This is a genomic window from Burkholderia sp. AU33545 (assembly GCF_020419685.1).
In the GTDB taxonomy this organism is placed as follows: Bacteria; Pseudomonadota; Gammaproteobacteria; order Burkholderiales; family Burkholderiaceae; genus Burkholderia; species Burkholderia diffusa.
Genome location: NZ_JAIZRQ010000014.1, coordinates 1 through 56,098, shown reverse-complemented (window position 1 = coordinate 56,098; position 56,098 = coordinate 1). Strand labels below are relative to the sequence as shown.

56 protein-coding genes, 1 tRNA gene and 1 riboswitch (1 of these 58 cut by a window edge) are annotated in these 56,098 nt (G+C 68.0%); of the genes, 22 read left to right on the top strand and 35 right to left on the bottom strand.

The genetic code is table 11. The features are described from left to right. Positions 1–327 carry the 5' portion of an NADP-dependent malic enzyme gene (locus LGM71_RS32895; RefSeq protein ID WP_174910392.1) on the bottom strand. Its footprint begins 1,944 nt before the window's first position, so the window shows 327 of its 2,271 coding nt (coding positions 1–327); the start codon lies at positions 325–327; its stop codon lies off the left edge, out of view. A gap of 461 nt (positions 328–788) precedes the next feature. On the opposite strand from LGM71_RS32895, the gene LGM71_RS32890 reads away from it, so the two are divergent. From LGM71_RS32890 to LGM71_RS32860, 7 genes are all read left to right on the top strand, one after another. Beyond that, positions 789–1,475 carry an orotate phosphoribosyltransferase gene (locus LGM71_RS32890; protein WP_006752465.1) on the top strand — a complete coding sequence of 229 codons (687 nt, stop codon included), beginning with the start codon at positions 789–791 and terminating at the stop codon, positions 1,473–1,475. Between the two features lie 221 nt (positions 1,476–1,696). Next, a complete protein-coding gene (locus LGM71_RS32885; protein ID WP_059608516.1) occupies positions 1,697–2,299 on the top strand; it encodes a YbhB/YbcL family Raf kinase inhibitor-like protein in 603 nt (200 codons plus the stop codon). Between the two features lie 229 nt (positions 2,300–2,528). After that, a complete protein-coding gene (locus LGM71_RS32880; RefSeq protein WP_044846329.1) occupies positions 2,529–3,101 on the top strand; it encodes a flavodoxin family protein in 573 nt (190 codons plus the stop codon). A gap of 187 nt (positions 3,102–3,288) precedes the next feature. Further along, the gene (argC, locus tag LGM71_RS32875; protein WP_059682880.1) at positions 3,289–4,239 is read left to right on the top strand and encodes an N-acetyl-gamma-glutamyl-phosphate reductase; all 951 of its coding nucleotides are present in this window, start codon (positions 3,289–3,291) and stop codon (positions 4,237–4,239) included. Positions 4,240–4,666: 427 nt separating this feature from the next. After that, on the top strand, positions 4,667–6,085 hold the full coding sequence (locus tag LGM71_RS32870; protein ID WP_226118676.1) for a DUF2957 domain-containing protein: 1,419 nt from the start codon (positions 4,667–4,669) through the stop codon (positions 6,083–6,085). 161 nt (positions 6,086–6,246) lie between these two features. Further along, the gene (locus LGM71_RS32865) at positions 6,247–7,488 is read left to right on the top strand and encodes a DUF2957 domain-containing protein (protein ID WP_124628543.1); all 1,242 of its coding nucleotides are present in this window, start codon (positions 6,247–6,249) and stop codon (positions 7,486–7,488) included. Between the two features lie 16 nt (positions 7,489–7,504). After that, positions 7,505–8,338: an OmpW/AlkL family protein gene (locus tag LGM71_RS32860; RefSeq protein ID WP_226118674.1), complete on the top strand. Its 834-nt coding sequence runs from the start codon at positions 7,505–7,507 to the stop codon at positions 8,336–8,338. 204 nt (positions 8,339–8,542) lie between these two features. Here the strand turns inward: LGM71_RS32860 and LGM71_RS32855 are convergent, their stop codons facing one another. After that, positions 8,543–9,463 (bottom strand): LysR family transcriptional regulator, encoded by a 921-nt coding sequence (locus LGM71_RS32855; RefSeq protein ID WP_059607769.1) that lies wholly within the window; start codon positions 9,461–9,463, stop codon positions 8,543–8,545. Positions 9,464–9,560: 97 nt separating this feature from the next. Between LGM71_RS32855 and LGM71_RS32850 the strand changes: the two genes are divergently transcribed. Beyond that, entirely contained in the window at positions 9,561–10,838 is a 1,278-nt protein-coding gene (locus LGM71_RS32850; protein ID WP_226118672.1) for an MFS transporter, read from the top strand. Positions 10,839–10,911: 73 nt separating this feature from the next. Here LGM71_RS32850 and LGM71_RS32845 read toward each other — a convergent pair whose 3' ends face one another. Both LGM71_RS32845 and LGM71_RS32840 read right to left on the bottom strand, forming a co-directional pair. Then, positions 10,912–11,553 (bottom strand): LysE family translocator, encoded by a 642-nt coding sequence (locus tag LGM71_RS32845; RefSeq protein ID WP_124628550.1) that lies wholly within the window; start codon positions 11,551–11,553, stop codon positions 10,912–10,914. A 71-nt stretch (positions 11,554–11,624) separates the two neighbouring features. Continuing rightward, positions 11,625–12,494 (bottom strand): NAD(P)-dependent oxidoreductase, encoded by an 870-nt coding sequence (locus tag LGM71_RS32840; RefSeq protein WP_059607766.1) that lies wholly within the window; start codon positions 12,492–12,494, stop codon positions 11,625–11,627. A gap of 96 nt (positions 12,495–12,590) precedes the next feature. Here LGM71_RS32840 and LGM71_RS32835 point away from each other — a divergent pair, with 96 nt between their 5' ends. Further along, the gene (locus tag LGM71_RS32835; protein ID WP_226118669.1) at positions 12,591–13,358 is read left to right on the top strand and encodes a Mut7-C ubiquitin/RNAse domain-containing protein; all 768 of its coding nucleotides are present in this window, start codon (positions 12,591–12,593) and stop codon (positions 13,356–13,358) included. Positions 13,359–13,436: 78 nt separating this feature from the next. Here LGM71_RS32835 and LGM71_RS32830 read toward each other — a convergent pair whose 3' ends face one another. After that, positions 13,437–13,865, bottom strand: a complete 429-nt coding sequence (locus LGM71_RS32830) for a hypothetical protein (protein ID WP_226118667.1) — start codon at positions 13,863–13,865, stop codon at positions 13,437–13,439. Positions 13,866–14,040: 175 nt separating this feature from the next. On the opposite strand from LGM71_RS32830, the gene LGM71_RS32825 reads away from it, so the two are divergent. Genes LGM71_RS32825 through LGM71_RS32810 form a run of 4 tightly spaced genes read left to right on the top strand, consistent with a single transcriptional unit; the run spans position 14,041 to position 18,299 of the window. Continuing rightward, entirely contained in the window at positions 14,041–15,246 is a 1,206-nt protein-coding gene (locus tag LGM71_RS32825; RefSeq protein ID WP_226118665.1) for an efflux RND transporter periplasmic adaptor subunit, read from the top strand. 10 nt (positions 15,247–15,256) lie between these two features. Next, positions 15,257–15,955, top strand: coding sequence for an ABC transporter ATP-binding protein (locus LGM71_RS32820; protein ID WP_059607770.1), 699 nt, complete (start codon positions 15,257–15,259; stop codon positions 15,953–15,955). Between the two features lie 18 nt (positions 15,956–15,973). Next, positions 15,974–17,128: an ABC transporter permease gene (locus LGM71_RS32815; RefSeq protein WP_226118663.1), complete on the top strand. Its 1,155-nt coding sequence runs from the start codon at positions 15,974–15,976 to the stop codon at positions 17,126–17,128. A gap of 4 nt (positions 17,129–17,132) precedes the next feature. Continuing rightward, on the top strand, positions 17,133–18,299 hold the full coding sequence (locus tag LGM71_RS32810; RefSeq protein WP_124905757.1) for an ABC transporter permease: 1,167 nt from the start codon (positions 17,133–17,135) through the stop codon (positions 18,297–18,299). 13 nt (positions 18,300–18,312) lie between these two features. On the opposite strand, the gene LGM71_RS32805 is transcribed toward LGM71_RS32810, so the two are convergent. The 3 genes from LGM71_RS32805 to LGM71_RS32795 are packed head-to-tail and all read right to left on the bottom strand — an operon-like array spanning position 18,313 to position 20,433. Beyond that, positions 18,313–19,650, bottom strand: coding sequence for a carotenoid oxygenase family protein (locus LGM71_RS32805; protein WP_226118661.1), 1,338 nt, complete (start codon positions 19,648–19,650; stop codon positions 18,313–18,315). Between the two features lie 16 nt (positions 19,651–19,666). Beyond that, a complete protein-coding gene (locus LGM71_RS32800) occupies positions 19,667–20,290 on the bottom strand; it encodes a DUF2239 family protein (protein ID WP_226118685.1) in 624 nt (207 codons plus the stop codon). Then, complete coding sequence (locus LGM71_RS32795; RefSeq protein WP_226118659.1) at positions 20,290–20,433, bottom strand: hypothetical protein; 144 nt, start codon at positions 20,431–20,433, stop codon at positions 20,290–20,292. Before LGM71_RS32795 ends, LGM71_RS32800 begins: the two co-directional genes overlap by 1 nt. Before the next feature lie 152 nt (positions 20,434–20,585). Here LGM71_RS32795 and LGM71_RS32790 point away from each other — a divergent pair, with 152 nt between their 5' ends. Both LGM71_RS32790 and LGM71_RS32785 read left to right on the top strand, forming a co-directional pair. Next, a complete protein-coding gene (locus tag LGM71_RS32790) occupies positions 20,586–21,926 on the top strand; it encodes an MFS transporter (RefSeq protein WP_124905761.1) in 1,341 nt (446 codons plus the stop codon). A 65-nt stretch (positions 21,927–21,991) separates the two neighbouring features. Next, on the top strand, positions 21,992–23,389 hold the full coding sequence (locus LGM71_RS32785) for an enolase C-terminal domain-like protein (RefSeq protein ID WP_226118657.1): 1,398 nt from the start codon (positions 21,992–21,994) through the stop codon (positions 23,387–23,389). Positions 23,390–23,458: 69 nt separating this feature from the next. Here the strand turns inward: LGM71_RS32785 and LGM71_RS32780 are convergent. From LGM71_RS32780 to LGM71_RS32760, 5 genes are all read right to left on the bottom strand, one after another. Then, positions 23,459–23,534, bottom strand: a tRNA-Ala gene (locus tag LGM71_RS32780). A 65-nt stretch (positions 23,535–23,599) separates the two neighbouring features. Continuing rightward, complete coding sequence (locus LGM71_RS32775) at positions 23,600–23,959, bottom strand: c-type cytochrome (protein ID WP_124905320.1); 360 nt, start codon at positions 23,957–23,959, stop codon at positions 23,600–23,602. Beyond that, positions 23,956–24,753: a BON domain-containing protein gene (locus tag LGM71_RS32770; protein ID WP_124905322.1), complete on the bottom strand. Its 798-nt coding sequence runs from the start codon at positions 24,751–24,753 to the stop codon at positions 23,956–23,958. Before LGM71_RS32770 ends, LGM71_RS32775 begins: the two co-directional genes overlap by 4 nt. A gap of 17 nt (positions 24,754–24,770) precedes the next feature. Continuing rightward, positions 24,771–25,355, bottom strand: coding sequence for an SIS domain-containing protein (locus LGM71_RS32765; protein WP_059601875.1), 585 nt, complete (start codon positions 25,353–25,355; stop codon positions 24,771–24,773). Between the two features lie 128 nt (positions 25,356–25,483). Continuing rightward, on the bottom strand, positions 25,484–25,912 hold the full coding sequence (locus LGM71_RS32760) for a YraN family protein (RefSeq protein WP_226118684.1): 429 nt from the start codon (positions 25,910–25,912) through the stop codon (positions 25,484–25,486). A 46-nt stretch (positions 25,913–25,958) separates the two neighbouring features. Between LGM71_RS32760 and rsmI the strand changes: the two genes are divergently transcribed. After that, the gene (gene rsmI / locus LGM71_RS32755) at positions 25,959–26,837 is read left to right on the top strand and encodes a 16S rRNA (cytidine(1402)-2'-O)-methyltransferase (RefSeq protein ID WP_226118655.1); all 879 of its coding nucleotides are present in this window, start codon (positions 25,959–25,961) and stop codon (positions 26,835–26,837) included. Positions 26,838–26,932: 95 nt separating this feature from the next. Here the strand turns inward: rsmI and LGM71_RS32750 are convergent, their stop codons facing one another. Continuing rightward, positions 26,933–27,544, bottom strand: coding sequence for a septal ring lytic transglycosylase RlpA family protein (locus tag LGM71_RS32750; RefSeq protein WP_124628615.1), 612 nt, complete (start codon positions 27,542–27,544; stop codon positions 26,933–26,935). 662 nt (positions 27,545–28,206) lie between these two features. Between LGM71_RS32750 and LGM71_RS32745 the strand changes: the two genes are divergently transcribed. From LGM71_RS32745 to LGM71_RS32735, 3 genes are all read left to right on the top strand, one after another. Continuing rightward, positions 28,207–28,851: an MBL fold metallo-hydrolase gene (locus LGM71_RS32745; protein WP_124628617.1), complete on the top strand. Its 645-nt coding sequence runs from the start codon at positions 28,207–28,209 to the stop codon at positions 28,849–28,851. Then, on the top strand, positions 28,848–29,507 hold the full coding sequence (locus LGM71_RS32740; protein WP_059601885.1) for a hypothetical protein: 660 nt from the start codon (positions 28,848–28,850) through the stop codon (positions 29,505–29,507). Before LGM71_RS32745 ends, LGM71_RS32740 begins: the two co-directional genes overlap by 4 nt. A 79-nt stretch (positions 29,508–29,586) precedes the next feature. Further along, positions 29,587–30,057, top strand: coding sequence for an Lrp/AsnC family transcriptional regulator (locus tag LGM71_RS32735; protein WP_006477376.1), 471 nt, complete (start codon positions 29,587–29,589; stop codon positions 30,055–30,057). 28 nt (positions 30,058–30,085) lie between these two features. Here the strand turns inward: LGM71_RS32735 and LGM71_RS32730 are convergent, their stop codons facing one another. The 3 genes from LGM71_RS32730 to LGM71_RS32720 form a co-directional block, all read right to left on the bottom strand. Then, positions 30,086–31,243, bottom strand: a complete 1,158-nt coding sequence (locus LGM71_RS32730) for a cation diffusion facilitator family transporter (protein ID WP_059601887.1) — start codon at positions 31,241–31,243, stop codon at positions 30,086–30,088. A gap of 236 nt (positions 31,244–31,479) precedes the next feature. Beyond that, positions 31,480–31,773 carry an H-NS family nucleoid-associated regulatory protein gene (locus tag LGM71_RS32725; protein ID WP_006491875.1) on the bottom strand — a complete coding sequence of 98 codons (294 nt, stop codon included), beginning with the start codon at positions 31,771–31,773 and terminating at the stop codon, positions 31,480–31,482. A gap of 354 nt (positions 31,774–32,127) precedes the next feature. Beyond that, positions 32,128–32,787, bottom strand: a complete 660-nt coding sequence (locus tag LGM71_RS32720) for a HugZ family protein (RefSeq protein ID WP_226118653.1) — start codon at positions 32,785–32,787, stop codon at positions 32,128–32,130. Between the two features lie 276 nt (positions 32,788–33,063). Between LGM71_RS32720 and LGM71_RS32715 the strand changes: the two genes are divergently transcribed. Beyond that, positions 33,064–34,278 (top strand): MFS transporter, encoded by a 1,215-nt coding sequence (locus LGM71_RS32715; RefSeq protein WP_226118651.1) that lies wholly within the window; start codon positions 33,064–33,066, stop codon positions 34,276–34,278. 101 nt (positions 34,279–34,379) lie between these two features. Here the strand turns inward: LGM71_RS32715 and LGM71_RS32710 are convergent, their stop codons facing one another. Together LGM71_RS32710 and LGM71_RS32705 are read right to left on the bottom strand one after the other, a co-directional pair. Next, entirely contained in the window at positions 34,380–35,522 is a 1,143-nt protein-coding gene (locus tag LGM71_RS32710; RefSeq protein WP_124628621.1) for a branched-chain amino acid ABC transporter substrate-binding protein, read from the bottom strand. A 419-nt stretch (positions 35,523–35,941) separates the two neighbouring features. After that, the gene (locus LGM71_RS32705) at positions 35,942–37,021 is read right to left on the bottom strand and encodes an NAD(P)H-dependent flavin oxidoreductase (RefSeq protein WP_124905336.1); all 1,080 of its coding nucleotides are present in this window, start codon (positions 37,019–37,021) and stop codon (positions 35,942–35,944) included. A gap of 270 nt (positions 37,022–37,291) precedes the next feature. On the opposite strand from LGM71_RS32705, the gene LGM71_RS32700 reads away from it, so the two are divergent. Continuing rightward, the gene (locus LGM71_RS32700; protein ID WP_124628625.1) at positions 37,292–37,984 is read left to right on the top strand and encodes a dienelactone hydrolase family protein; all 693 of its coding nucleotides are present in this window, start codon (positions 37,292–37,294) and stop codon (positions 37,982–37,984) included. Between the two features lie 81 nt (positions 37,985–38,065). Then, complete coding sequence (locus LGM71_RS32695; RefSeq protein WP_226118649.1) at positions 38,066–39,544, top strand: amidase; 1,479 nt, start codon at positions 38,066–38,068, stop codon at positions 39,542–39,544. Positions 39,545–39,632: 88 nt separating this feature from the next. Here LGM71_RS32695 and metF read toward each other — a convergent pair whose 3' ends face one another. The 16 genes from metF to cheD form a co-directional block, all read right to left on the bottom strand. After that, positions 39,633–40,463 carry a methylenetetrahydrofolate reductase [NAD(P)H] gene (gene metF / locus LGM71_RS32690; RefSeq protein ID WP_226118647.1) on the bottom strand — a complete coding sequence of 277 codons (831 nt, stop codon included), beginning with the start codon at positions 40,461–40,463 and terminating at the stop codon, positions 39,633–39,635. 24 nt (positions 40,464–40,487) lie between these two features. Beyond that, positions 40,488–40,841: a phage holin family protein gene (locus tag LGM71_RS32685; protein WP_006477367.1), complete on the bottom strand. Its 354-nt coding sequence runs from the start codon at positions 40,839–40,841 to the stop codon at positions 40,488–40,490. Between the two features lie 106 nt (positions 40,842–40,947). Beyond that, positions 40,948–42,366 carry an adenosylhomocysteinase gene (ahcY, locus tag LGM71_RS32680; RefSeq protein ID WP_059533465.1) on the bottom strand — a complete coding sequence of 473 codons (1,419 nt, stop codon included), beginning with the start codon at positions 42,364–42,366 and terminating at the stop codon, positions 40,948–40,950. Between the two features lie 34 nt (positions 42,367–42,400). Then, positions 42,401–42,517, bottom strand: a riboswitch (S-adenosyl-L-homocysteine riboswitch). Between the two features lie 84 nt (positions 42,518–42,601). Continuing rightward, positions 42,602–43,336 carry an RNA polymerase sigma factor FliA gene (locus tag LGM71_RS32675; RefSeq protein WP_059452641.1) on the bottom strand — a complete coding sequence of 245 codons (735 nt, stop codon included), beginning with the start codon at positions 43,334–43,336 and terminating at the stop codon, positions 42,602–42,604. A 24-nt stretch (positions 43,337–43,360) separates the two neighbouring features. After that, the gene (locus tag LGM71_RS32670; protein ID WP_124628631.1) at positions 43,361–44,170 is read right to left on the bottom strand and encodes a MinD/ParA family protein; all 810 of its coding nucleotides are present in this window, start codon (positions 44,168–44,170) and stop codon (positions 43,361–43,363) included. Next, entirely contained in the window at positions 44,163–45,905 is a 1,743-nt protein-coding gene (flhF, locus tag LGM71_RS32665; protein WP_226118645.1) for a flagellar biosynthesis protein FlhF, read from the bottom strand. Before flhF ends, LGM71_RS32670 begins: the two co-directional genes overlap by 8 nt. Next, positions 45,902–48,004, bottom strand: a complete 2,103-nt coding sequence (gene flhA, locus LGM71_RS32660) for a flagellar biosynthesis protein FlhA (RefSeq protein WP_151051839.1) — start codon at positions 48,002–48,004, stop codon at positions 45,902–45,904. The genes flhF and flhA overlap by 4 nt, the downstream gene beginning before the upstream one ends. After that, entirely contained in the window at positions 48,001–49,200 is a 1,200-nt protein-coding gene (flhB, locus tag LGM71_RS32655; RefSeq protein WP_174910432.1) for a flagellar biosynthesis protein FlhB, read from the bottom strand. The genes flhA and flhB overlap by 4 nt, the downstream gene beginning before the upstream one ends. Before the next feature lie 305 nt (positions 49,201–49,505). Further along, complete coding sequence (locus tag LGM71_RS33495) at positions 49,506–50,204, bottom strand: DUF805 domain-containing protein (protein WP_226118643.1); 699 nt, start codon at positions 50,202–50,204, stop codon at positions 49,506–49,508. 44 nt (positions 50,205–50,248) lie between these two features. Next, the gene (locus LGM71_RS32645; RefSeq protein WP_226118641.1) at positions 50,249–50,746 is read right to left on the bottom strand and encodes a VOC family protein; all 498 of its coding nucleotides are present in this window, start codon (positions 50,744–50,746) and stop codon (positions 50,249–50,251) included. A 164-nt stretch (positions 50,747–50,910) separates the two neighbouring features. Continuing rightward, entirely contained in the window at positions 50,911–52,164 is a 1,254-nt protein-coding gene (locus LGM71_RS32640; protein ID WP_124905350.1) for a DUF3443 domain-containing protein, read from the bottom strand. A 16-nt stretch (positions 52,165–52,180) separates the two neighbouring features. Further along, on the bottom strand, positions 52,181–52,684 hold the full coding sequence (locus LGM71_RS32635; RefSeq protein ID WP_226118639.1) for a DUF2844 domain-containing protein: 504 nt from the start codon (positions 52,682–52,684) through the stop codon (positions 52,181–52,183). A 276-nt stretch (positions 52,685–52,960) separates the two neighbouring features. Beyond that, positions 52,961–53,692 (bottom strand): protein phosphatase CheZ, encoded by a 732-nt coding sequence (gene cheZ, locus LGM71_RS32630; protein WP_059601920.1) that lies wholly within the window; start codon positions 53,690–53,692, stop codon positions 52,961–52,963. A gap of 1 nt (position 53,693) precedes the next feature. Continuing rightward, positions 53,694–54,089: a chemotaxis response regulator CheY gene (cheY, locus tag LGM71_RS32625; RefSeq protein WP_006754880.1), complete on the bottom strand. Its 396-nt coding sequence runs from the start codon at positions 54,087–54,089 to the stop codon at positions 53,694–53,696. A 68-nt stretch (positions 54,090–54,157) separates the two neighbouring features. After that, positions 54,158–55,249 (bottom strand): protein-glutamate methylesterase/protein-glutamine glutaminase, encoded by a 1,092-nt coding sequence (locus LGM71_RS32620; protein WP_059601922.1) that lies wholly within the window; start codon positions 55,247–55,249, stop codon positions 54,158–54,160. Then, the gene (gene cheD / locus LGM71_RS32615) at positions 55,246–55,992 is read right to left on the bottom strand and encodes a chemoreceptor glutamine deamidase CheD (RefSeq protein WP_059601924.1); all 747 of its coding nucleotides are present in this window, start codon (positions 55,990–55,992) and stop codon (positions 55,246–55,248) included. Before cheD ends, LGM71_RS32620 begins: the two co-directional genes overlap by 4 nt. Positions 55,993–56,098 lie beyond the last annotated feature (106 nt).

Here is a 56,098-nt window from a genome sequence, read left to right as displayed (position 1 = left end):
GATGTCGAACACGTCGATGCCCGCGAACTTCTTGAACAGGCAGCCCTTGCCTTCCATCACCGGCTTCGCGGCCAGCGGGCCGATGTTGCCGAGGCCCAGCACGGCCGTGCCGTTCGTGATGACGCCGACGAGGTTGCCGCGCGACGTGTACTTCTGCGCGTCGAGCGGATCGGCGTGGATCGCCTCGCACGCGGCGGCGACGCCCGGCGAATACGCGAGCGACAGATCGAGCTGGTTCGACAGCGGCTTGGTCGGGGTGACCGAAATCTTGCCGGGTTTCGGGTTCAGGTGATAAGCGAGAGCGGCCTGCTTCAGTTGTTCGTCCATGATTGACCTGCGAGAGACATGCGAAATTTTTGACGGTTCAGTACACAGCACCTTGGGCCGCGTCTACTTGAATCGAAGGGGTGGTCGACTGCGAGACGGCACGCAGCGCGCCGGGTCGGCACGCCATCGAACCTTGGCGGGTGGCAAGAGGAAAGTACAAAGTACTGAACGATTTCTAAGGGTCGCCTAGTGTACACCCCGCGCATGACGCATGTTGGTGCAGCGCCGCATCCTTTGCATCAGCGCGCGAGCGGTCCGGCCCCGTTTGTTTCGCCGGTGGTGAGCCAAGCGGCGAACCCGCGCGAATTCCGCCGAAAACCGGCCTGATTCGGGTAAAATAGCCGGCTACGCGCGCAGCGATGCGATTGGCCCTCCGATCGCGCCCCGGCCCCTCGGGCAGGTTCCCCTTGCTGCGCCATGGGGCCCGCGCCCGCTCTTCGCTCATCACCCAAGGAATGCCCATGACAGGCTACGATCGTCAGTCGATCTCGGATACGACCGCCAAAATCCTGCTCGAAGTACAGGCAGTGCACTTCAATGCAGAAAAACCGTTCATCTTCACGTCCGGCTGGGCAAGCCCCGTCTACATCGACTGCCGCAAGCTGATCTCGTATCCGCGCGTGCGCCGTGCGCTGATGGAAATGGCGGAAACGACGATCATGCGCGACGTCGGCTTCGAGCAGATCGACTCGGTGGCGGGCGGCGAGACGGCCGGCATCCCGTTCGCGGCATGGCTCGCGGACCGGATGATGGTGCCGATGCAGTACGTTCGCAAGAAGCCGAAGGGTTTCGGCCGCAACGCGCAGATCGAAGGCCATCTGGAAGAAGGCTCGCGCGTCCTGCTCGTGGAAGACCTGACGACCGACAGCCGCAGCAAGATCAACTTCGTCAACGCGCTGCGCACCGCGGGCGCGACGGTGAATCACTGCTTCGTGCTGTTCCACTACAACATCTTCAAGGAAAGCGTGTCGGTCCTGAAGGACATCGACGTCGACCTGCACGCGCTGGCGACCTGGTGGGACGTGCTGCGCGTCGCGAAGGCCTCGGGCTACTTCGAGACCAAGACGCTCGACGAAGTCGAGAAGTTCCTGCACGCGCCGGCCGAATGGTCGGCCGCGCACGGCGGCGCGACGGCGCCGAAGGAGTAATGCCGGGCCGGCACGCAGCCGGCACCCTGGCCGAACGAGCCGCTCGCCTGATCGCGAGCGGCTTTTTTTTCGTCCACCGATCCGCACCGAGGCCGGCCCGCATCGCGCATCGAACCCTAATGCTAGACTTGATCCATCGTCGCCATCAGCTGCGCGGGCAACGCACAACGCCAACAATGCCGGGAGCATCGGTCCGGCCCACGTGACGGGAGAAGCGCCATATGCGTGTGGATCGCCGGATCACTTCGCCTGCGTCCCCGGGTCGTCCTTCGCCGTTCATCGCCGCCCTTGCCTGCGCCGCCGCGTGCGTCGCGTTCGCCGTCCTGCCCGCGCGGGCGGAAGGCCCGTTCACCGTGTCGAGCAACGACCTGACGGCCGGCGGCCGCGTCGGCGCCGCGAACGTGTTCGACCGAGGCGACTGCAAGGGCGCCAATCGTTCGCCGCAACTGAGCTGGCGCAACCCGCCCCCCGGCACGCAGGGCTACGCGATCACGATCTTCGATCCGGATGCGCCGGGGCACGGCTGGTGGCACTGGGCCGTCGCCGGCATCCCGGCAAGCGTCACGAGCCTGCCGGCCGACGCGAGCGCGTCGGGCCTCCTGCGCCGCATCGGCGCGAGCGAGGCGCGCAACGACTTCGGGATCGACGGCTACGGCGGCCCGTGCCCGCCCCCCGGCAAGCCGCACCGCTACGTCATCACCGTCTATGCGCTGAAGGGCACGGACCTGCGCGTCGCGCAAGGACGCCCCGCACCGATGTTCGAGCACGAGATCGGCACGCTGACGATCGGCACCGCGCGGCTCACGGTCACTTACGGCCAGTGAGCGCTCACGCGCCGCCGCCTGCCCCGTTGCGCGTGTCTCCGGCCTCCCTCTCCCGCGCCCGCGAATTTCCCCGCCTCGCCTGCGCGCTTTTCCCCCGTCATTTCGACTTGCTAGACTCGGCGTCACCGGTCGCGGCATCCCGCCGCGCATCCGTCGCGCCGCCCGACCGCGGCGCGTGACGCGGCAGGCCGCGACGCCCGCCGTTTCGTCCCCTTCCGGAGAACGCTTCATGTCGAACATCGTCATCGTCTATCACAGCGGCTACGGTCACACACAGAAACTGGCCGACGCCGTCCACGCAGGCGCGCAGGACGCCGGCGCCACCGCACGCCTGATCGCCGTCGGCGAACTCGACGACGCGGGCTGGGCCGCGCTCGACGCGGCGGACGCGATCGTCTTCGGCGCGCCGACCTACATGGGCGGCCCGTCCGCGCAGTTCAAGCAGTTCGCCGATGCCACGTCGAAACCGTGGTTCACGCAGAAATGGAAGGACAAGATCGCCGCGGGCTTCACGAACTCCGCGACGATGAACGGCGACAAGTTCTCGACCATTCAGTATTTCGTCACACTGGCGATGCAGCATGGGATGGTGTGGGTCGGCACGGGCATGATGCCGGCCAACTCGAAGGCGGCCACCCGCAACGACATCAACTACGTCGGCGGCTTCACGGGCCTGCTCGCGCAGTCGCCAGCGGACGCGACGCCCGACGAGGGCCCGCTGCCGGGCGATCTCGAGACCGCGAAGGCGTTCGGCCGGCGCGTCGCCGAGGCGACCGCCCGCTGGCTGGCCGGCGGACGCTGAACGCGGCGGCACGCACGCCCGGTCGCGCCGCCGGTGACGCGGCAATGCCGCGCAGGCGCGCGAGAGCGGTACAAGACGGCCCGCGGGCCGTCTTTTTTTCGCCCCGTGCGGTGCAGGCCCGCCGGATGAGGTCTTAAAATGGCGGTTTCAGGGCGCCGCGGCTCCCGTTTCATTCAGCGAGAACGAAATGAGCACCAAAGTTTTTGTCGACGGCCAGGAAGGTACGACCGGCCTCAAGATCTTCGAATACCTGTCGGCGCGCAACGACATCGAGATCCTGCGCATCGATGAAGCGAAGCGCAAGGACGTCGACGAGCGCCGCCGCCTGATCAACGCATCGGACGTCACGTTCCTGTGCCTGCCGGACGTCGCGTCGCGCGAATCGGCATCGCTGGTCGAGAACCCGAACACGACGCTGATCGACGCGAGCACCGCGTTCCGCACGAACGCCGACTGGGCGTACGGCCTGCCGGAACTGACGCGCGCGCAGCGCGAGAAGATTCGCACGTCGAAGCGCATCGCCGTGCCGGGCTGCCATGCATCGGCGTTCGTGCTCGCGATGCGTCCGCTCGTGGACGCCGGCATCGTCGCGCCGACCTTCGCCGCGCACAGCTACTCGATCACCGGCTACAGCGGCGGCGGCAAGTCGATGATTGCCGAATACGAGAACGCGGCGCCGGGCGGCAAGCTCGCGAGCCCGCGTCCGTACGCGCTCGCGCTTGCGCACAAGCACCTGCCGGAAATGGCCGCGCACACGGGCCTCGCGCACGCACCGATCTTCACGCCGATCGTCGGCCCGTTCCTGAAGGGCCTTGCCGTGACGACCTACTTCTCGCCCGAACAGCTCGCGAAGCGCGCGACGCCGCAGGACGTGCAGCGCGTGTTCGCCGAGTACTACGCGGACGAACCGTTCGTGCGCGTCGCGCCGTTCAACGCGGATGCGAACCTCGACAGCGGCTTCTTTGACGTGCAGGCGAACAACGACACGAACCGCGTCGACCTGTTCGTGTTCGGCAACGAAGAGCGCTTCGTCACGGTCGCGCGCCTCGACAACCTGGGCAAGGGCGCATCGGGCGCCGCGATCCAGTGCATGAACCTCAACATCGGCGCCGCCGAGGATGCAGGCCTCAAACGCTGATTGCGCTTGCATGCGATGCAAAGCCGGCCGCTGGCCGGCTTTTTATTTTCCCGTATCAGGCAATCAATAAAATCCGGTTCGCGCATTTACAAATATTTACAAGCTTTCCATTGCGCGATTACCGATGAATTAATTACCCCAATTTTCTCCAGTCAATCCCGAATAGGGATAAACCGGATACCGCCGCTTTAAACGCTGCCGTTATACGCGTGAGGGCCTCGAGAGCCCTGCGTGCGTGGCAGCCACCCCACTTCGGCAGCACTCTAGCACCCTTCACGCGTTTTAATTCTTACTGAAATCCCGATCCTGCAAGGATTCATCGCGCGCACGCTGTTTCAATCGTCTTTTTTAGACGAGTTCATCAATTGACAGCAAAAATCCAGACAGCGACATTAGCTCGCACAATTAAACGATTGGAGACAGCGGCATGTCGCACGCCTTATCGAAGGGGGTGGCAACGGCCTTTGCCATCGCCCCTTTCCTGATTGCCTGTGGTGGAGGGGACGGCGGCGCGCCCGCGCCGATCGAGGCACCCCAATGTTCCGGATCGAGTTGCGGCACGCAAGGGCCGCCGCCGTCGCAGCCCATAAACGGCGCGCTGTGCCCGGCCGACGCCGACATCGTCAAGAGCACGTACCTCGGCGGCGCCGGTAGCGGCGAGATCGTCAGCGTCAACATCGACGCGGTCGCGATGACCTACACGCTCAAGTGGCTCGAGTCGCCGATTCCGCTCGCGACCGGCACGGTCACGCCGAGCCGCGCCGGCACCACGATCACCGGCAAGGTCGTCCACCCGCCGACCGGCACGCTGCCGACCGCGGAACAGACGCGCTGCGCGTTCGTGCTCACGCCGGGTTCGGGCACGGCACCGAACGGCTCGACCTACTCGACGGCCGCCGACTTCAACCAGGCGAACCCGCCGATGCTGCTGGTCGGCATGGGCGTGGCCGGCGGCGGCATCCCCGGCGCGACGGTTCAGTACGACGGGCTGACGATCATCCCGGGCGTGATCCAGAACGTCGGCCAGGTGCCGAACCGCCACTTCGACTTCTATCCGTTCCTCGGCTTCGCGAACACGACGACCGACCTCACGAAGCTGCCGGGCACGTACAACGCGCTGATCTACCACCTCGTGCCGTCGAGCAACTACGCGACGAAGGGCACGAATTCGAGCGAGACGTTCGACGCGAATGGCGCATGCACGTCGACGAATGCCGGCGGCTGCCAGACGACCGGCGATCCATGGACAGTGAACGCGACCGGCGGCTACCTCAACAGCGCGAAGGCGCCGCAGATCCTGCCGCAAACGCAGCTGCCGCTGATCGGCGCAACCGGCAAGTCGGCCACCGCGCACATGGTGATCGGCCAGCTCAACGGCGCGACCGTGCCGGTGGTCGTGCGCACGGGCAACGTGAACCTCGGCACGCCGCCGCTGCATGCCGACGCGCAGGTCGACGACGAATCGGGCATCGCGGTGCTCGGCGCGGCGAGCGCGATCCAGTCGGGCGCGATCGACGGCGGCTACGCGGGCGCCGATTCGAACTTCAAGTACACGGCCGCACTGATCCGCGGCAGCAACGCGTCGTTCATCAACCCGACCACGCAGGCAGAGGAAGACGCCTTCACGCTCGACTACGGCCAGGGAACGCCGGGCCTGCTCAACACGACGACGACGCCGGCAAGCGGCGCGACCTATCCGTCCGCATCGGGCGTGGTGATCGCGACGGGCGGCCTGTACGCGGCGCTCATCCAGGGCGCGGTGAATGGCGGCGTCACGTCGACGTCGGCGAACTCGAGCACGTCGTCGACACCGTACTTCGGCGTGGGCGCACAGATCAGCAAGTAACGATCGGGGACGCGGCGGCGCTCGATACGCCGCCGCGGGATGCAGGGAAGGCACGAAACGACGGCGCCCGGCACGGCGCAGGCAGCACGAGCACAAGCACAAGCAACAGAAGCGGTCGACAGGGAGCCGGCCGCCTGACAAGACAAATCTGGAGGAGCAACATGAAGCGCAACCTCGTTCTGGCGGCGGCCCTTGCCGCCCCCCTTCTTTCCGCGTGCGGTGGCGGCAGCGACAATCCGCCTCCGCTCGTCGAAGACCGGCTCTGCCCCGCGACGCTCGACTACAGCACCGTGTTTACCGGCGGCGCGGGCAGCGGCGAACTGGCCAAGGTCCAGCTCGATACGACCAAGATGACCTGGCAGGTCACCTATGTCGAATCGGCGGTTCCGCAGAAGACCGGCACCGTCACGCCGACCCGCGCGGGCACCGTCGACAGCGGCACGCTCACGCAGGAAACGCTGCTGCCGACCAACAAGCTGAACCAGTGCGCGTTCCGGCTGAATGGCGCGAGCCTCGATGCGTCGCGCCCGGCGCGCATCTTCGTCGGCTTCGGCGTGGCGGGCGGCACGATTCCCGGCAAGGAGATCCAGTTCGACGGCGTGCTCGGCCAGGCCGCGGTGCCCGACACGAAATTCCCGTACTACCCGTTCATCGGCTTCTCGTCGATCGAAACCGACATCACGAAGGTCGCGGGCACGTACAGCCATATCGGCTTCGGCGAAGTGCCGTCGCAGAAATTCGCGCCGGCGTCGATCGACGCCAAGGTGACGATCAACGCGGACGGCACGTGGACCAAGTGCGACACGACCGGCCAGTTCGCCGGCGGCGCGTGCATGCAGCAGGGCACGAACTTCGTGCAGTCGGCCGACGGCAGCGGCGCGTTCCAGAGCAACAACTACCAGAGCCAGCTGAAGCCGACGCTGTCGGCGACGCCGCAGGGCAAGGGCTTCATGATCGTCGGCAAGCTGCGCAACCAGCTGGTGCCGATCCTCGTGCGCACGGGCGTCGCGAACCCGAACCCGACGCCCGACAGCAACGGCGTGCCCGGCCTGACCGCCGACGACGAATCGAGCATCTCGATCCTCTCGCCGCAGACCGCGATCGCGGCCGGCTCGCAGAACGGCGAATACATCGGCGTCGACAGCCAGTTCGACTACCGGACCACCGCGCTGATCAACAACCAGGCCACGCTGCTCGATCCGTTCCAGCCGTCGCAGGCATCGCTCGCGACCGCGCTCGACCTGGACTACACGCAGAAGGTGCCTGGCACGGTCACGACGATCCACACGGGTTCGGGCAGCACGTCGCCGACCGGCAAGTTCATCTTCACGGGTGGCGTGTTCGGTTTCCTCGACAACGCGGGTTCGACGCCGTATTTCACGATCGGCGCGTTCGTCCAGTAAGCGGAGGCAAGCCGTGATGAAGAGGACCCTTCTTTGCGCGGCGGCCGGCGCCGCCGCGCTGGCGCCGCTCGCGGCGCACGCGCAGAGCGCCGGCAGCAACGTCGTCACGCTGGGCTGGTTCCACGTGATGCCGCAGCAAAGCAGCACGCCGATGACGACCAACGTCGCGCCGACGCCGATCAATACGCCGCTGCGGCTGCCGCCGTCGTTCACGTCGCCGGGCACCGGGCTGCGTACGAGCGGTGCCGATACGGTCGGCCTGACGGTCAGCCACTTCCTGACCGACCACATCGCGGTCACGTCGGTGGCAGGCGTGCCGCCGGTGTTCAAGGTGTCGGGCCAGGGCACGATCAAGCCGCCCGGCCCGGCCGGCGCGCTCGGCACGCAGAACATCGGGCTGGCGTCGGTGAACCCGATCGTGAAGAGCGTGCGGCAGTGGAGCCCGGCCGTGCTGCTGCAGTACTACTTCGGACAGGCGACCGCGAAGTTCCGGCCGTTCCTCGGCCTCGGCGTGTCGTACAACTGGTTCAGCGACCTGCAGCTCAACACGAACTTCATCAAGCAGACGCAGGACAACCTCGGCGCGATTCTCGCGGCGGGCGCGGGCAAGCCGGGTACGACATCGGTGGAGGCGAAGGCGTCGTCGTCGTGGCAGCCGGTGTTCAACGCGGGCCTGCAGTACAACATGACGGAGCATTTCGGGCTGATCGCGTCGGTGACGTACATCCCGCTGAAGACGACGTCGACGGTGACGATCAAGGCGGCCGACGGCACGGTGCTCGCCGAGTCGAAATCGGACCTGAAAGCCGACCCGATCATCAGCTATGTCGGGATGACCTACAAGTTCTGACGCCGACAACGGAGGACGGACAGAGGACGAATGGATGGCCCGCGCAAAAAACGCGGGCAAAAAAAAGCCCGCCTAAGAGGCGGGCTGAATCCATATCAGAGGAGACATGGAGGAGACAGGTGTAACTATAGCGAATTGATTTCCGCATTGCAACATTTCCGTAGAGAAAATCAGGATTTTCCCTCGAATGCGCACTCTAGCGCGCTAGTTAGCATCCGACCCCTTCTCGTTCTCCCGGTCGAGCACCGCTCCCAGCGCATCGCGCAGCAGCGCGACCGGCCGTGTCAGGCGGCCCGGCAACGCACCGTGCACGATCCACACGTTGATCCGCGTCTCCAGTCCCGCCGTTTCCACCACCCTCAGTGCATCGCGATGCGCACTGCGCGCCAGCGCATTTGGCGACGCGATCCCGATGCCCGCACCGCGCGCGACGAGCGACAACTGCAACTCCGAACCGAACGCCTCGACCGCGACGTCGAACGGCAGCCCGGCCGCGCCGAGCGCACGGCTCAGCGCCGAACGCATCCCGCAGCCGTCCTGGCTCAGCACCCACGGAAAACCCGACAGCACGTCGAGCGACAGCGGGCCGTCCGGCAGCGGGAAGTCGCGCGCGGCGACGAGCACGGTCGGCTGCGTGCCGAGCAGCGTAGCCGTCAGCGTGTCGGGTAGCGCCGCGCTGGTCGGCACCATGACCGTCGCGACATCGAGCGTGCCGCGTTCGATGCCCTGCACCAGCGCCGGCGACCAGCCTGCCGTCACGCGCAGCGTCAGTCGCGGAAACGTGTCGCGCAGCTGGTCGATCGGCCGCTCGAGCGCCAGCTCGGACAGGAACGGCGGCACGCCGATGCGCAGTTCGCCTGACGGCTCGCTGTCGGGTGCGCCAGCCGCCATCAATTCGTCGACCGCACCCAGCACGTTGCGCGCGAGCGCATAGACGTCGCGCCCGGCGGCCGTGGGCTTCAGCGGCTTGCTCTGCCGCTCGAGCAGCGGCATGCCCAGCAGCGTCTCGAGGTTCTGCACGCGTCGCGTGAGGCCCGGTTGCGTCAGATGGAGCTTCGCGGCGGCGGCGACCATCGACCCGCTGTCGACCACCGCGACGAACGCCTGGAGATCACGCGTATTCAAAGCAAACTCGCATAATCATGTTAGACATATTTCAATTGTCGCATAAACATCGGGCGCCTACGATGGGACTTCCTTCGCTCAAGACCCGAGGCCTTCGATGAACTGCCCTGCCGATTCCTGCCCGCCCGCCGGTCACCCCGCGCGCGGCGCACCGCCCGCGCTCAGTGCAGGCATGACGCTCTTCTTCGCCGCGACGGTCGGCGTGATCGTGATGGACCTGTTCGCCGCGCAGCCGCTGACCGGCCCGATCAGCGCTGACCTGCAGCTGCCGCCCGGCCTCACGGGCCTCGTCGCGATGCTGCCGCAGCTCGGGTACGCAGCGGGCCTCGTGCTGCTGGTGCCGCTCGTCGACCTGCTCGAGAACCGCCGTCTGATCGTGGCGACGCTCGTCGCGTGCGCGACCGCGCTCGCGCTGCCGGCGTTCACGCGGTCCGGCACCGTCTTCCTGCTCGCGACGCTGGCCGCGGGCGCCGCGTCGAGCGTGATCCAGATGCTGGTGCCGATGGCCGCGTCGATGGCGCCCGAAGCGCAGCGCGGGCGGGCAGTCGGCAACGTGATGAGCGGATTGATGCTCGGCATCCTGCTGTCGCGGCCACTCGCCAGCCTGATCGCGGGCACGGCCGGCTGGCGCGCGTTCTACGCGCTGGCCGCGCTCGCGAACGCGGCGATCGCGGCGGTGCTCGCGCGGCGCCTGCCGCCGCGCGTGCCGCCGGTGACGGCCGGCTATCGCGCGCTGCTCGCGTCGATGGGCCGCCTGCTGGCCGACGAACCGGTGCTGCGCCGACATGCGCTGTCGGCCGCGCTCGCGATGGCCGCGTTCAGCGCGTTCTGGACCGCCGTCGGGCTGCGGCTCGCGCAGCCGCCATTCGGCCTCGACCTGCATGGAATCGCGCTGTTCGCGTTCGCCGGCGCAAGCGGTGCGATCGTCACGCCGTTGGCCGGCCGCGCCGGCGATCGCGGCCACGGCCCGGCCGCGCAGCGCATCGCGCACGTGACGATGCTCGCCGCGCTCACCGTGCTCGGCATCGCCGGCGCCGGCTGGTTCGGCTTCGATGCGCACGCGCACCGCGGGCTCGCGCTGGCGCTGCTGGCCAGCGGCGCGGCGCTGCTCGACGCGGGCGTGATCGTCGACCAGACGATCGGCCGCCGGGAAATCAACCTGCTGAATCCGGCCGCGCGCGGGCGTCTGAACGGGCTGTTCGTCGGGTTGTTCTTCGTCGGCGGGGCGCTCGGCGCGGCGCTCGCGGGCAGCGCATGGGCGTGGGGCGGGTGGAGCGCCGTGTGCGGCGTCGGCTTCGCATTCGCAGGCGCGGCCGCGGCATTCGGCTTGTCGGCGAGCCGCCGGGCCGGCGCCGCCGCATGGCCGCGCGCTTGACGCGGGCCCGGACAGGAAAACGCCCCGCCCTCTGACGAGGTGCGGGGCGTCCGGCGGACCGCGCAGGCTTGATTCAGTGACGGACCAGCGCCATCATCGCGCCGAAGCCGACGAAGATGCCGCCCGTCAGCCGGTTGAAGACCTTCGCGACGCTCTGGCTCTTCAGCGTCGCGCCGATGCGCGTGCCGAACGACGCGTAGACGAGATACCAGCTGACCTCGATCACCGCGAACGTGACGACGAGGATGCCGAACTGCGGCAGCGTCGGCTCGGATGCGTTGATGAACTGCGGCAGCAGCGCGGCCGCGAACAGGATCGCCTTCGGGTTGCTTCCCGCGACCAGGAAACCGTTGCGGAACAGCGCCGAGCGCGATGCCGACGCGACCTGGCGCGACACCGTTTCGACGTCGGCGGCAGGCTGCTCGTCGTCGACGCGCGCACGCCACGCCTTCACGCCGAGGTAGATCAGGTAGGCCGCGCCCGCAAAGCGCAACGTGTTGAACATCGCCGGCCAGGCCTCGAGCACGGCACCGAGGCCCGCCGCCGACACCGACAGCATCAGCACCAGCGCGGTGAGACAGCCGGCCATCGTCCACGCCGAACGCCGCAGCCCGTGCCGCGCGCCGTGCGTCATCACGAGCAGCATGTTCGGACCCGGAATCGCCGACACGACGAACACCGTCGCCACGAAAAGCCACCACGTATGCAGGTTCATGACCACCCCGACCGAAAGAGAAACGAAACGTCGATTATGCCGCGCACGCGGCGTGTCTGTCCCGCGCCGGCTCAGCGGCCCGCGCGGCGCAGCGCGACTTCGCCGAGCACCGCGAAGTCCTGTTCGCCGCCGCCGTGCGCGAGCGCATCGAGCAGACTGTCGCGCACGACGCTCGCCACCGGCAGCGGGACCGACGCGGCGTCGCCGGCCTGCAGCGCGAGCCGCACGTCCTTCAGCCCGAGGCGCGCCTTGAAACGCGCGGGCTCGTAGCTGCGCTCGGCGATCATCCCGCCATAGCCTTCGTAGACCGGCCCCGGAAACACGCTGTTCGTGATGACGTCGAGGAAGTCGCGCATCGCGACGCCGTGCGCGCCGAGCAGCGCGGACGCCTCGCCGAGCGTCTCGATCGCCGACGCGAGCGTGAAATTCGCGGCGATCTTCGCGACGTTCGCGTGCTGCGGCAGCGAGCCGAAGCGCCAGGTCTTCTGGCCGATCGCGTCGAACAGCGGCTGCACGCGGTCGATTGCCTCGGCCGGGCCGCCGGCCATGATCGTCAGGCGCGCGGCGGCCGCGACGTCCGGACGCCCCATCACGGGCGCGGCGACGTAGGCGAGGCCGCGCGACGCATGCGCGTGCGCGAGCGACTCGGCGAGCGCAACCGACACCGTGGCCATGTTCACGTGGATCAGGCCGCGCGGCGCCTGCGCGAGCAGCGCGTCGTCGAATACTTCGCGCGCCGCGGCATCGTCGGCGAGCATCGAGAAAACGGCATCGCCGCGAAACGCGTCGGCAGGCGTCGCGACGATCTGTGCGCCGAGCGCGGCGAGCGGCTCGGCGCGCTCGCGCGACCGGTTCCAGACCCGCACGTCATGCCCCGCCTTCAGCAGGTTCGTCGCGATCGCCTGCCCCATTTCGCCCAGCCCGATAAATCCGAGATCCATTTCCCCGCTCCTTCGCTCGTGAAGCGTGGAGTTAAACACAGATGGCGGTGACCTGCAGCCCCGGCGACCGGCTGCACGCGGTGCGATACTGCCCGGATGGCGACCGCGATCTTCCGCTTCCACGGTGAACTGAACGCATTTCTCGCTCGCGCCCAGCGCGAGCGCGCGTTCGCGCACGCGTTTTCCCGCGACGCGACGGTCAAACATGCGATCGAGGCGCTCGGCGTGCCGCATACGGAAATCGGCCGGCTCTGCGTGAACGGCGCACCGTCCGCCCTCGACCGGCCGCTCGGCGACGGCGACCGCGTCGACATCCATCCGGAGCGCGCGCAGCCGTCGGCCGCATCCCCGCAGCCGCAACCGGACCGCTGGCGCTTCGTCGCCGACGCGCACCTCGGCGGCCTTGCGCAGCTGCTGCGCCTCGCCGGCTTCGACACCTGCTACGACAACCACTACCGCGACGACGAACTCGTCGCGCTCGCCTCGCGCGAAGGCCGGATCGTGCTGACGCGCGACCGCGAGCTGCTCAAGCGCCGCGCGGTCGCACGCGGCTGCTACCTGCACGCGCAGCAGCCGGACGCGCAGTTGCGCGAGCTGTTCGCGCGGCTCGACCTCGCGCCGCACATGTGGCCGTTCCGGCTGTGCCTGCGCTGCAACGCGCCGCTGCACGCGCTCGACGCGGCGGACGCCGCGCCGCGCGTGCCGGCCGGCGTCCGGCAGCGGCACCGGCGCTTTGCCGCGTGCGACGTGTGCCAGCGGGTGTTCTGGGAAGGATCGCACTGGCGCCGGATGCGCGCGGTGGTCGACGCGATGCGCGCGCCGCCGCCCGGTGCCCTCGACGTTCCGGACGCGGCGGACGCCTGAAAAAACAAAACCCCGCATGCCGAAGCGTGCGGGGTTTCGCGACGGATGGCTGGCAGCGCCAGCGCCGGGGAAGCGCGCTTAGTTCGCTGCGCCCGCGTCGTTCGTGCCGGCGGCCGAAGCGGCTGCGGCCTTTGCCTTGCCCTTTGCCGAACCGTGCTGCTTCAGCTGGTGCTTCGGCTTGCTGTGATCCTTCTTCATCGGTGCGGAAGCGGGTGCCATCGCGCCTGCCGGAGCCGACGCCGACTCCTGTGCGAATGCCGAAACCGATGCGAGAGCGAATGCTGCGGTCATGATCGAAGCGAGCGTCTTCTTCATTGTTCTTCCTTTAGCGGAGAAAAAATCAAACGTACCGGTAAGTGATGCGAGGCATCCGCATCGGAACATCAGTCGCGCCGGATCGCCGGTCGCCGCCGGGCGGCCCGGCTCATGCCTTTCCGCCTCGACAAATACTGATGCACTGGCTCCATAACGCATCGCCCGCGCGACGAGTTGACATGCGGCTTGCATCCTTCGGGTTTCCCCGGGGGGAGCCGGTTTCGGGCCCGCGCGACGCGCCGCGGGACGTGCATCAATCGTCCGACAAACCGTCTCTCGCGCCCGCCGCGGCGACGCTATACTGGCCTCCTTCCGTCCCAACCGGACGCGGCCGGTCACAGACCGCCGCCGTCGCGAGGCGCCCAAATTGCCCGATCACAATCTGGACAAACTGAAAATCGACCGGCGTCCCGTCGCAACCGCGCCACGCCGGCGCCGGTGGGTCCGCTATGCGGTCGCCGCCGCGCTCGTCATCGTCGCGATCGTTGCCGTGCTGGCGCTCACCGGCCGCCCGACGGTCGACACGACCGCCGTCACGTCCGCCTACCCGTACCAGAACGACACCCAGCTCAACGCGACCGGCTACGTCGTGCCGCAGCGCAAGGCCGCGGTCGCGTCGAAAGGCCAGGGGCGCGTCGAATGGCTCGGCGTGCTCGAAGGCACGCGCGTGAAAAAGGACGAGATCATCGCGCGGCTCGAAAGCCGCGACGTGGAAGCGTCGCTGGCGCAGGCACGCGCACAGGCGCAAGTCTCCCGCGCCAACCTCGGCGTCGCTCAGGCGGAGCTGAAGGACGCGGAGATCGCGCTGCGCCGCACCGCCGTGCTCGCGCCGAAGGGCGCGGTGCCGGCCGCACAGCTCGACATCGACACGGCCCGCGTGAACAAGGCGCGCGCATCGGTCAACAGCGACGAGGCCGCGATCGCGTCCGCCGAGGCCAATGCGCAGGCCGCGCAGGTCGCGGTCGATCAGACGGTGATCCGCGCGCCGTTCGACGGCATCGTGCTGGCAAAGCACGCGAACGTCGGCGACAACATCACGCCGTTCTCGTCCGCGTCGGACAGCAAGGGCGCGGTCGTGACGATTGCCGACATGGAGACGCTCGAGGTCGAGGCCGACGTCGCCGAATCGAACATCGCGAAGATCCGCGCCGAGCAGCCGTGCGAGATCCAGCTCGACGCGCTGCCCGACATGCGCTTCGCGGGCCGCGTGTCGCGCATCGTGCCGACCGTCGACCGCTCGAAGGCGACGGTGCTCGTGAAGGTGCGTTTCGTCGACCGCGACGAGCGCGTGCTGCCCGACATGAGCGCGAAGATCGCGTTCCTGTCGAAGCCTGCTTCGCCGCAGGACCGGCAGCCGGTGACCGCCGTGCAGGCGAGCGCGGTGGTCGAGCGCGACGGCCGGCCGGTCGTGTTCGTCGTGAAGGACGACACCGTGCATGCAACGGCGGTGACCAAGGGCGCGCGGATCGGCGAACTCGTCGCGATCCGCGGCGTGAAGCCCGGCGACACGGTCGTGCTCGCGCCGGGCGCGAAGCTGAAGGACGGCGCGAAAGTGACCGTCGCGAAGAAGTAGCGTGGCGCGCGTGAACGACGCCTCGCCGCCGCTCGTCGAGATCAGCCACGTCGCGAAGTCGTACCGGCGCGGCCACCAGATCGTGCCGGTGCTGACCGACATCACGCTCGACATCGGCGAAGGCGACTTCGTCGCGCTGATGGGGCCGTCGGGTTCCGGCAAGAGCACGCTGCTCAATCTCATCGCCGGCATCGACCGGCCCGACAGCGGCGAGCTGCGCGTGGGCGGCCTCGACATCTCGCGGCTCGAGGAGGCGCAACTCGCCGAATGGCGCGCGGCGAACGTCGGCTTCATCTTCCAGTTCTACAACCTGATGCCCGTGCTCACCGCGTTCGAGAACGTCGAGCTGCCGCTGATGCTCACGCACCTGTCGCGCCGCGAACGGCGCGAGCACGTCGAGATGGTGCTCGACATGGTGAATCTCGGCGACCGGAAAACCCATTACCCGTCCGAGCTGTCGGGCGGCCAGCAGCAGCGCGTCGCGATCGCGCGCGCGTTGATCACCGATCCGGTGCTGATCGTCGCCGACGAGCCGACCGGCGACCTCGACCGCGCATCGGCCACCGACGTGCTCGCGATGCTGCAGCGGATGAACGCCGAGCTCGGCAAGACGATCATCATGGTGACCCACGATGCGCACGCGGCCGCCGCCGCGCGCTCGGTCGTGCATCTGGAAAAAGGGGAGCTGATCGATGGGCACGCCGTCTGACGGACGGGAGCGCGCGCGATGTACGTGCTGAAGCTGATCGCGCGCAATGCGCTGCGGCACCGGCTGCGCACGCTGCTGACCGTGCTCGGGCTGACCATCGCGGTGCTGGCGTTCGGGCTACTGCACACCGTCGTCGACGCGTGGTACGCAGGCGCGGCCGCCGCGTCCAGCGGCCGGCTCGTCACGCGCAACGCGATCTCGCTCGTGTTCCCGCTGCCGGTCAGCTACGAGAACCGGATCCGCGGTGTCGACGGCGTGACGGCCGTGGTCCGCTCGAACTGGTTCGGCGGCATCTACCGCGACCCCAAGAACTTCTTCGCGAGCTTCGCGGTGTCGGAGAACTATCTCGACCTGTATCCGGAATTCATCCTCCCGGCGCAGCAGCGCGCGGACTACGACCGCGACCGCCGCGGCTGCCTCGTCGGGCGCCAGCTCGCGACGCAGTTCGGCTTCAAGATCGGTGACGTGATTCCGCTGAAAGGCACGATCTACCCGGGCACGTGGGACTTCGTCGTGCGCGGCATTCTCGACGGCCGCGACGATTCGACGATCACGCGCCAGCTGGTGTTCCACTGGGATTACCTGAACGAGACGGTGCGCAAGCGAACGCCGAAGCAGGCCGACCAGGTCGGCGTGTTCGTGCTCGGGGTCGCGAACCCGGACGACGGCGCCGCGATCGCGCGAAACGTCGACGCGGTGTTCAAGAACTCGCTCGCCGAAACGCTGACCGAGACCGAGCAGGCGTTCCAGCTCGGCTTCGTCGCGATGTCGAACCAGATCATCGCGGCGATCCGCGTCGTGTCGTACGTGGTGATCCTGATCATCATGGCCGTGATGGCGAACGCGATGGCGATGAGCGCGCGCGAACGCACCGCCGAATACGCGACGCTGAAGGCGCTCGGCTTCGGCCCCGGCTTTCTCGCGATGATCGTGTTCGGCGAATCGGTCGTGATCGCGGTGGTCGGCGGCGGGCTCGCGATGCTCGCGACACCGCCGGCCGCGAGCCTCTTCAAGCAGGCCGCGGGCGGCATCTTCCCGGTATTCAAGGTGTCGGCCGAAACGATGGCGCTGCAGGCCGCATGCTCGGTCGCGGTCGGCCTCGCGGCCGCGCTCGTGCCGGCGTGGCAGGCGGCGCGCGTGCGCGTGGTCGAAGGCCTGCGGGCGATCGGATAGGCGCATGGCCATTCCACTCACCTACATCGCGCGCAACCTGTGGACCCGCCGGCTCACCACCGCACTCACCGCGGGCGGGATGGCACTGGTGATCTTCGTGTTCGCGACGGTGCAGATGCTCGACGCGGGGCTCACGCAGACGCTCGTGTCGACCGGCGAACCGGACAACGCGGTGGTGATCCGCAAGGGCGCCGAAACTGAGATTCAGAGTGCGATCGACCACCAGCAGGCCAACGCGCTCGAGATGCACCCGGCTGTCGCGCTCGGCCCCGACGGCCGGCCGCTCGTGTCGAAGGAAGCGGTCGTGCTGATTTCGCTGGTAAAGACGTCGTCCGGCAAGCCGTCGAACGTCGTGATCCGCGGCGTGTCGCCGGCCGGCCTCGCGCTGCGCCCGCACGTGAAGCTCGTCGCCGGCCGCATGTTCACGCCCGGCTCGTCGGAGATCATCGTCGGCAGCGCGATCGCGAAGGGGTTCAGCGGCACGCAGCTCGGCGACAGCCTGCATTTCGCGCAGCGCGACTGGACCATCGTCGGCATCTTCGACGCGGGCGGCAGCGGCTTCGACTCGGAGATCTGGGGCGACGTCGACCAGTTGATGCAGTCGTTCCGGCGCACCAGCTATTCGTCGATGGTGCTGCGCATCCCGAGCGCCGACGGCTTCGCGCGCTTCAAGGCCGACATCGACGTCGACCCGCGCCTGACGGATGAAGCGAAACGCGAGCAGACGTTTTACGGCGACCAGTCGAAGGCGTTGTCGACCTTCATCAACATCCTGGGCATCACGCTGTCGACGATCTTCTCGATCGCCGCGATGATCGGCGCGATGATCACCATGTATGCGTCGGTCGCGAACCGCACCGCCGAAATCGGCACGCTGCGCGCGCTCGGCTTCAAGCGCATGAACGTGCTCGCCGCGTTCCTGCTGGAGGCGCTGCTGCTCGGCTTCGTCGGCGGTGTCGCGGGGCTCGCATCCGCATCGCTGATGGAGTTCGCGTCGTTCTCGACGACCAACTTCCAGACCTTCTCCGACCTGTCGTTCCGCTTCGTGCTGACGCCCGCGATCGTCGTGAAGACGCTGCTGTTCTCGCTCGTGATGGGGCTCGTCGGCGGCTTCCTGCCGGCGATGCGCGCCGCGCGGCTGAACATCGTCGACGCGTTGCGCGCGCAGTGACGCGCGCGGCCCCTCACGCCCGACGCTCGCGCGGCACCCACGCGCCGTGGAACCCGGCCGGCACGCGGCGCGGCAGGTGCACCGTCGCGACCGGCGCCGCGTCGATCGCGCGCGCATCGAGGATCACGACATCGCTCGTATCCGTCGCCGCGCGGTAGACCACCACCAGCAGCCAGCCGTCGTCCTCGTCGGTGCCGCCCGGGCGCGGCACGAACACCGGCTCACCGTTCTGGTCGCCGGCCGGCACCGCGTAGCGGGTCGTCGTGCCGCGCACATGGTCGAAACGCATCACGCCGCGCATCTCGGCGTTGTTCGGCTGCTCGACCACATACAGGTAGCGGTAGCGGCGCCCCGTCCGGCTTTCGTTGATGCGCGGCAGCTCGATGCCGCCGTCGGCCAGCGGCCCTTCGTCGATCAGCCCGTTCGCGGTATCGATCACGTAACGCCACAGCTCGCCGACCGGGTTGTCCGCGAAGCGGCCCGTGCGCGCGTCGAGCCGCAGGAACCACGGATAGCGCACCGCGTCGAGCACGATGCACGACGCATCGCAGTCGTACGCATTCACGACGTGCTGGATGAAGCACGGCTCGATGCCGAACCAGCGCACGTCTCCGCCGTGGCGCGGCATCACGCCGATCCGCGCGTCGCGGTCGTCGTGCCAGCGCAGCGGCATCCGGTGCCCCTGCTTCAGCATCGCGAAGTCGTAGCCGACGTTCAGGTCGAGCAGCAGGCTGCGGGTTTCGGTGATCGCGAGGTCGTGCATCATCGACGGCGCACGCACGTCGACGGCGAGGTCGACGCGCTGCACGCCCTGCGCATCCGCGACACCGTAGCGCAGCCACGGCGCGCGCCAGTCCGCGCGAAACAGGATCAGTTCGCCCGTCACCGGATCGACTTTCGGATGCGCCGTCATCGCGCCGCCGAACGCCGTGTGCCGCGCGGGCGCACCGAGCGTATCGAGCGCGGCCGTGATCGCGAGCGGCGCGCCGCCTTCCGCCAGCGCGAGCAATTCGCCGGCGTGCTGCAGCACGTTCACGTTCGGATTCGTGTCGGGCAGGTGCGGCGCCTGCTCCGGCGCGTGCACATCGGCCCAGCGGCGCGTGCGCGCCCAGCGGTTCCGGTAGCCGGCCGCGCGGCCGCGTTCGAACGCGATCGCGTGCAGCATCGCCGCTTCCGGCCACCACGACAGCACGTCGTTGCCCTCGAAACGGCCGCCCGGCGGATTCGGGCCGTTGCGCAGCAGCGTGCCGTCGAGTTCGGGCGGGATCGTGCCGGTCACGGGCAGGTCGACGAGGTCGACTTCGTCGGCGACCGGCGCGATCGCGCCGCGGTTCAGATCGAACGTCGTCATCGCGTCGTCTGCTCCGTCAGCAGTCTTCGGTCGACGGCGGCAAATCGCCGCGCGCCAGTGCGAGCGCATGGTCGCGCACCTCGTCCGGCCAGCCGGCAATCAGTTCGGTCATGCGCTCGAGGTCGTTCGCATACAGCGCACGCGCGGCCTCCTCGAATCCGGGCAGGTCGCCCGCGATCGCCGACATGAAGTGGTATGCGCGCGTCTGCGCGTCGCGGCGCCGGTCGGCCGCCGCGTGCGTGCGCCGCGCGTCCTCGACCAGCTTGCGCAGCGCGACGGACGCGCCGCCCGGCTGCGCGGCGAGCCAGTCCCAGTGACGCGGCAGCAACGTGACCTCGCGCGAGACGACGCCGAGCTTCGGACGGCCGCGGCCGCGTTGTTCGGCCGCGCCGGCGGGCTCGGCGGGCGCGGATGCCTCGCCCGGCACTGGCGCGTAACGCGCACGGATATCGTCCGCCGTGCCGCGCAGGTCGAGGTCGATCGAGCGGCCGGTCGCGTCGTCGAAGATTACGATGGTGCCGGACATCGCATTGCCGGCCGCCTGACGGACCGCCACCGCCACCGTCACGAGCGGGCCCGACGCGACGCGCCGGTGGCCATCGAACGCCGTGTAGGAAGGGAGAAGCATGGAGAGAGTCATCATGGTTGCCCGTGGGCAGGAATCGGAATGACGCCATTTTTATCCGGGTATAAATCATTGTCAATATCACCCGGGTAAAAAAGAGACATGCCGATGCCACGGATCGATCCAATTCCTGAATCGATCAAGTCAGCAATTGGCATGAAAGCGCAATTTTCGCCATGACAGAATGATCCGGACGCCCCGCCTCCGGGCATCGGCGTCCGGCCCCCGGCCGGCAAGACCACCACGAAAAAACGCGCGCACCGACGCGCAGCCGCACGACGGCACCTTCCGCCCTTCGGAGGAGACAGTCATGAATCCGCTTCACGCATTGCCGGCGTCCGCGTCGGCAACGGCCCGGCGCACCCGCGTGCGCTGGCTCGTGCTGACCGTGCTGTTCGCGGTCACGACGATCAACTACGCGGATCGCGCGGCGATCGCGATCGCGGGCCCGGCGCTCGCCCGCACGATGCACCTGAGCCATGTGCAGATGGGCTTCATCTTCTCGGCGTTCGGCTGGTCGTACGTGATCGCGCAACTGCCGGGCGGCTGGCTGCTCGACCGCTTCGGCTCGCGCATCGTCTATGCGTTCAGCATCTTCTTCTGGTCGCTGTTCACGCTGCTTCAGGGCGGCATCGGCTTCGTCGGCGGCGCGGCCGCGTTCGCGCTGCTGTTCGGATTGCGCTTCCTCGTCGGCGCGGCCGAGGCGCCGTCGTTCCCGGCCAACAGCCGGATCGTGTCCACGTGGTTTCCGGCCGCGGAGCGCGGCACCGCGTCGGCGATCTTCAACGCCGCTCAGTACGCGGCGACCGTCGTGTTCGCGCCGCTGATGGGCTGGCTCGTGCACGCGTACGGCTGGCAGTCGGTGTTCGCGGTGATGGGCGTGCTCGGCTTCGCGTTCGTGCTGGTGTGGAACCGCACGATGTACGACCCGAAGGTGCACCCGCGCATCAACGGCGCGGAGCTCGACTACCTCACCGAAGGCGGTGCGCTCGTGAACATCGACCAGGCGACCGGCGCGCGCGACGGCGGCCCGTCGATGCGTCACGTGAAGGCGCTGCTGAGGAACCGGATGCTCGTCGGCGTGTACGTCGCGCAGTATTGCATCAACGCCCTCACCTACTTCTTCATCACGTGGTTTCCCGTCTATCTCGTGCAGGCGCGCGGGATGTCGATCCTCAACGCGGGGCTCGTCGCGTCCATCCCGGCCGTGTGCGGGTTCCTCGGCGGGATTCTCGGCGGCATCGTGTCCGACGCGCTGCTCAAGCAGGGGCAGTCACTGTCGGTCGCGCGCAAGGTGCCGATCGTGATCGGCATGCTGTTGTCGATGTCGATGATCGTCTGCAACTACACCGATTCACACGTGCTCGTGGTGCTGTTCATGGCGCTGTCGTTCTTCGGCAAAGGGCTCGGCGCGCTCGGCTGGGCTGTCAACGCCGATACCGCGCCGCGCCAGATCGCCGGCCTGAGCGGCGCGCTGCTCAATACGTGCGGCAATCTTTCCAGCATTACGACGCCGATCGCGATCGGCTACATCGTCGACCGCAGCGGCTCGTTCAACGGCGCGCTCGTGTATGTCGTCGCGCACGCGCTCGTTGCCGTGATCTGCTACCTGTTCGTCGTCGGCGAAATTCGCCGCGTCGAGCTTCAATGATGAACGGCGTGGGCTGCGCCAGTGCACCCAGCGGCCCGCACGCCACCGGAACCAGGAGCGAACCGATGTCCGAACCCAGCCGTTCCGGCACCCCGCGCGTCACGCGCATGCAAGTGATTCCCGTCGCCGGCCGCGACAGCATGCTGTTGAACCTGTGCGGCGCGCACGCGCCGTATTTCACGCGCAACCTCGTGATCCTCGACGACAGCAGCGGCCACACGGGTGTCGGCGAAGTGCCCGGCGGCGAAGGCATCCGACAGGCGCTCGAACGGATGACCGATCTCGTGGTCGGCCAGTCGATCGGGCGTTACCAGGCGACGCTCAACGCGGTGCGCGCGGCGCTGTCCGGCACCGCTGCGGGGGCAGGACGCACGATCCGGCACGAGGTGACGTCGGCCGGCGAGGCGGCCGTGCTGCGCCAGCCGCACGAGATCAACCTGCGGCTCGACAACGTGATCACCGCGATCGAGGCCGCGCTGCTGGACCTGCTCGGCCAGCATCTCGACGTGCCCGTCGCCGCGCTGCTCGGCGAAGGCCAGCAGCGCGACGCAGTGCCGATGCTCGCGTACCTGTTCTACATCGGCGAGCGGCGCCGCACCGACCTGCCGTATCGCGACGAGATGCACGCGGCCGATCCGTGGTTCCGTCTGCGCAACGAAGCCGCGCTCACGCCGGCCGCGATCGCGCGGCAGGCCGAGGCTGCGGTCGAGCGCTACGGCTTCGTCGATTTCAAGCTGAAGGGCGGTGTGATGGCCGGCGCGGACGAGATGGAGGCGATCGCGGCGATCAAGGCGCGCTTTCCCGACGCGCGCGCGACGCTCGACCCGAACGGCGCGTGGTCACTCGACGAAGCGGTCGCTCTGTGCCGCGGGCAAGGTCACCTGCTCGCGTATGCGGAGGACCCGTGCGGGCCGGAAGCCGGCTACTCGGGCCGCGAGGTGATGGCCGAATTCCGGCGCGCCACCGGCATCCCGACCGCGACCAACATGATCGCGACGGACTGGCGGCAGATGGATCACGCGGTGCGGCTGCAGGCGGTCGACATTCCGCTCGCCGATCCGCACTTCTGGACGATGCAGGGTTCGGTGCGGCTCGCGCAGCTGTGCCGCGACTGGGGGCTCACGTGGGGTTCGCACTCGAACAACCACTTCGACGTTTCGCTGGCGATGTTCACGCACGCGGCCGCGGCGGCGCCCGGCACGATCACCGCGATCGACACGCACTGGATCTGGCAGGAAGGCGACGCGCGGCTCACGCGCGAGCCGCTCGAGATCGTCGGCGGCCAGGTGGCCGTGCCCGAGCGGCCGGGGCTCGGGATCGAACTCGACATGGCGCGGGTCGAGGCTGCCCATGCGCTGTACGTGCAAGTCGGCGGCACGGCGCGCGACGATGCGATGGCGATGCGGTATCTGGTGCCGGGGTGGACGTACGATCCGAAGCGGTCGAGTTTCGGGCGCGGGTGACGGCGGCGGGGCGGACATGCGAAAAAACAAAAAGGGTTCGGCCTTGCGACCGAACCCTTCGAATTCCGTTGGTGGAGCGGAGGAGGATCGAACTCCCGACCTTCGCATTGCGAACGCGACGCTCTCCCAGCTGAGCTACCGCCCCAACAGTCTTCAATCATACACACGCATTTCCGCGCTTGGCAATAGGGGTTCCGTCACCCCGGCGCGTCACTTTGACGGCGCGCCGGCCAGCACCCATTCGACCACGGAACGCAGCTCCGCGTCGCTCATGCGCGGATGCGCCGGCATCGGAATCGCGCCCCAGACGCCGGAGCCACCGTCCTTCACCTTCTTCGACAGCTTCGCGACGGCCTGCGGATCGGACTTGTAGCGGGCGGCGATGTCCTTGAACGACGGACCGACGAGCTTGCGGTCCACTGCGTGGCAACCCATGCACGCGTTGCCTCGCGCGACCTTGAGGCCGTCGCCGACGTCCGCCTGCGCCGTGCCGAGCGCACCGGCTGCGAGCGCCGCGGCTGCGGCGCCCTGCACCATCCATTGCCTGATCTTCATTTGCGTCGACTTCATTGCGGCGTTGTCTTCGGGTTGCCCGGGTGCACACTCGATGAATTCGAGATCGGTGCCGGCGGTTGCAGCGGCGTGGACTGGACCGACGCATCGGGCACCGCGCCGACCGTCGCGGCATCCGCAGGCGCGGCGGCGGCCTGCGCGCCGGACGCCCCGCTCGGCGACGCGGCCTGCAATGCCTGCGCGTCCTGCGGCTGGATGTACTGGAACACCTTCACGACCTTCTCGACGCCCGGCACCTGGCTGGCTGCATCGGCGCCGCGATTGCCTTCGTCGACCGTCACGAGCCCCATCAGGTAGACGTTGCCGCGCTCGCTGACGACCTTGTAGTAGTTCGCCGACAGCCCCTTCGTCGCGATCAGCTCGGACTTCACGCGCCCTTCGAGGTACGAGTCGTTCGCGCGCGACGACAGCGACGACGATGGCTCGACCGACAGCTCGTTGACGATGCCGTTCACGTTGTTGATGCCGCGCACGATTTCCTCGGCGCGCTGCTTCGACGCATTGTTCGGCACTTCGCCCGTCAGCAGCACGCGGCGGTTGAACACCGTCACGTTCACGTGCGACTGATCCGGCAGCCCGTTGTTGATTTGCGAGAGCGACTTGACCTGGATCTCGCGATCCTCCGTCTGCGCGCCGAGCGTACGGCGATCGGTCGCGATCAGCGCGCCGCCGCCGGCCGCCGCCCCAAGCACGCCGAGCACGCAGCCCTGCAGGGACATCGCGAGGCCCGCCGTCAGCGCGGCGAGCAACGTGGTTCTGACGAGCGTCTGTTTGACGCGACTTTGATTCATCGACGGCTCTCCTTCGTTCAATCCTCACCCAGCAGCATCGCGTCGATGCCGTCGCACAGGCAGTGGATGGTCAGCAGATGGACTTCGTGGACGCGTGCCGCACGCGAGGCGGGCACGCTGATCGGAATATCGGTGTCGGACAGCGCGGCCCCGACGGCATGGCCGTCGCCGCCCGTCAGCGCGACGACGGTCATCTCGCGCTCGTGCGCCTCGTCGATCGCGGCCAGCACGCGCGGCGACGCGCCGCTTGCGTCGAGCACCAGCAGGATGTCGCCGGTCTGCCCGAGCACGCGCACCTGCTGCGCGAACAGCTGATCGGCGGCGACTGCCCCCGTGAGACCGCCCTGCGACGCATCGGTGGCCAGCGCAATCGCGGGAAGGCCCGGACGCTCGCGCTCGAAACCGCCGACGAGCGACACGGCGAGGTAGTGCGCTGCGGCGGCCGACGGGCCATCCCCGCATGCGACGATCTTGTTGCCGTTCGCCAGCGCGGCGAACATTGCGTCGACCGCGGCCGCGATCGGCAACGACAGCGCATCGGCCGCTTCGGCGTGAAGCGCGGCGCTGTCGCGGAAATGTTGCTGAATACGTTCGACTGACATCGATTCCTGGTGAACTGGGCGCGCATGGCACGCAGCGCGCAACGTCATGGGTGCGGCGAGTTTACCGCACTCCGGCACCCTCTCCGGGGGTATGACAAGAACTCTTTACATCTCGTCACAGCTCGCGGCTACGCGTCGTCGGCACGAAATGCATCGCGCAGCCACTCGAGCCGACCCGCCTCGAACGCAACGACGTCGAAACGGCATGCGGCACCCGCGCCGTGCCGCGCCCAGAAATGGAGCGCGGCCGCGACCAGACGCCGCCGCTTGCGCGAGCCGACGCTCGCGGCCGCGCCACCATGCCGGGCGCTGCGCCGCGCGCGCACCTCGACGAACACGAGCGTGCCGTCGGGCGTGCGCATCACCAGGTCGAGTTCGCCGCCGCGCATCGTCACGTTCGCCGCGACGAACGCGAGACCGCGACGTTCCAGGAACTGCCGCGCGCGCTGCTCGAACGTCGCGCCAATCGATCTTGATCGCGCCGTGCCGGAAAAGTTGCCGCCGCCGGTCGGCAAATCGCGCTTGTTGCCCGGCGCGGCGGGCGCCGCGTGGCACAATGCCGTCCTTGTTCCGCCTGCGCCGCGATTGCGCGCATTGCCTGCCATGACTGCCCTCCTCGAACTCGCGCAAACGCAGCACTACCCGGACGCCGCGCTCTACGTAATCGCGACGCCGATCGGCAACACCGCCGACATCACGCTGCGCGCGCTGCACGTGCTCGGCCTGGCCGACCGCATCGCGGCCGAAGACACCCGCAACACGGGCCAGCTGCTGGCCCGCTACGGCATCTCGAAACCGCTCGTCGCCGTGCACGAGCACAACGAGCGCGAAGCCGCGCTGCGCGTGATCGAGCTGCTGCGCGCGGGCGAACGCGTCGCGTACGTGTCGGACGCCGGCACGCCCGGCATTTCGGACCCCGGCGCGCGGCTCGTCGACGCCGTGCGTGCGGCGGGCTTCCCGGTGATTCCGCTGCCGGGCGCGAGCGCGGCCGTGACCGCGCTGAGCGTGGCGGGCGACTGGGCCGGCGCGTTCACGTTCGCGGGCTTCCTGCCGCCGAAGCCAAAGCAGCGTGCGAGCGCGCTGCAGGCGCTCGTGCGACACCCGTACGCACTGGTGTTCTACGAAGCGCCGCACCGGATCACGGACACCGTCGCCGCCCTCGCTGACGCGTTCGGCCCGGCGCGCCGGCTGCTGATCGCACGCGAGCTCACCAAGCTACACGAGCAGCTGTTCCAGGGCACCCTGGCCGAAGGACAGAGCTGGCTCGCCGGCGATGCGAACCGGCAGCGCGGCGAGTTCGTCCTGGTCGTCGAAGGCGCGCCGGCCGACGTCGGCGAAGCCGACGAGACCGCGCACGACGCGCTGCTCAAGCTGCTGCTGGAAGAAGTGCCGGTGAAGAGCGCGGCGAAGCTCGCGGCCGCGCTGACGGGCGCATCGCGCAACGCGCTGTATGCGCGCGCGCTGGCGCTGAAGGAAGGCTGACGCGCGAGCGCGGGCGGCACCCGCCGCCCGGCACGCGGAAACGAAAAAGGGCTGCCCGAAGGCAGCCCTTTCGCATGTGCGGACGAACCGCCGCGTTACTTCGACGACAGCGACGCGAGCATTTCGTCGCGCGCCTCGCGCGCTTCCTGCGGCGACAGCCCTTCGATCTTCACGCGGCCGGTGCCGGCATGCACGAGGCCGATCATCTTGGCGGCCGCGTAAGACAGGTCGAGCACGCGGCCGCGCTTGTACGGCCCGCGATCGTTGACCTTCACGACGACCCACTTGCCGCTCGACGCGTTCGTCACCTTGATGTACGACGACAGCGGCAGCGTGCGGTGCGCGGCGGTCAGCGCGTTCATGTTGAAACGCTCGCCGTTCGCGGTGCGACGGCCGTGGAAATCCCGGCCATACCACGATGCCCGACCCGTCTGGCGGAAGTCGGACACGTCCTTGCCGTCGATCGGCTCGGCGTCCGCCAGCGACGACTTCTTCGCGTCCTTGCTGTCGGCAGCCGGCATCGATGCCAGCGCGGAATCGAAATTCAGTTGCTGCTTGTCGTCGTCCGCTTTCGCGGCAGCGGCCGTCTTGTTGACCGCGTTCTTCTGGTTGGCGCTGCCGGTGGTCTGGCTGGATGGCACCGCACAGCCCGTCAGCGCGAAAAATAATGCAATGGTCCCGAATCGAGTCGGAAAACGAAAGTTCATCGACGTGTCGCCTTCTGGTTCGGGCCGCACCGATACAACGCTGCTCAACAACGCGGATACGCGGCCCGGACGGCAAATGCGTGCACGCCCCGCTCGGCTAAGCGAGCAGGCGGCTAGCATGGGCGCGGCTTTCGTCTCTGCCGCAACCGTCCTGATTAGTTTTCACGTCTGGCGCAACCTGTCCCCGGCAGCCTGACCAGACCCCACATGCCGCCATCGAACATGGCTATCACGTTCGCGCGCGTGGCGTACGGCCAACGCACAGGAACGGCGGCACAGGCCTCATCCGGCGGAGCGGCAGCAGGGCCGCAGAACGGGCGCGCAGCACCCGGCCGGACAAGACGTGAGCACCGAATGCTCGGTGCTGGATACACCACCGGACTCCCCGGCGGTCGATGCTTGACGGTGAATCCGACACCCCTTTTTTAACGGGGCCGAAACACCAGCGAATTGCGTGAAATTCACGCGCAATGGGCCGCATTATACATAAACCAAAAGCCCGGCTAGAAAAGCGCCCCTTCCGGACCATTGATTCTCACTATGAGTGTAACAATCGGCATGCTCCGGGATTGCCCGGAACCGCGCACCCGACGCCGCGCCGCAGGGCGGGCAGGCAGCGCGCGCGACCGGTACAATCGCTCCTTTTAGCCGCCGGTGTCTCCATGAAAGTCACGCTCATTCCGGTCACGCCGTTCCAGCAGAACTGCTCGCTGCTCGTCTGCGAGAAGACGGGCCGCGCCGCCGTCGTCGATCCCGGCGGCGACATCGAACGGATCGAACAGGAGATCGCGCGGCAGAACGTGCAGGTCGAGAAGGTGCTGCTCACGCACGGCCACGTCGATCACTGCGCGGGCGCGAAGGCGCTCGCGACACACTACGGCGTGCCGATCGTGGGACCGCAGGAAGACGAGCGCTTCTGGATCGAGCAACTGCCGATGCAGAGCCAGCGCTTCGGCTTCCCGGCCGCCGAGGCGTTCGAGCCGGACCAATGGCTGAAGGACGGCGACACCGTGCGGTTCGGCGACGAGACGCTCGAGGTCTATCACTGCCCGGGCCACACGCCCGGCCACGTCGTGTTCTTCAGCCGCGCGCATCGCGTCGCGATCGTCGGCGACGTGCTGTTCGCCGGCTCGATCGGGCGCACCGATTTCCCGCGCGGCAACCACGCGGACCTCGTGCGTTCGATCAAGGAGAAGCTGTGGCCGCTCGGCGACGATGTCACGTTCGTGCCGGGCCACGGCCCGGTGTCGACGTTCGGCGACGAGCGCCGCACGAACCCGTTCGTGTCCGACAAGGTGTTCGGATGAACCAGACCGCCATCCCCGAAATCTACGTCAGCACCGACGTCGAGGCCGACGGCCCGATTCCCGGCCCGCACTCGATGCTGAGCTTCGCGTCGGCCGCCTATACCGAGGACAAGCAGCTGATCGCGACGTTCTCGGCGAACCTCGAGACGCTGCCCGGCGCGCAGGCCCACCCGGTGCAGGAAGCGTGGTGGAAGACGGAACCGGAAGCGTGGGCCGCGTGCCGGCGCGACCTGCAGGCGCCCGAGGCGGCGCTGGTCGCGTACGTCGAGTGGGTCGAGGCGCTGCCCGGCAAGCCGGTATTCGTCGCGATGCCGGCCGGTTTCGACTTCACGTTCATGTTCTGGTACATGATGCGCTTCGCGGGGCGCTGCCCGTTCTCGTGGTCGGCGCTCGACATCAAGACGCTCGCGTTCGCGATGACGGGCCTGCCGTACCGCAAGGCGATCAAGCCGCGCTTTCCGAAGCACTGGTTCGACGATCACCCGCACACGCACGTCGCGCTCGACGACGCGATCGAGCAAGGCGCGCTGTTCTGCAACATGCTCGCCGACCTGCGCCGTCAGCAGGCCGCGCTCGCGGGCCTCGCCGTGTCGGACACCGATCGGTCGGAAAACGCGGGGGCGGGACAAAACCCCACGGATCCGCGAGCAAATTAGCGAATCTCGCTCAACAGCGCAGCGTCAGATTGCCTTTCCTTTCCCGGCCCTCTAACATTCAGCGTGTTGTAGCTGCCGCATGGAGGCGCAGGTGACGCTCGATTCCTTTTCGCAAAAAATCCTTCGCCTGTTGCAACTCGACGCGCGCCGTTCCGTGCAGGAAATCTCCGACCAGGTCGGCCTGTCGAGCACGCCGTGCTGGCGCCGCATCAAGGACATGGAACAGTCGGGCGTGATCCAGCGCTACACGGCGCTGCTCGATCGCGAGAAGCTCGGCCTGCACGTCTGCGCGCTCGCGCACGTGCATCTGACCCGCCACAACGAAGGCGGCGTCGAGCAGTTCGAGCGCGAGATCGCGACCTGCCCGGAAGTCACCGAGTGCTACAGCACGACCGGCGAGGCCGATTACATCCTCAAGATCGTCGCGCCCGACATCAAGGCCTACGACGTCTTCCTCCACGAACGGATCTTCAAGATCCCGGCGGTGTCGCAGGTGCGCACGAGCGTCGTGCTGCGCGAAATCAAGTTCGACACGCAACTGCCGCTGTAACGCACGGGCCCGCGGTCGCCGGCGCCGCTCAGGCCTGCGCGGGCAATCCGCGCGTGAAGCCGATCCGACGCGCGCCGAACTGCCGCTTCAGCGCGTCGACGTCGAGCCGGCCGGCCAGCGACGCGTCGGTATCGCCCGCGCCGGCGTCGAGCGTCACGTCGATCTCGAGCCCCGTGCTCAGGTAGTGCAGGTTGATCGCGGCCGGATGCAGCCCGCGTTGCGCGAGCGCGGCCTCGAGCCGCGCCGCGATCTCGGCGCGCGGCGGCAGCGCGAGCGCCGGACGGCGCGCCGTGTCATTCTCCGGATCGACGTGGATCAGCGCGTCGAGCACGCGCGGGTCGCGCAGCACGCGCGCACGTGCGGTTTCCGCGATGTAGTGGCCTTCGGAGACGGAGATCATCGGATCGACAAGGATGTGCGCGTCGACGAGCGCCGCATCGCCCATCTTGCGGGTGCGCAGGTCGTGCACGTCGCGCACGCCCGGCGTCGCCTCGAGCAGCGCGCGGATCTCGGCCGTGTCGGCGGTGTCGAGTGCACGATCCGACAGGTCCTGAAGCGCGTCGTAGCCGAACGTCCAGCCCATGCGCGCGACCATGAAACCGACGATCGCCGCGGCGATCGGGTCGAGCAGCCGCACGCCGGCGAGACTGCCGACGATGCCGATCGCGACGACGAGCGACGATGCGGCGTCCGAGCGCGCATGCCACGCGTTCGCGACGAGCATCGCCGAACGCACGCGACGAGCCTCGCGCAGCATGTAGCGGAACAGCGCCTCTTTCGACACGAGCACGGTCAGCGCGACGATCAACGCGGAAAAATGGACGGCCGGGATGTTTTCGAGATTCACGAGCCGGTCACCGGCGCGCCAGAGCATGCCGATACCGACGGCGATCAGGATCGCGCCGAGAAACAGCGACGCGACGGTTTCATAGCGGCTGTGTCCGTAATTGTGATCGGCATCCGGCGATGCACCACTATGGCGATTGGCCACCAGTACGACAAAATCCGAGATCAGATCGGAAATCGAATGGATGCCATCGGCAATCAATGCCTGCGAATGCGCAACCACCCCGACGACGATCTGAAACGTCGCAAGCACCACATTCAGCACAATACTAACGAGGGTGCTCTTGCGCGCGACCGCGTGCTTATCTGCGCTTTGCGCGTCGTCGGAAAACGTGGACATGAAATGCTAGATATCGGTTGTGATACGGAATTCTATCAAACGAAGTCCGCCCGGCATTCCGATAACCCCAAATTTTCCATTCAAATCAACCGCTTATGCGAACGGGTTGCATTTTCATTCACACCCGCGCCTGACATTTTCATGACAAAACGCATACAATCCGGTGCCGGAATGCAAAAAGCCGCGCTCCTCGACGGATGCGCGGCTCTTTTCGAGACGTCGACTTAAACGATCGTTTAAATCGCAAACTGTTCGCGGTTCTTGCCAGCGATCCAGCGCGGCGGCTTGCCGCGGCCCGACCACGTCGCGCCCGTTTCCGGATCACGGTATTTCGCGGCCACGCCTGCGCGCGGACGGCCAACCTTACCTGCCTTCGCGCGGCTGAGACCGAGTTCGGCGAGCGAAAAGCCGTAGTCGGCAATTTTCTGCTTCACGTCATTCAGCACTTCAGCGTATTCACGCGACTTCGCTTCTTCGATTTGCTTCTCCAGCTTCTCCCGCTGGGCCAGCAGGTCCTTGTAAGAAGACATAGTTTCCCTTTCTATCTGACCAATGGGGCCGGTCTGTTGCCAGCTCACCATTCATGAAATATATGTGCCTCGGATTTTCGAAGGCAGAGATTAGCACAAAAAAGATTTGATAGAAGCGAGATTCATGAAAATCCCGAGACCAATTGCAATTCACGCATGTCATTTTGACCGGCTGCGGCCTTTTCTCAAGTTTTTACGCACTTGCATAGAGATTAGGACATTATCGATCCGGTAATCGGCCTATCAGCATACGCAATTACCCTGCATGTGGGAAAATCAAAGCTTTCATCCGGCGACAAGTTCGGAAATATCGTACGGCGCGAGGCGTTATTCAGACATATCCGTATCCCTGCATCACGTCACCTCCCGAGCGCAGGCAATCAACCGTTCGCGCAACGCACCGGCGTCGCCCGGCACTGAATCGAACGGCGTGCGTACGCGGCGGTTGTCGCAGCGCCAGTCGGCTCCGTGGCGATCGACGCCGAGCAGGTCGAGCCCGTCGCGGCGCGCATCGCTCGAGTCGTACGCCTCCCACAACGCCCGTTCTTCGTCGAACCCAAGCGGCGGCAGCGCATCGAGGCCGGTGCCGTCCACCCAGCCCATCCGGCCGAATCCGCCGATATAGCGCAGCCGCTCGATGTCGAGTGCCCAGAACGTGAAATCGCCGAGCGCGAGGTAGCGTGCGGCATCGGGTTCGTAGCGCGTGTAGCGCGCGGCCACATGCGGATCGTCGCCGAGCTGCATGAAGCGGCCGAGCAGTGTCGCGCGCTCGGCGTTCAGCACGTCGCCGTCCGGCGCGTCGACGACGAGGAATCCCGCGCGCGGATCGGCGGCAAGGTTGCGCGTATGCTCGGCCAGGCCGCTCACGAGAATCACGGGTCGATGATTCGCATCGGGTGCGAACGGCACGACCGTCGGATAGGGAAAGCCTTGCGGGTCGCGCGCGTGGGTCGCGAGCGTGCCGAGCGCGCAACGGTGCAGCAGGTGCAGGGCAAGGGTGGGATCGATGTTCACGGTGACTCCTGCGGTCGGAAAGCCTGGGCGGCAACGGTGGCGATGACGCGCCGCGCTGGAACGCTTCGGGCACGCCGCCTGCGCACCGATGTTACTCGCGGCGGCGTCCCGCCGGGCATCGGCCGGATGACCGACGCGGACCGCACAAGCGGCGTGCGCGCCGAAGCCTGATCGGCCCAACGGCCAGCACGCCGGCAAGACCGTAAGCGGTTCGATAGAATCGGACCCATCCGACGGGCGCGACGCGCCCGCGCATCGTCCATTCAAGAGCGCCCCGTGTCCGAAACCTCCTCCCGATCCTCGTCCGACTTCGCCGCGCCGCCCGACCCGCATCGCCTGCTGGCCTTGCCGGTCCGCCAGCGCGCACGCACGGCCACGATGGCACTGTTCTTCATCGCCGGCATGATGTACGCGTCGTGGGGCGTGCACGTGCCGACCGTGCGCGACAAGTTCGCATTGAGCCCGGGGCTGCTGTCGATCGCGCTGTTCGCGGTCGCGGGCGGCTCGATCGCCGCGATGCTCACGATCGCGCGCTGGATCGCGCGCGTCGGCTCGCGCACCGCGTGCCTCGCGGGCGGGCTCGTGATGGCCGCGTGCGCGGCGCTGATCCTCGCCGTGCCCGATTACTGGATGCTGCTCGTCGTGCTCGCGCTGTTCGGCTTCTCCATGGCGACGCTCGACGTCGCGATGAACGCGGAGGCGAGCGCGGTCGAGATCGCGCTTGGCAAGCCGATCATGTCGTCGCTGCACGGGATGTTCAGCATCGGCGGGATGTCGGGGGCGGCGGCCGGCGGCGCGCTGCTGTCGGCCGGTATGGCGCCGGCCGTGCATCTCGCGCTCGCGGCGGCCGTCAGCGCGGCCGTGCTGCTCGTCGCGAGCCCGGCCGTGCTGCCGCACGTGCCGCATCACGAACACGCGCACGGCGGCGGCAACCGCTGGCGCTCGCCCGCGCTGTGGATGCTCGGCGGCATCGCGCTGATCGCGCTGATCGCCGAAGGGGCGATGTACGACTGGGCGACGGTCTACATGCGCGACGTCGTCGCGGCGAGCCCCGCGCTCGCGAGCGCGGCCTATGCAGCGTTCTCCGGCGGGATGGCGATCGCGCGATTCGCGGGCGACGCGGTGCGCGCGCGTTTCGGCGCGCCGCAGCTCGTGTTCGCGAGCGCGTCGCTCGCGTGCGCCGGGATGATCGGCGCGCTGCTGCTGCCGAACCCGATCGCCGTGCTGACGGGCTTCACGCTGATGGGCGTCGGCCTCGCGAACATGATGCCCGTGCTGTTCGCCGCCGCCGCGCGCGTCAAAGGCATCCACGCGGCCGAAGGGCTCGCGCACGTGGCCGGACTCGCGTATTTCGGGTTGCTGTTCGGTCCGGTCGTGATCGGTGCGGTCGCGCAGGCCGTGAACCTGACCATCGGCCTGTCGGTCGTCGCGCTGTGCGCGGCGCTCGTCGCGGCCGTCGCGCCGAAGGTGCTCGCGCACCTGAAGATCTGACCGCGCGGCGGGCCGGCCACCCGCTGCGAGATCGCCAAAAAGAAAGCGCGCCTGCGTTGCCGCAGGCGCGCCTTCACCCCTTCTGTCGACCGCTTTTCAGCTTACATCTTCACTTCGTCGAGCAGCGACTTCTTGCCGTTCTTGTAGTTGTACAGCGAGATCACGCCGTGTTGCAGGTCGCCCTTCGAGTCGAAGGTCGTCGTGCCGATCACGCCCGAGTAGTTCGTCGCCGGCATCGCCGCGAGGATCTTCGCCGGGTCCGTCGAGTTCGAACGCTTCATCGCATCGACGATGATGTACACGGCGTCGTACGTGAACGGTGCGTAGATCTGGATCGGCTGGCCGAAGCGCTTCTCGTACTTCGCCTTGAACGCCGCGCCGCCCGCCATCTTCTCGAGCGAAGCACCGGCTTCCGAGCACACGACGTTGTCGGTCGCGTCGCCGGCCAGGTCGGCCAGCTTTTCCGTGCACACGCCGTCGCCCGCCAGGATCTTCGCGCGCAGGCCGAGCTGCTTCGCCTGTTTCGCGAACGGGCCGCCGGTGGCGTCCATGCCGCCGTACATGATCGCGTCCGGATTCTCGCCCTTGATCTTGGTCAGAATCGCGCGGAAGTCGACCGCCTTGTCATTGGTCGCGTCGTGCGACATCACCTTCAGGCCGAGCGCCTTCGCCTTCTTCTCGAACTCGTTCGCGAGACCCTGGCCGTATGCGGTCGAATCGTCGACCACCGCGACGCTCTTGATGCCCTTCGAGTGCGCGTAGTTCGCGAGTGCCGGGCCCTGCTGCGCATCGGTCGCCACCACGCGATACGTGGTCTTGAAGCCTTGCTGCGTGTAAGCCGGGTTGGTCGCCGACGGCGAGATCTGCACGATGCCCGCATCGCTGTAGATCTTCGAGGCCGGGATCGACGTGCCCGAGTTCAGGTGGCCAACCACCGCGACGACCTTGTCGTCGACGAGCTTCTGCGCAACCTGCGTGGCCTGGCGCGGGTCGGCCGCGTCATCCTGCGGGTCGAGTTGCAGCGTGATTTTCTGGCCGCCGACCGTGAGACCCTTGGCGTTGATCTCCTCGACTGCGAGACGCGCGCCGTTTTCGTTGTCCTTGCCCAGGTGTGCAATGCCGCCCGTCAACGGCGCGACGTGGCCGATCTTGACGACTTGATCGGCGGCTGCGTTGCCTGCAGCTGCAGCACACAGCATCGCAGCTGCGGTGATCGGCAACAGCTTTTGCATCTTGATATTCATGTAAGTCTCCAGTTTCGGTCCCAAAAAACGCCATCGCCCGGTGCCCCGCTGCCATCCCTGTGTTTGCATTCACTGGACGATTCGCCGGTTGCATCGTTCATGCACTTGGCCTCAAGCACGTAGGGAAACAGCCGCTTGTAGCGGCCGCCCACCCGTACTTGCGCGCAAGTGTAGGTGATCAAATTAATTTGTGGGACTTTTTTGGGGTAGTGGTAACACTACCGATACGGGCGCTTTGGAATGAATCCTCGAATTCGCTGCAAGCCCCACCAGATAAGGGTTTCCGCTAATTTCGGACGACCGGATGAAAGGTTGATTCAAAGCATTCCCGCGTCATTTCGATTCGGTATTTTGTGCGCGGGATCATTGAATGAAAAGCGCGTGACAACACGCGCTTTTCTCGCTTCGATACGGGCCGGTCAGGCGGCCGTTGCGCGCCATTCGGCGTCGAGCGCGTCGACGAGTTGCGACGTCGTCAGCGCGGCGGCGCGCCGTCGCGCGAGTGGTGCGCCCTGCCCGGCCCACAGCGACAGGTAGTCGCCGTCGTTCGCGCGCGCAGCGGCCTGGCGCAGCGGCTGGGTCAGCGCGTTCTGCACCGGATACGGCGCGGCGTCGGCCACGCGTTCGCCGAGCCGCATCATCAGCGTATTGCGCAATCCGCGCGCATGGCGGCCCGTGATCGCGCGCGTGACCTGCGTCGACGTATCGGCGCTCGCGAGCAGCCGCGCTTTCCAGTCCGCCGCGATCGCGCTTTCCGCACAGGTCAGGAACGCGGTGCCGAGCTGCGCGCCCTGCGCGCCGAGCGCGAGCGCGGCGGCGATCCCGCGGCCGTCCATGATGCCGCCCGCGGCGAGCACGGGCAGGCCGGTCGCATCGACGAGCTGCGGCACCAGCGCGAGCGTGCCGATCAGCGCATCGTCGGCCGAGCCGATGAAGGTACCGCGATGGCCGCCGGCTTCGGCGCCCTGCGCGGACAGCGCATCGGCCCCGGCCGCCTGCCACGCGAGCCCTTCGGCGACGTGCGTCGCGGTGCCGATCACGTAGGTACCGGCGGCCTTCAGACGCGCGACGTCGGCCGCGTCGAGCACGCCGAACGTGAAGCTCGCGACCGGCACGCGCAGCGCGACGAGCGCGTCGAATTGCGCGCGGAAGTCGGGCGCGTAGCGCGCGGGCGCGGTGCCCGGCGGCAGCCCGAGCGTCGCGTTCAACGGATCGATCGCGGCGAGCGCACGTGCGACGGTCGCCGCGTCGGGCGCGGCCTCGGGCAACACGAACAGGTTCACGGCAAACGGGCGCGCGGTCGCCGCGCGAATGGCGGCGACTTCGGTCGCGAGACGATCCGGCTCGAACGCGCCGGCGCCGAGACTGCCGAGCGCGCCGGCACTGGATGCGGCCGCGACCATCGCGGCCGTGGTCGCGCCGACCATCGGCGCCTGCACGAGCGGCAGGCGCAGGCCGAAGCGCTCGGAAAACGGCGTGGAAAATGCACGGGTGGACATGGCGAATCCTTCGATGACGATGTGCGAAAGCGCTTTGTAAAAGGCTACACATCGACTCTATCGAAGCGGCGCATCGCCGAAAAATGAATAATCGAGATCGAAACGATCGCTGCGCGAGAAGCAGGTCCGAGACGCGGATTCGACACGCGCGCACACCCGCCAGGCGCGCCGCTTGCGCGCTGCAGCGCCACCGGATTGGTGGCACACTAGGCCGCCCTTTTTCCCATCCGCGGTGCGCGTGTCGCGCACCCGTTCGCCAGGAGTTCCAACGTGACTGCCCAATGGATCGACATCCCGACCGGTAACGACAGCTTCGGTGGCTATCTCGCGCTGCCCAAGCGCGGCAAGGGCCCCGCCGTCATCATCATCCAGGAGATCTTCGGCGTTAACGCGCACATCCGCGCGGTCGCCGACCAGTACGCGGCCGACGGCTTCGTCGCGCTCGCGCCGGACGTCTTCTGGCGCACGCAGCCGCGCGTCGAACTGACCTACGAAGGCGCCGATCGCGACAAGGGCATCGAGCTGATGAAGAAGACCGACGTCGGTCTCGCGGTCGCGGATATCGGCGCGGCCGCCGATGCGTTGCGCGCGCGCCCCGAAGTCGCCGGCAAGGTCGCCGCGATCGGCTACTGCTTCGGCGGCCAGCTCGCGTACCGCGCGGCCGCGGCCGGCAAGGTCGATGCGGCGGTCGCCTATTACGGCGGCGGTATCCAGAATGCGCTCGACCTTGCCGGCAAGGTCACGCAGCCGATCCTGTTCCACTACGCGGAGAACGACCACGGAATCCCCCTCGACGCGGTCGAGCAGGTGAAGGCCGCGTTCGCGGGCCGCCACAACGCATCGTTCCACCTGTATCCGGGCGCCGAACACGGCTTCAACTGCACCGATCGCGCGTCGTACAACCAGCGCGCGTCGGCGCTCGCGCACGGCCGCACGCTGACGTTCCTCGCCGAGCACGTGTAACGGCAGCCGGCAGCGGGCCCGGCGCGTCGGGCCCGCGTTATCCTCCTTTCATCGCCACGGGTCACAACGGGGGTGACTGCGATGCACTCGGACTATCTCGCGCATGACGCGATCGGGCTTGCCGCACTCGTGCGCGAGCGCAAGGCGAGCCCGCGCGAACTGCTGGACGCCGCGATCGGCCAGGCCGAAGCGGTGAACAGCGCGATCAACGCGATCGTGCTGCAGGACTACGACGATGCGCGCAAGCGGGCGGAATCGGCCGTCGCTACCAGCGCCGATGCGCCGTTCGCGGGTGTCCCGTATCTGGTCAAGGATCTCGGCGCGGCGGTCGCGGGGCTGCCGTTGTCGATGGGCAGCCGCCACTATCGCTACTTCGTCCCCGCCGACGACTCACCGGTGATCGCGCGCAGCCGCGCGGCGGGACTCAACGTGTTCGGCAAGACCAACACGTCGGAAATCGGCCAGATGCCGTACACCGAACCCGAACTGTTCGGCGCGTGCCGCAATCCGTGGAACCTCGATCACACGCCCGGCGGCTCGAGCGGCGGTGCGGCCGCGGCCGTCGCGGCAGGCATCGTGCCGCTCGCGCATGCGTCCGACGGCGGCGGCTCGATCCGGATTCCGGCGTCGTGCTGCGGGCTGTTCGGCCTGAAACCGAGCCGCAATCCGGTGCTGGTCGACTTGCCGTCGAACGGCGAGCTGGTCGTCCAGCATGCGGTTTCGCGCAGCGTGCGCGACAGCGCGCTGCTGCTCGACGTGACGACCGGCCAGACGCTGCCGCCCGGCGCGCCCGGCACCTTTCTGGGCGAGCTCGACACACCGCCCGGGCCGCTGCGGATCGGCCTCGTCGTCGACCCGATGCTCGCGTCGGCGCTCTCCGACGACACGCGCGCGGCGCTCGACGACGCGGCCGCGCTCGTCGAATCGCTCGGTCATCACGTCGAGCCGGCGACGCTGAACATCGACTACGCACGCGCGGCCGAAACCTTTCTCACCCTGTGGGCGACGATCGCCGAGGAGATGGTGCTGGGTGCGCGCGCGGTGACCGGGCGCACGCCGAAGCGCGCGGAGTTCGAACCGGCGACGTGGGCGATGGCCGTCGTCGGCAGGCGCATCGCCCGCGCGCGCCTGCCGGACGTGCTCGAATGGCAGCGCCAGCTCACCGTGCAGGTCGCGGGCCTCGTGTCGCGCTACGACGCGATCCTGTGCGCGACGCTCGCGGGGCCGCCGGTCAAGATCGGCGAGCTGCAGCCGACGCCGCTCGAAGCCGCGCAGATGAAGCTGCTCGGCGCGCTGCCGGTCAAACCGCTGCTGCGGGAAATGCTCGCGAAGGCCTCGGAGAAGGCGTTCGCATGGGCCGGCTGCACCGAGCTGTTCAACCTGACGGGCCAGCCGGCGATGTCGGTGCCGCTCTATTGGAACGCGCGCGGCCTGCCGATCGGCGTGCAGTTCGTCGCGCGCCACGCCGACGAGGCATTGCTGCTGAAACTCGCGCGGCAGCTCGAACAGGCGCGGCCGTGGTTCGACCGGCGTCCGCCGCTGATGCAGGCGCAGCGCTGACGCGCGCGGCCGCTTCCGCAAACATCGAAAAAAAGCCCCGCCGGCAGGACCGGCGGGGCTTTCGCACATGCAAAACGCGAGGCGGCGCTTACATCACGAGCCGTTCGCAGATCGTCCGCGTCGCGGTCGCCGCGTTCAGCGTATAGAAGTGCAGACCCGGCACGCCCGCGTCGATCAGGCGCTGGCACAGGCTCGTGACGACATCCGCGCCGAACGCACGGATCGCGTCGCGATCGTCGCCGAAGCTTTCGAGCCGGCGCGCGACCCAGCGCGGCACTTCCGCGCCGCACATTTCCGAGAAGCGCATCAGCTGCGAGAAGTTCGTGATCGGCATGATGCCGGGCACGATCGGCACGTCCACACCCAGCTTGCGCGCATCGTCGACGAAGCGGAAATACGCGTCGGCGTTGAAGAAGTACTGCGTGATCGCGGAATTCGCGCCGGCTTTCACCTTGCGCGCGAAGTTCTCGAGATCGGCCTTCGGCGAGCGCGATTGCGGGTGGTATTCCGGATAGCCGGCGACTTCGATGTGGAACCAGTCGCCATGCTCGGCGCGGATGAAGCTGACGAGCTCGGACGCATAGCGCAGCTCGCCGACCTCGCCCATCCCCGACGGCAAGTCGCCGCGCAGCGCGACGATATGGCGGATGCCGTGCGAGCGGTACTGGTCGAGGATCGCGCGCAGGCTGTCGCGCGACGAGCCGATGCACGACAGGTGCGGCGCGGCCTCGAGGCCGTCCTTCTGCATGTCGAGCACGGTATCGAGCGTGCCCTGTTGCGTCGAGCCGCCGGCGCCGAACGTCACGGAGACGAATTTCGGCTTCAGCGGCAGCAGCTGCGCACGCGTCGCGCGCAACTTCTCGACGCCGTCCGCCGTCTTCGGCGGGAAGAATTCAAACGAGAGTTCGATCGATTTCATGATTCGCAAGAATGGGCGCGGCCGTCAGCCGATGTCGCGCTGCCCGAAGATCAGCGCGGACAGCAGCCACGACACGATGCTGTACAGGATCGAACCGAAGAACGCCGACCAGAAACCCGACACCTCGAAACCCTTCAGCAGCGACGACGCGAACCAGAAGCACAACGCGTTCACGACGAGGATGAACACCCCGAGCGTGACGATCGTGACCGGCAGCGTCAGCAGGATCAGCACCGGACGGATCACCGTGTTGATGAGGCCGAGCACCACCGCGATGATCAGCGCGGTGCCGAAGCTCTTGATGTGGATCGACGGCACGAGGTACGTGATGATCAGCAGCGCGAGGGCGTTGATGACCCAGGTGAGGATGACGCTCATGGAGGGCTCCGGTTCGGTTGTCGATCTGGTCGGTCGGTGACCGCGGCCGGCCGCCGCACCGCGCACGCCCGCTACGGGGCGCGTGCGGCGCGGCGGCGGCGGTGCATCAGTAGCGGTAGTGGTTCGGCTTGAACGGGCCGTCCTTCTGCACGCCGATGTACGAAGCCTGCTCGTCCGACAGCACGGACAGGTTCGCGCCGATGCGCGCGAGGTGCAGGCGCGCGACCTTTTCATCGAGATGCTTCGGCAGCACGTACACCTTGTTCTCGTACTGTTCGCCGCGCGTGAAGAGTTCGATCTGCGCGAGCGTCTGGTTCGCGAACGAGTTCGACATCACGAACGACGGGTGGCCGGTCGCGCAGCCGAGGTTCACGAGGCGGCCTTCGGCCAGCAGGATCACGCGCTTGCCGTCCGGGAAGATGATGTGGTCGACCTGCGGCTTGATGTTTTCCCACTGATACTGGCGGGTCGACGCGACGTCGATTTCCGAGTCGAAGTGGCCGATGTTGCAGACGATCGCGTTGTGGCGCATCGCCTTCATGTGATCGTGGTTGATCACGTGGTAGTTGCCGGTCGCCGTCACGAAGATGTCGGCCTTGTCGGCCGCGTATTCCATCGTCACGACGCGGTAGCCTTCCATCGCCGCCTGCAGCGCGCAGATCGGATCGATTTCCGTGACCCACACGGTCGCGCCCAGGCCGCGCAGCGATTGCGCGCAGCCCTTGCCCACGTCGCCGTAGCCCGCGACGACCGCGACCTTGCCCGCGATCATCACGTCGGTCGCGCGCTTGATGCCGTCGACGAGCGACTCGCGGCAGCCGTACAGGTTGTCGAACTTCGACTTCGTGACCGAGTCGTTCACGTTGAACGCCGGGAACGGCAGGCGGCCGTCCTTTTCCATCTGGTACAGGCGATGCACGCCGGTCGTGGTTTCTTCGGTCACGCCCTTGATGTGCGCGAGGCGCGTCGAGTACCAGGTCGGATCGGCGTCGAGGTGCTTCGCGATCGACTTGAAGAGCGCGACTTCTTCCTCGTTGGTCGGCTTCGCGATCACCGAACGGTCCTTCTCGGCCTTCGAGCCGAGGATCAGCAGCAGCGTTGCGTCGCCGCCGTCGTCCAGGATCATGTTCGCGAATTCGCCGTTCGGCCATTCGAAGATGCGGTGCGAGAACTCCCAGTATTCGTCGAGCGACTCGCCCTTGAACGCGAACACCGGCGTGCCGGCTTCGACGATCGCGGCAGCGGCGTGGTCCTGCGTCGAGAAGATGTTGCACGACGCCCAGCGGACATCGGCGCCGAGCGCCTTCAGCGTCTCGATCAGCACGCCGGTCTGGATCGTCATGTGCAGCGAACCTGCGATGCGCGCGCCCTTCAGCGGCTGCTGCGCCTTGTATTCGTCGCGGATCTGCACGAGGCCCGGCATTTCGGTCTCGGCGATGTTCAGTTCCTTGCGGCCCCAGCCGGCAAGCGCCATGTCGGCGACGATGTAATCCTTGGAAGCCTGGGAATCGATAATGGCGTTCATCACGCCCTCCTTTCTAAAAAAGTTCTAGAAATTGGTGACGTGAGCGCCGTTCAGGAAGCGGGGCCGGCGCGAATGGTGCCGCACGGCTGCTTGGTGAAGCTTTCCGAGCCTGGCGGACGCAGGATGGTCCGTCGCAACGCTCCTCGGAAAACGGGAGGGATTGTAGCAAATCGGCGCGGGAAATGCGCGCCATGCACCGCGCGCGGCGTCGGCGCGCGCGGGCGTCATGAAAGGGTCAGTTCTCGGCGCCGACCCATGCCTGTTCGCGCAACCGCGCGCGCAGGCGCGCGACGGCCTGGCTGTGCAGCTGACACACGCGCGATTCGCTCACCTCGAGCACCGCGCCGATCTCGCGCAGGTTCAGGCCGCGCTCGTAGTACAGCGACATCAGCAGCTTCTCGCGCTCGGGCAGCCGCTCGATCGCTTCGACGAGCGCCTCGCGCAGGTGTTCGTCGAGCAGCGACGACAACGGATCGGCGTGATCGACGCGATAGCGGTCGAGGAACGGCTCGTCGTCGGCCGCGCGATCGAAATCCTCGTAATAGATGAGCTGGCTGCCGTGCAGGTCCTGCAGCATCCCCTGGTATTCGTCGAGCGGCATCTTCAGGTGCTGCGCGATCTCGGTCTCGCTCGCCGAGCGGCCGAGCTGCTGCTCGACCTGGTGCACCGCGTACTCGACCTCGCGCGACGTCTTGCGCAGGCTGCGCGGCAGCCAGTCGTTGCTGCGCAGCTCGTCGAGCATCGCGCCACGGATGCGCTGGGTCGCGTAGGTCTCGAACTGCGCGCCCTGGTCTTCCTTGTAGCGGCCGGCCGCGTCCATCAAGCCGATCATGCCGGCCTGGATCAGGTCGTCGAGATCGACGCTCGCCGGCATCTTCGCGACGAGCTGCAGCCCCAGGCGCCGCACGAGCGGCGCATATTGCGCGAGCACGTCGGCCTGGGTCATCTTTCCTTGAGCGTTGTACATCATGGCTCTCTCTCCTTCCTGTGGCGCTCACGCGGCGTGTGCCGCACCCGCCTCGTACGACGGCTTGCCGCCCGCATGCACGGCCCGGCCGGCGCCCGAACGCGGGCGCATCGGCCAGTACAGCAGGTCGGCGGCAAGCTGCCGGTAATCGCGCGCGGCGACCGACGACGGGAACGCGTCGACCGCGGTATGCATCAGGTCGCGCGCATGCTCGACGAGCGGATCGGCGCTCACGCAGCCGGCGTCGGCGATCGACACCGTCAGGTAGCGGCTCGCGACGCCCGCGAGGTTGTCGAATGCGGTCCTGGCGTCGGCGTGGCTGCCGACGTGATTGGTCAGCACGCGGAACTGCGCGACCGCGTGCGCGAAATGCAGGCGCTTCATGCACGCGTACGCCTCGGTGATCGCCTGCGCGGCGACCCGCGTGACAATCAGCACGTCGTGCGCCTCGCGCGCGAGCGGGGAGAACGTTCCGTCGGCACCGAGCTGCGCGTCGACCAGCACGATGTCGGCCTGGCCGTCGATGAAGTCGCTCAGTTGCGAATCGCTGTAGCCGTCCCGCGCGGCCGCGCACAGGCCGAATCCGGCTGAGACGCGGGTGCGTTCGCCGTCGCGCAGCCAGGCGCCCGCGAGCGTCGCCGCGGCCGAATGCACGTCGGCGCGCTCGTCGACGACGAGCACGTCCTTGCCGAGCGCGGCCAGCGCGGCCGCGACGTTCACGACGGTCGTCGTGCAGCCGACGCCCGCCGGCCCGCCCGTCACCGCGACGATGCGCGACGCGCGCCCGGCCAGCAGGCGCCGCAGCCCTTCGGCCTGATCGATGATCCGTTTATCCAAATCGCACCTCGTGCAGCTCGGCGGTGGAACGTGCGGTCAGGGCGGAAAGCAGCGTCGGCATGTCCTCGTCTTGCGGCACGAAGGGCGAGCCGTCGCGCGGCACGCAGAACGCGCTCTTCAGCAGGAAGCGGGTCGATGCGACGTACAGGTTTTCCGGCACTTTCTGGCCGGTCGATACGTAGTGGACGGGCAGCTTGTAGCGGATCACCGTGTCGAGCACGCCGCCGAGGTGGGTCGCCTCGTCGAGCTTGGTCAGGATGCAGCCGGCGAGATCGGGATACTCGGCCGCGCTGCGGTAGGCCTGGACAACCTCGTTGAGCGTGTCGCCGTGGCTCGTCGCGTTGAGCAGCAGCAGGCGCTGCACCGGCGCGTTCGCGCCGTGCAGCATCGCGATCTGGTCGGACAGCGCGCGGTCGCGCTGGCTCATGCCGATCGTGTCGATCAGCACGATGTGCTTGTTGCGCAGCTCGGACAGCGCGAGCTCGAGATCGCCCGCGTCCTTCACCGCGTGCACGGGCACGCCGAGGATCTTGCCGAAGATGCGCAGCTGCTCGTGGCCGCCGATCCGGTAGCTGTCGGTGGTCAGGAGCGCAACCTTGCTCGCACCGAAGCGCATCACGCAACGCGCGGCGAGCTTCGCGGTGGTGGTCGTCTTGCCGACGCCGGTCGGCCCCATCAGCGCGAACACGCCGCCGCGCTCCATCAGCGCGTCTTCGCTCTCGAGCACCGGCAGGTTCGCCGCGAGCACCGACTGCGCCCATTCGGCGGCCTGCTCGAAGGTTTGCGCGTCGTCGCCGGACGGCAGGTTGTCGACGAGCATGCGCACCAACTGCGCGGAGAAGCCGGCCGAGAACAAGTGCTTGGTCAGCGTGCCGTGCACCGGGCTGCGGCGCTGGCGGTCGTGCCACATCAGGCTGTCGAACTGCTCTTCCATCATCCCGCGCATCGCGCCGAGCTCGTGCATCACGGTGTCGTTGACGATGCTCTCGATGCGCGTCTTCACCGCATCCGCCACCGCGGCCGCGGCTTCCGCGGACAGGCGCGTGCGTTCGGCCGGCTTCGCGGCGCTGGTTTCGCTCGGGCGGCCCGTGGCGGCAGCAGCAGCGGCCGGCGGCATCCGGCGTTCGGCGTCGCGCACGATGTCGCGCGCCCAGCCGGCCGGCGTCGCGGGCGCGGCGTCCTGCTGCGCGCGGGCCGGTGCCTGCGGCGCGGCCGGTGCGGCCTGCGCGCGGGCGATCAGCGCTTCGCGCTGCTGGGTCAGGCGCTTCGCGTGCTCGACGAGCCACGGCGCGGGTTCGGACGCTGCCGCCGGCGTGCCGGCAGCGGGCACCGGCGATGCCGCGTCCGTGGCGGCGTCGAAGGCAGTCGGTTGCGCGGCCGGTTCCGTCGCTTCGGCGCTCGCGCCGAACACCGACGAGAACACGTCCGGGAGGCCGCCTTCGCTTGCCGCATACGGATTGACGGCCGGGCGCGCGAGCGCGGCACCCGGGCGCGACACGATGCCCGGAACGGCCGCTGCCGGCACGGATTCCGCCGCGCGCGGCGCGAGGGTGCGCGCCCGGAGGGCGGCCGGCGGCGTGACCGCTGCGAGATCCGAGTCGGCGAGTGCGACGATTTCGACGCTGCCGTCATCGAGCGTGCGGTTCGACAGCACGACGGCGTCGGCGCCGAGTGCCTCGCGCACGAGGCGAAGCGCGTCGCGGCTGGTCGCGCCGGTGAATTTGCGAATGTTCAAGCGGAACCCCCGATGACGTTAACGACTTTGATCGTGCGTGTGTCCGGCACTTCGGCATACGACAGCACTTTCAGTTGCGGCAGGCTGCGGCGCAGGAAACGCGCAAGCATCGCGCGCAGCGCGTGCTGCACCAGCAGCACCGGCGGCAGCCCGAGATTCTGTTGACGCAGCATCGCCTGTTGCGTGCCGGTCAGAAGGTTGTGCGCGAGGCCGGGCTCGAGGCCCGGGTTCGCGCCGGTGGCGAGCGCCTGCGACAGCACGCGTTCGAGATTCGAATCGAGGCCCATCACCTGCATCTCGCCCGCGCCCGGATACCACTGCTGCGTGATCGCGCGGCCGAGCGACAGCCGCACCGCGGCGGTGATCTCGAACGCGTCGCCACGGCCCGCGTGTTCGGACACAGCCTCGAGAATCGTGCGCATGTCGCGGATCGGCACGCCTTCCTCGAGCAGGTTCTGCAGCACTTTCTGCAGCGTGGTCAGCGAGATCGTCTTCGGCACGAGGTCCTCAACGAGCGACGGCGCGTCCTTGCCGGTGCGCTCGACCAGCGCCTGCACTTCCTGGCGGCCGAGCAGTTCGGCCGCGTGCTGGACGACCAGATGGTTCAGGTGCGTCGCGACGACCGTGCTCGCATCGACGACCGTGTAGCCGTACACCTGCGCCTGCTCGCGCATCGCGACGTCGATCCACACGGCCGGCAGCCCGAATGCCGGGTCCTGCGTCATGGCGCCCGGCAGCGCGGCCGTCACCTGGCCCGGGTTGATGGCGAGCCACTGGCCCGGGAACACTTCGCCCGCGCCGATCTCGACGCCCTTCAGCGCGATCCGGTATGCGTTCGGCCGCAGTTCGAGGTTGTCGCGGATGTGGATCACCGGCGGCAGGAAGCCGATCTCCTGCGCGAATTTCTTGCGGATGCTCTTGATGCGCTTGAGCAGTTCGCCGTCGCTGTTCTTGTCGACGAGCGGAATCAGCCGGTAGCCGACCTCGAGGCCGAGCGGATCGATCAGCTGCACGTCGTCCCAGGTCGCCTCGTGGCTGTCGCCCGGCAGCGCGGCGGGCGGTGCGATCTCGGTCACGTCGCCGGCCGCCACGCGGGCCGCCGCGCGGCGGACCTGCGTGCGGGCCAGCCAGATCGCGCCGCCGCCGAGCGCGAGGAACGCGAAGTGCGGCATGCCCGGGATCAGCCCCATCAGCCCGATGATCGCGCCGGTGATGGTCAGCACGCGCGGGTTGGTGAACAGCTGGCCGGTGATCTGCGTGCCGATGTCCTCGTCGGTCGCGACGCGCGACACGATCACGCCGGCCGCCGTCGAAATCACGAGCGACGGGATCTGCGCGACGAGGCCGTCGCCGATCGTCAGCAGCGTGTAGTTGGTGCCGGCCGCGGCGAACGACATGTCGTGCTGCACCATCCCGACGATCAGCCCGCCGATCACGTTGATCGCCATGATGATCAGGCCCGCGATCGCGTCGCCGCGCACGAACTTCGACGCACCGTCCATCGACCCGTAGAACTCGGCTTCCTGCGACACGGCGAGGCGCCGCTTGCGCGCCTGCTCTTCGTTGATGAGGCCCGCGTTCAGGTCGGCGTCGATCGCCATCTGCTTGCCCGGCATCGCGTCGAGCGTGAAGCGCGCGGACACTTCGGCGATCCGCCCCGCGCCCTTGGTGATCACCATGAAGTTGATGATCATCAGGATCACGAACACGATGATGCCGACCGCGAAGTTGCCGCCGACGAGGAAGTGGCCGAACGCCTCGATCACCTGGCCGGCCGCGTCCGGGCCGGTGTGGCCCTCGAGCAGCACGACGCGCGTCGACGCGACGTTCAGCGACAGGCGCAGCAAGGTCGAGAACAGCAGCACGCTCGGGAACGCCGCGAAGTCGAGCGGCTTCATCGTGTACATGCTGACGAGCAGCACCATCACCGACAGCGCGATGTTGAACGTGAACAGCAGATCCAGCAGCAGCGGCGGCAGCGGCAGGATCATCATCCCCAGGATCATGCAGATGAGGATCGGGCCCGCGAGCGCGCGCAGGTTGGTGCCCGCGAACGGATTCTGGCGTTTGGCGAAGAAGCCGGTGGTCGGGGTGCTCATGCTGCGTTTCCTTGCTTGCCGAGCGTGTCTTCGGCTTCCTCACGCTCGTCGTCGGCCGATACCGACGACCCCTTGTCGAGGTCGGCCGGCACGTCGAGATCGACCGGCGCGGCCGGGAAGGCGCCGCCTTCCGAGCGGAAGCGCCGCAGCTGGTAGACCCACGCGAGCACTTCGGCGACGGCCGAGTACAGCGAGCCGGGAATCTCGCGTTCGAGTTCGACGTTGTGATACAGCGCACGCGCGAGCGGCGGCGCTTCGAGCAGCGGCACGTTGTGCTCGGCCGCGAGTTCGCGGATGCGCGCGGCGACGAGGTTCACGCCCTTCGCGACGACCTTCGGCGCGCGCATCTCGCCGTCCGTGTACTGCAGCGCGACGGCGAAGTGCGTCGGGTTCGTGACGACCACGTCGGCCTTCGGCACGGCGGCCATCATCCGGCGCCGCGCGATCGCGCGCTGCTGCTGGCGGATGCGGCCCTTCACGTGCGGATCGCCTTCGTTCTCGCGATGCTCGCGCTTCACTTCTTCCTTCGTCATGCGCAACTTCTTGTTGTACTGCCAGAGTTGGTAAGGCACATCGAGCGCGGCGACCACCAGCATCCCGGCGACCGTCGTGCCGCAACACACGGCAACCAGATGCAGCGCGTCCGCGAGCGCCGAGCCGAGCGGCTGGGTCGCGAGGCCGAGCAGTTCGTCCTTGCTGCGCCAGATCGCGATCCCGCCGATCCCGCCGACGACGAGCGTCTTCGCGAGCGACATCCCGAGCTGGATCGGCCCCTGGATCGAGAACATCCGGCCGAGGCCGGCGATCGGGTTCAGGCGGTCGAACTTGAGTTCGAAGGTCTTCTGCGAGATCAGCCAGCCGCCGAGCGCCATCGGCGCGAGCAGCGCGGCGAGGCCGGTGAGCGCGAGGATCGGCAGCAGCGCGGCGAGACCTTCGACGCTTGCGCTGCCGGCCGCCGACAGCATCCGGTGCGTATCGAACGCGGTCGCGCGATCGAACGCGAACGCGCCGCGCAGCATCGTCTGGAGATGAGCGCCCGACGGACCCGCGAGCAGCCACGCGCCGTAGAACCCGGCCGCGAGCAGCGCGAACGAAGCCAGTTCGCGCGAACGCGCGACCTGCCCCTCCTCGCGCGCCTTCTCGCGGCGTCTCGGAGTGGCGGCTTCGGTTCTGTCGAGATCGCTCTCGTCTGCCACGGTGCCTCCAGTCGGGTACGGCGAAATGCCGCTTTCCAGTGACACTGATTATTCATGCGCACGTCAAACGCCGATCGGTCGAGCAAAGCCGGGAAAGGGGGGTATTTCGGAGAATCGGGCGAGCCGGTGCGGCGGGAGGTCGCGGGCAGGCGCGGGGGGCCGGGAGGCGGTGGAAACCGCGTTCGCGGGCGGGCGCAGTGACGCGGATGAAGGGGTAAAGCGGGGAATCGGGAGATCGAGGCGGCCGTGGAGCGATCGTCGGCCCGCCCCGACGCGACGGCGTCGCGCGTCGAGGCGGGCGGCGCTCAGATCACCGGAATCGGATCCGAGCCGAAACGGTTCGGGCCGTTGGTGCCGCGCGAGCACATCCACACGAGCAGCAGGATCCCGCCGACGATCGGAATGAGCGCGATCAGCAGGAACCAGCCGGAGCGACCCGTATCGTGCAGGCGGCGGACGGTGACCGCGAGGCTCGGCAGCACCAGCGCGAGCGACACGACGGCCGCGACGATCATCAGCAGCAGCGAGAGCGCGCTCGCGTCGCGCCCCGCCATGGTGATCACCTGGCAGATGATCGACACGACGCTGGTCAGCAACGCGAAATACCAGTATTCGGCACGGCGCGCGCGGCCCTCGAATTTCGCATATTGATTGAATGCGGAACGAACAGCCTCGGTGAAATTCATTTTATTGCCCTCATGTTTTATATCGGCGACCCCGGAAACATCGCGGGCATTATAAATTTGAATTTCCGAGCCTTGCATCTCTTTTCGCGTGCCGACCGGCTCGCACGCGGGCTCTGGCATAACTGGCGCGGCTTCAGCGGCGGCATGCCGTATCGCCCGCGGGCATGTCACGTCATTTTTATAATCGCGACGTCCGGACGTAAACAACGACCAGATAATCCATGTCTTGATTACACCAGCATGAAACGCGCCGCCATCGATAATCGAATCGATCGTTCGTCGCGCATTTACCGGCCGGCCGGGAATATCGCCGGGCATCGCGTGGGCACGTCGAAAACGGCGCGTGCTGGCCGGCGTTCGCGCTAGCCTGCCGCCGCCTGCTCCAGCACGTGGAGATCGAGCTTCTTCATCTTCATCACCTGCGCCATCACGCGCTCGGCACGTGCCGGATCGCCCGCCATCAGTTCGGGCATCTGCACGGGCACCACTTGCCACGACACGCCGAAGCGGTCGCGCAGCCAGCCGCACTGCTGCGCGCGCTCGTCGCCGCCTTCGGCCAGCGCCGTCCAGTACCGGTCGATCTCCTGCTGGTCGCGGCAGTTGACGACGAACGACACGGCCGGCGTGAGCGGAAACGCCGGGCCGCCGTTCAGCGCGAGAAACGCCTGCCCGTCCAGTTCGAACGACACCGTCATCACCGCGCCCTCCGCCTGGCCCGACGCCTGCGCACCCGACTTGCCGTAGCGGGCGACGTGCAGGATGCGCGCGTCGTCGAATACTGACACGTAGAAATTCGCTGCCGCCTCGGCGTCGCGGTCGAACCACAGAAACGGCGTGATGCGTTGAATACGCTGGCTCATGGCGCTGTCTCCTCGATGTCATGCCGGCACCGGTGCCGGTCTTATATCGTAGGCGCTGTGCGGGCACGGCGCGGCGGCCCGAAGCGTAGTGCGTCGCCGCCGGCGAAGGCAAAAAAAAAGGGGGCGATCGCTCGCCCCCTTTTGCTGCCGGCGTTCGTGCGCGGTCAGAACGCGACGTAAGGCTGCGCGCCGCCGGTGCCGGTCCGGTCCATCCCGAAGTAGATCGTCTTGCCGTAGAAGTGCGGCATGCCGAGATCGAGCCACCCGGCTGGGCCGAACGGGCCGGCGATGTCGTTGAACGCGAACGTCGACGAATTCGCGAACAGCGCATCGGCGTTCGCGACGGGCATCGACACGCCGCCCGATGTCCCGTTCTTGCCGGTCAGCGTCGCCGTGTAGGTGGTCGTCGACGACGGGCAATAGAACTGCGTATTGGTCGAGCAGGCCTTCTGCGACGAATCGTTGAAGAAGTACGCGTTCGAGCCGGTATCGAAGAACGCGGTCACGCTGCCGCCGAGGAACGTCGCATCGACGTCGCCCGTCGTCGTCGACGTCAGCACCGTCGACGCCCCGAGCCCGTTGTTGCTCTGCGTATTGATCCCGAACGTCAGCAGGCCCGTCGCGCTGCCCTGCCCGCTGCTCGAGATGGTCGGCATCTGCACGATCACGCCGTTGTTGTCGGTCGCGAAGCGATGGACCGGGTTGGCCACCTGCTGCGCAACCGGCACCAGCGCCACCGTGCAGCTCGAATTGCCGTTCGGGCACGCGTAGTAGTTGTTGGACGTTGCCGACGTCGACGTCGCGCAGCTCGTGCCGCAGTCGACCGGCGCCGGCCCGATGCCGAGGATGCCGTTTGCACCGAGATCGCTGGCCGTATTGGCCGACGTTCGGGCACCGTTGTTCGAGCATGAACTCGGCACGTTGCTGGTGCCGAGATCGCCGATGATCTGCACCGGCAGGGAGCCCGCCTGCTCGGTGCCGATCGACAGGTCGACGGTGCGCACCGAGCCCCATGTGAAGCTCGACACGAACTTGCCGCACTCGGCCACAGGTGCGCCGCCGCTCGTCGTCTGCGGCAGGTTGTTCAACACACCCGACGACAGCGCGCTGCTGACCAGCCGCAGCCCGTACGATGCCGTATCGACGAGCACGTTGTTGACCACCTGGCAGTTCGTCGTGCCCGGCACACAGATCTTCACGTTGACGGTCGGAATGTTGATCACATGCGCGACGCCGGTGCCGACCGTGATCACGGCCGTGTTCGCCGTATTGCCGTCCGACACGCTGGAACCGCCGCTGTTGCCGCCGCTCCCGCCGTTGTTGTCACCGCCGCCGCCGCAGGCGGTCACGAGCATGGCCGTCACGGCCGCGACGCTCAGCAGGCCGAGCCAGCGCTTGAAGGTACGAGGAATTCGCAAGATCACTCTCCCGCTGTCACTGGATGTCGGTGCCGGACAGGCCGGCCGGCAGCGCCGTCGGCAGCCACGCCTGGCCTGCGAAGGCGCCCATGTGGCCGCCCGTGCGGATCACGAGGCCGCTCGTATCGACGGACACGGGCGCGCGCCAGCCGCGCGCCGCATGCGCGACCTGGACGCCGGCGGTGTACTGCGGGAAATAGCTGCCGAGCAGCGACTCGAGATCCGGCATGCTCGGCCCGCGCCAGGCGAGGCCGAACACGGTGCCGGCCGCGGTCGTGTATTCGTGGATGACGGTGCCCGATCCGAGCGTGATCTCGCGGACGGTGTAGGCGGCCGCGTTCGCCTGCGCGCCGTCGGCGGAGCGCATCGCGCGCTGCAGCGCGCGCACCGTGGCGGCGTGATCGTCCGCCGGAGGCGACATCGGCGCGCCGCCAAGTTCGGCCTGTGCGTGGACGGCCCACAGCACACCCATTGCGGCCGTCGCGTGCGCGGCGGCCCAGCCCAAGCGTTTCAGCTTCACGTTCCCCCCCAAGGGACTGGCTTCGTTGCAGGCGCGCCGCCATCGGATCCGGCGCCGCCAGTCAACAAATGAAAGTCTTAAGAATGACGCTTCATTGCTGCTGACGCGTAGTATGCCTGCGGAGTGTGTCGTAGTGTCAAATCAACGTGGCATGACGCAACGCAACATGACGTGCGGCACGAGCCGCACGTGGGGGCTCGTGTGACAAGCATCGGGAAAGCCATGCGCACCGGGCCGCTCCGCGATCGGGCGCGGCGCCGATGCGATGCGTCAGGATCAGAAGCCGAGACTCGCCAGCAGGTCGTCGACCTGCGCCTGATCCTGCACGACGTCGGACTTGCCTTCCGGCGCGATCTGCGGCCCGTTCAGCAGCGACTCGGGGCTGCCGGTCGCGCTGATCTGCTCGGCCGCGAGCGCGGCCGCGGTCGCCGCGAACTGCTCGCGCCGCTCGGGTGCGATGTTCTCGACGAGCACGGTGAGCAACTGCTGCTCGATCAGGTAGACCATGTCCATGATCTTCTTGATCACCTGCCCGGTCAGGTCCTGGAAATCCTGGGCGAGCATGATCTCGAGCAGCTGCGCGCTGGTCGCCGACGCCGCCTCCGGCAGCGCGCGCAGGAACGTGCGCGTGTCGTCCATCAGCTCGCGGACTTCCGCGTGCTCGATCGGTGCCGCATACCACTGCGCCCAGCGCGCATCGAGCGCCTCGGCCTCATTCTGGATGCGCTCCTGCATCGGCTTGGCGACCTCGATTGCGTTCAGCACGCGCTCGGCCGCCTGCTCGGTCATCGTCGCGACGTAGCGCAACCGGTCGCGCGCATCGGGCACGGCTTCCGCCGCGCGCTCGACATGCTTGTCGAGCCCGAGCTCGCGCATCGAATCGCGCAGCGTGCGCGTGACGTGGCCGATGCGCGCGAGGATCCGGTCGCTCGCGTAATCGGCGCCTTCGGCGTGGCCGTCGGCGTTGATTGCCGCGCCGGCAAGCGCCGCATGGATCGGCTCGTTCACGTCAGCTCCCGGCCTTGGCCATCTTGTCGATGATCTTGTTCAGCTTCTCGTCGAGCGTCGCGGCCGTGAACGGCTTCACGACGTAGCCGCTCGCGCCCGCCTGCGCGGCCGCGATGATGTTCTCCTTCTTCGACTCCGCCGTGACCATCAGCACCGGCAGGTGCGTGAGCGTCGCGTCCGCGCGGATTTCCTTCAGCATCGCGAGGCCGTCGAGGTTCGGCATGTTCCAGTCGGAGATCACGAAGTCGAAGCCGCCGCCGCGCAGCCGCGCGAGGCCGGCCGCGCCGTCCTCGGCTTCGTCGACGTTCGTGTAGCCCAGTTCCTTGAGCAGGTTGCGGACGATCCTGCGCATCGTCGGGAAATCGTCCACCACCAGGATTTTCATGCTCTTGTCCATCGTCGTTCCTTTGCAGATTCGTTACCGTCGGGGCCCCGCCGCATCGCAGCTGCCCCGTGACATTTCATTCAGACGCGCTGTACGCGGTCGCCCATCGTCGCCAGCCGCGCCATCACGCGCCGGCTCATCTCGGAAAGCGGCGCCACCTCGTCCGCGCCGCCGAGCGCGATCGCCTCGCGCGGCATCCCGAACACGATGCAGCTCGCCTCGTCCTGCGCGAACGTGTGGGCGCCCGCGCGCTTCATGTCCAGCAGGCCGGCCGCGCCGTCGCGGCCCATCCCCGTGAGGATCACGCCGATCGCGTTCTTGCCCGCGTGCTGCGCCGCCGAGCGGAACAGCACGTCGACCGACGGGCGGTGCCGGTTCACCGGCGGCTCGTCGGACAACTGCGCGATGTAGTTCGCGCCGCTGCGCGCGAGCAGCAGGTGCGCGTGGCCCGGCGCGATGTACGCATGGCCCGGCAGCACGCGCTCGCCGTGTTCGGCTTCCTTCACCGCGATCCGGCACAGGCCGTTCAGCCGCTGCGCGAAGGACTTCGTGAAGCCGGGCGGCATGTGCTGCGCGATCAGCACCGCCGGCGCATCCGGCGGCAGCGGCGTCAGCACCTCGCGGATCGCCTCGGTGCCGCCCGTGGACGCGCCGATGATGATCAGCTTCTCGGTACTGACGAGCGGGTTGTTGACCATCGGCGCGGCCGGCTGGCCGCTCGCCGCGCGCGCGGCGGCCTGCGGCTGCGGCGCCTGGCGCACGCGCGCGCGCGATGCTGCGCGGATCTTGTCCGCGAGCTTTTCCGCGTAGTCGAGCATGCCGTCGCGAATCCCGACGCGCGGCTTCGTGACGAAATCCACAGCGCCGAGTTCGAGCGCGCGCAGCGTGATCTCGGAGCCGCGCTCGGTCAGCGACGACACCATCACGACCGGCATCGGCCGCAGGCGCATCAGCTTCTCGAGGAAGTCGAGCCCGTCCATGCGCGGCATTTCGACGTCCAGCGTCAGGACGTCCGGGTTGTGCTGCTTGATGAGCTCGCGCGCGACGAGCGGATCGGGCGCGGTCGCGCACACTTCCATGTCGGGCTGGCTGTTGATGATCTCCGTCATCAGGCTGCGGATCAGCGCCGAGTCGTCGACGCACAACACTTTGATCTTCTGCACTGCGGTCATGCCTCCTGCTTTCTCGAAAGGTTGGCCGCATACGGGCTGCCGGCCTTCGTGTTCGTCGTCTGCGCGCCCGTGCCGCCGCGTGCGCCGAACAGCTCGATGCGCGGGCGTGCCGGCGGCGGCGCGGCCGGCCGCTTCGCCGCGAACAGCTCGACGTGCGCGCGCTGCCGATCGGCGCGCACGCGGTCGGCCTCGCGCGCCAGCGCGGCTTCGCGCTCGGTCACGCCCGGCACCTGCAGCCGCAGCTTCTTCACCATCGCGCGGCCGGTGCGCGGCATGAACGCGACCTTGCGCGGGTGCACGCCCTGCAAGTCCTCCGCGGTGATGCGGATGCGTTCGAGCGCCAGATAGCGGCGCACGAAATCGGCGTTGCGGTCGCCGATGTTGATGGTCGTCATGCCGGCCAGCACGGCCGCGCCGCCGAACACCTTCGCCTCGAAGCGCTCGCGGCGCCCGCCGGCCTTGATCAGTTCGTTGATCAGCACTTCCATCGCGTACGCGCCGTAGCGCATCGACTCCGACGCGGCCGCGCCGGCATCGGCGCCGTCGTCGGGCAGCATGAAGTGATTCATCCCGCCGATGCCCGCCAACGGGTCGTGCAGGCACGCGGCGACGCACGAGCCGAGCACGGTCATCAGCACCATGTCCTCGGACGTCGTGTAGAACTCGTTCGGAAGCAGCTTCACGCCCGGGCGTTCGAAGTGGTTGTCGAAGTAGCGATTGGTCGCGATCGGCAGGGCGCTCATCCGCGTTCTCCGTAAGCGGGCGCGGCGAGCGCGGCACGCGCATGGGCGCGCGGCGGCACCGCCGCGGCCGGCGCGGCGCCGCGCGGGCGCAGGCCCCGCGCGGCAA

Excerpts from the sequence above, each read along its gene's own strand:
- LGM71_RS32890 (WP_006752465.1), top strand. The coding sequence starts at position 789 with ATGACAGGCTACGATCGTCAGTCGATCTCGGATACGACCGCCAAAATC.
- LGM71_RS32885 (WP_059608516.1), top strand. The coding sequence starts at position 1,697 with ATGCGTGTGGATCGCCGGATCACTTCGCCTGCGTCCCCGGGTCGTCCT.
- LGM71_RS32880 (WP_044846329.1), top strand. The coding sequence starts at position 2,529 with ATGTCGAACATCGTCATCGTCTATCACAGCGGCTACGGTCACACACAG.
- argC (WP_059682880.1), top strand. The coding sequence starts at position 3,289 with ATGAGCACCAAAGTTTTTGTCGACGGCCAGGAAGGTACGACCGGCCTC.
- LGM71_RS32870 (WP_226118676.1), top strand. The coding sequence starts at position 4,667 with ATGTCGCACGCCTTATCGAAGGGGGTGGCAACGGCCTTTGCCATCGCC.
- LGM71_RS32865 (WP_124628543.1), top strand. The coding sequence starts at position 6,247 with ATGAAGCGCAACCTCGTTCTGGCGGCGGCCCTTGCCGCCCCCCTTCTT.
- LGM71_RS32860 (WP_226118674.1), top strand. The coding sequence starts at position 7,505 with ATGAAGAGGACCCTTCTTTGCGCGGCGGCCGGCGCCGCCGCGCTGGCG.
- LGM71_RS32850 (WP_226118672.1), top strand. The coding sequence starts at position 9,561 with ATGAACTGCCCTGCCGATTCCTGCCCGCCCGCCGGTCACCCCGCGCGC.
- LGM71_RS32845 (WP_124628550.1), bottom strand. The coding sequence starts at position 11,553 with ATGAACCTGCATACGTGGTGGCTTTTCGTGGCGACGGTGTTCGTCGTG.
- LGM71_RS32840 (WP_059607766.1), bottom strand. The coding sequence starts at position 12,494 with ATGGATCTCGGATTTATCGGGCTGGGCGAAATGGGGCAGGCGATCGCG.
- LGM71_RS32835 (WP_226118669.1), top strand. The coding sequence starts at position 12,591 with ATGGCGACCGCGATCTTCCGCTTCCACGGTGAACTGAACGCATTTCTC.
- LGM71_RS32830 (WP_226118667.1), bottom strand. The coding sequence starts at position 13,865 with ATGCAAGCCGCATGTCAACTCGTCGCGCGGGCGATGCGTTATGGAGCC.
- LGM71_RS32815 (WP_226118663.1), top strand. The coding sequence starts at position 15,974 with ATGTACGTGCTGAAGCTGATCGCGCGCAATGCGCTGCGGCACCGGCTG.
- LGM71_RS32810 (WP_124905757.1), top strand. The coding sequence starts at position 17,133 with ATGGCCATTCCACTCACCTACATCGCGCGCAACCTGTGGACCCGCCGG.
- LGM71_RS32805 (WP_226118661.1), bottom strand. The coding sequence starts at position 19,650 with ATGACGACGTTCGATCTGAACCGCGGCGCGATCGCGCCGGTCGCCGAC.
- LGM71_RS32800 (WP_226118685.1), bottom strand. The coding sequence starts at position 20,290 with ATGACTCTCTCCATGCTTCTCCCTTCCTACACGGCGTTCGATGGCCAC.
- LGM71_RS32795 (WP_226118659.1), bottom strand. The coding sequence starts at position 20,433 with ATGCCAATTGCTGACTTGATCGATTCAGGAATTGGATCGATCCGTGGC.
- LGM71_RS32790 (WP_124905761.1), top strand. The coding sequence starts at position 20,586 with ATGAATCCGCTTCACGCATTGCCGGCGTCCGCGTCGGCAACGGCCCGG.
- LGM71_RS32785 (WP_226118657.1), top strand. The coding sequence starts at position 21,992 with ATGTCCGAACCCAGCCGTTCCGGCACCCCGCGCGTCACGCGCATGCAA.
- LGM71_RS32775 (WP_124905320.1), bottom strand. The coding sequence starts at position 23,959 with ATGAAGTCGACGCAAATGAAGATCAGGCAATGGATGGTGCAGGGCGCC.
- LGM71_RS32770 (WP_124905322.1), bottom strand. The coding sequence starts at position 24,753 with ATGAATCAAAGTCGCGTCAAACAGACGCTCGTCAGAACCACGTTGCTC.
- LGM71_RS32765 (WP_059601875.1), bottom strand. The coding sequence starts at position 25,355 with ATGTCAGTCGAACGTATTCAGCAACATTTCCGCGACAGCGCCGCGCTT.
- rsmI (WP_226118655.1), top strand. The coding sequence starts at position 25,959 with ATGACTGCCCTCCTCGAACTCGCGCAAACGCAGCACTACCCGGACGCC.
- LGM71_RS32750 (WP_124628615.1), bottom strand. The coding sequence starts at position 27,544 with ATGAACTTTCGTTTTCCGACTCGATTCGGGACCATTGCATTATTTTTC.
- LGM71_RS32745 (WP_124628617.1), top strand. The coding sequence starts at position 28,207 with ATGAAAGTCACGCTCATTCCGGTCACGCCGTTCCAGCAGAACTGCTCG.
- LGM71_RS32740 (WP_059601885.1), top strand. The coding sequence starts at position 28,848 with ATGAACCAGACCGCCATCCCCGAAATCTACGTCAGCACCGACGTCGAG.
- LGM71_RS32735 (WP_006477376.1), top strand. The coding sequence starts at position 29,587 with ATGGAGGCGCAGGTGACGCTCGATTCCTTTTCGCAAAAAATCCTTCGC.
- LGM71_RS32730 (WP_059601887.1), bottom strand. The coding sequence starts at position 31,243 with ATGTCCACGTTTTCCGACGACGCGCAAAGCGCAGATAAGCACGCGGTC.
- LGM71_RS32725 (WP_006491875.1), bottom strand. The coding sequence starts at position 31,773 with ATGTCTTCTTACAAGGACCTGCTGGCCCAGCGGGAGAAGCTGGAGAAG.
- LGM71_RS32710 (WP_124628621.1), bottom strand. The coding sequence starts at position 35,522 with ATGAATATCAAGATGCAAAAGCTGTTGCCGATCACCGCAGCTGCGATG.
- LGM71_RS32705 (WP_124905336.1), bottom strand. The coding sequence starts at position 37,021 with ATGTCCACCCGTGCATTTTCCACGCCGTTTTCCGAGCGCTTCGGCCTG.
- LGM71_RS32695 (WP_226118649.1), top strand. The coding sequence starts at position 38,066 with ATGCACTCGGACTATCTCGCGCATGACGCGATCGGGCTTGCCGCACTC.
- metF (WP_226118647.1), bottom strand. The coding sequence starts at position 40,463 with ATGAAATCGATCGAACTCTCGTTTGAATTCTTCCCGCCGAAGACGGCG.
- LGM71_RS32685 (WP_006477367.1), bottom strand. The coding sequence starts at position 40,841 with ATGAGCGTCATCCTCACCTGGGTCATCAACGCCCTCGCGCTGCTGATC.
- ahcY (WP_059533465.1), bottom strand. The coding sequence starts at position 42,366 with ATGAACGCCATTATCGATTCCCAGGCTTCCAAGGATTACATCGTCGCC.
- LGM71_RS32675 (WP_059452641.1), bottom strand. The coding sequence starts at position 43,336 with ATGATGTACAACGCTCAAGGAAAGATGACCCAGGCCGACGTGCTCGCG.
- flhA (WP_151051839.1), bottom strand. The coding sequence starts at position 48,004 with ATGAGCACCCCGACCACCGGCTTCTTCGCCAAACGCCAGAATCCGTTC.
- LGM71_RS33495 (WP_226118643.1), bottom strand. The coding sequence starts at position 50,204 with ATGCCCGGCGATATTCCCGGCCGGCCGGTAAATGCGCGACGAACGATC.
- LGM71_RS32645 (WP_226118641.1), bottom strand. The coding sequence starts at position 50,746 with ATGAGCCAGCGTATTCAACGCATCACGCCGTTTCTGTGGTTCGACCGC.
- cheY (WP_006754880.1), bottom strand. The coding sequence starts at position 54,089 with ATGGACAAGAGCATGAAAATCCTGGTGGTGGACGATTTCCCGACGATG.
- LGM71_RS32620 (WP_059601922.1), bottom strand. The coding sequence starts at position 55,249 with ATGACCGCAGTGCAGAAGATCAAAGTGTTGTGCGTCGACGACTCGGCG.
- cheD (WP_059601924.1), bottom strand. The coding sequence starts at position 55,992 with ATGAGCGCCCTGCCGATCGCGACCAATCGCTACTTCGACAACCACTTC.